This is a genomic window from Microbacterium sp. LWO12-1.2 (assembly GCF_040675875.1).
GTDB lineage: Bacteria > Actinomycetota > Actinomycetes > Actinomycetales > Microbacteriaceae > Microbacterium.
The window spans coordinates 3,207,788-3,264,677 of sequence record NZ_JBEGII010000001.1; the positions used below are offsets into that span (position 1 = coordinate 3,207,788).

51 protein-coding genes (2 of these 51 cut by a window edge) are annotated in these 56,890 nt (G+C 67.8%); 20 read left to right on the plus strand and 31 right to left on the minus strand.

Annotation, left to right across the window (positions count from 1 at the left end):
- The 5 genes in view from MRBLWO12_RS15365 to MRBLWO12_RS15385 are tightly spaced (at most 11 nt apart) and all read right to left on the minus strand, a layout consistent with a single transcriptional unit that may run on beyond the window.
- Positions 1-280 carry the 5' portion of an ABC transporter ATP-binding protein gene (locus tag MRBLWO12_RS15365; RefSeq protein ID WP_363556988.1) on the minus strand. The gene continues 560 nt to the left of window position 1, outside the view, so the window shows 280 of its 840 coding nt (coding positions 1-280); its start codon is at positions 278-280; its stop codon lies off the left edge, out of view.
- Positions 273-1,121, minus strand: a complete 849-nt coding sequence (locus tag MRBLWO12_RS15370; protein WP_363556990.1) for an ABC transporter ATP-binding protein — start codon at positions 1,119-1,121, stop codon at positions 273-275. The genes MRBLWO12_RS15365 and MRBLWO12_RS15370 overlap by 8 nt, the downstream gene beginning before the upstream one ends.
- Positions 1,118-2,029 carry an ABC transporter permease gene (locus MRBLWO12_RS15375; RefSeq protein ID WP_141873541.1) on the minus strand — a complete coding sequence of 304 codons (912 nt, stop codon included), beginning with the start codon at positions 2,027-2,029 and terminating at the stop codon, positions 1,118-1,120. The genes MRBLWO12_RS15370 and MRBLWO12_RS15375 overlap by 4 nt, the downstream gene beginning before the upstream one ends.
- A complete protein-coding gene (locus MRBLWO12_RS15380; RefSeq protein WP_363556993.1) occupies positions 2,026-3,087 on the minus strand; it encodes an ABC transporter permease in 1,062 nt (353 codons plus the stop codon). Before MRBLWO12_RS15380 ends, MRBLWO12_RS15375 begins: the two co-directional genes overlap by 4 nt.
- A gap of 11 nt (positions 3,088-3,098) precedes the next feature.
- Positions 3,099-4,685, minus strand: coding sequence for an ABC transporter substrate-binding protein (locus tag MRBLWO12_RS15385; RefSeq protein WP_363556995.1), 1,587 nt, complete (start codon positions 4,683-4,685; stop codon positions 3,099-3,101).
- A gap of 151 nt (positions 4,686-4,836) precedes the next feature.
- On the opposite strand from MRBLWO12_RS15385, the gene MRBLWO12_RS15390 reads away from it, so the two are divergent.
- Positions 4,837-5,427, plus strand: coding sequence for an Lrp/AsnC family transcriptional regulator (locus MRBLWO12_RS15390; protein ID WP_363556997.1), 591 nt, complete (start codon positions 4,837-4,839; stop codon positions 5,425-5,427).
- A gap of 90 nt (positions 5,428-5,517) precedes the next feature.
- Here the strand turns inward: MRBLWO12_RS15390 and MRBLWO12_RS15395 are convergent, their stop codons facing one another.
- Together MRBLWO12_RS15395 and MRBLWO12_RS15400 are read right to left on the minus strand one after the other, a co-directional pair.
- On the minus strand, positions 5,518-5,874 hold the full coding sequence (locus tag MRBLWO12_RS15395) for a hypothetical protein (protein WP_363556999.1): 357 nt from the start codon (positions 5,872-5,874) through the stop codon (positions 5,518-5,520).
- A 22-nt stretch (positions 5,875-5,896) separates the two neighbouring features.
- A complete protein-coding gene (locus MRBLWO12_RS15400; RefSeq protein WP_363557001.1) occupies positions 5,897-6,499 on the minus strand; it encodes a GNAT family N-acetyltransferase in 603 nt (200 codons plus the stop codon).
- A gap of 80 nt (positions 6,500-6,579) precedes the next feature.
- On the opposite strand from MRBLWO12_RS15400, the gene MRBLWO12_RS15405 reads away from it, so the two are divergent.
- Positions 6,580-7,548 (plus strand): hypothetical protein, encoded by a 969-nt coding sequence (locus MRBLWO12_RS15405; protein WP_363557003.1) that lies wholly within the window; start codon positions 6,580-6,582, stop codon positions 7,546-7,548.
- Positions 7,545-8,663, plus strand: coding sequence for a hypothetical protein (locus tag MRBLWO12_RS15410; protein ID WP_363557004.1), 1,119 nt, complete (start codon positions 7,545-7,547; stop codon positions 8,661-8,663). The genes MRBLWO12_RS15405 and MRBLWO12_RS15410 overlap by 4 nt, the downstream gene beginning before the upstream one ends.
- A 500-nt stretch (positions 8,664-9,163) precedes the next feature.
- On the opposite strand, the gene MRBLWO12_RS15415 is transcribed toward MRBLWO12_RS15410, so the two are convergent.
- From MRBLWO12_RS15415 to MRBLWO12_RS15430, 4 genes are all read right to left on the minus strand, one after another.
- Positions 9,164-10,774 (minus strand): DUF5979 domain-containing protein, encoded by a 1,611-nt coding sequence (locus MRBLWO12_RS15415; protein WP_363557006.1) that lies wholly within the window; start codon positions 10,772-10,774, stop codon positions 9,164-9,166.
- Between the two features lie 194 nt (positions 10,775-10,968).
- A complete protein-coding gene (locus tag MRBLWO12_RS15420) occupies positions 10,969-11,367 on the minus strand; it encodes a DUF779 domain-containing protein (protein ID WP_363557008.1) in 399 nt (132 codons plus the stop codon).
- A 113-nt stretch (positions 11,368-11,480) separates the two neighbouring features.
- Entirely contained in the window at positions 11,481-13,031 is a 1,551-nt protein-coding gene (locus tag MRBLWO12_RS15425; protein WP_363557010.1) for an aldehyde dehydrogenase family protein, read from the minus strand.
- A 192-nt stretch (positions 13,032-13,223) separates the two neighbouring features.
- Complete coding sequence (locus MRBLWO12_RS15430) at positions 13,224-14,546, minus strand: GAF domain-containing protein (RefSeq protein ID WP_363557012.1); 1,323 nt, start codon at positions 14,544-14,546, stop codon at positions 13,224-13,226.
- A gap of 255 nt (positions 14,547-14,801) precedes the next feature.
- Here MRBLWO12_RS15430 and MRBLWO12_RS15435 point away from each other — a divergent pair, with 255 nt between their 5' ends.
- A complete protein-coding gene (locus tag MRBLWO12_RS15435) occupies positions 14,802-16,289 on the plus strand; it encodes a sensor histidine kinase (RefSeq protein ID WP_363557014.1) in 1,488 nt (495 codons plus the stop codon).
- Positions 16,282-17,184: a response regulator gene (locus MRBLWO12_RS15440; protein WP_363557016.1), complete on the plus strand. Its 903-nt coding sequence runs from the start codon at positions 16,282-16,284 to the stop codon at positions 17,182-17,184. Before MRBLWO12_RS15435 ends, MRBLWO12_RS15440 begins: the two co-directional genes overlap by 8 nt.
- A gap of 231 nt (positions 17,185-17,415) precedes the next feature.
- On the opposite strand, the gene MRBLWO12_RS15445 is transcribed toward MRBLWO12_RS15440, so the two are convergent.
- On the minus strand, positions 17,416-18,843 hold the full coding sequence (locus MRBLWO12_RS15445) for a CCA tRNA nucleotidyltransferase (RefSeq protein ID WP_363557018.1): 1,428 nt from the start codon (positions 18,841-18,843) through the stop codon (positions 17,416-17,418).
- A gap of 48 nt (positions 18,844-18,891) precedes the next feature.
- Here MRBLWO12_RS15445 and MRBLWO12_RS15450 point away from each other — a divergent pair, with 48 nt between their 5' ends.
- Positions 18,892-19,497, plus strand: coding sequence for an HD domain-containing protein (locus MRBLWO12_RS15450; RefSeq protein ID WP_363557020.1), 606 nt, complete (start codon positions 18,892-18,894; stop codon positions 19,495-19,497).
- 13 nt (positions 19,498-19,510) lie between these two features.
- On the opposite strand, the gene MRBLWO12_RS15455 is transcribed toward MRBLWO12_RS15450, so the two are convergent.
- Positions 19,511-19,804: a hypothetical protein gene (locus MRBLWO12_RS15455; RefSeq protein WP_363557022.1), complete on the minus strand. Its 294-nt coding sequence runs from the start codon at positions 19,802-19,804 to the stop codon at positions 19,511-19,513.
- Between the two features lie 177 nt (positions 19,805-19,981).
- Here MRBLWO12_RS15455 and MRBLWO12_RS15460 point away from each other — a divergent pair, with 177 nt between their 5' ends.
- On the plus strand, positions 19,982-22,525 hold the full coding sequence (locus MRBLWO12_RS15460; RefSeq protein WP_363557024.1) for a metallophosphoesterase family protein: 2,544 nt from the start codon (positions 19,982-19,984) through the stop codon (positions 22,523-22,525).
- A gap of 91 nt (positions 22,526-22,616) precedes the next feature.
- On the opposite strand, the gene MRBLWO12_RS15465 is transcribed toward MRBLWO12_RS15460, so the two are convergent.
- Positions 22,617-22,946, minus strand: a complete 330-nt coding sequence (locus MRBLWO12_RS15465) for a DHCW motif cupin fold protein (protein ID WP_363557026.1) — start codon at positions 22,944-22,946, stop codon at positions 22,617-22,619.
- Between the two features lie 224 nt (positions 22,947-23,170).
- Between MRBLWO12_RS15465 and MRBLWO12_RS15470 the strand changes: the two genes are divergently transcribed.
- From MRBLWO12_RS15470 to MRBLWO12_RS15510, 9 genes are all read left to right on the plus strand, one after another.
- A complete protein-coding gene (locus MRBLWO12_RS15470; RefSeq protein WP_363557028.1) occupies positions 23,171-24,196 on the plus strand; it encodes an Lrp/AsnC family transcriptional regulator in 1,026 nt (341 codons plus the stop codon).
- 114 nt (positions 24,197-24,310) lie between these two features.
- Positions 24,311-25,801 (plus strand): aldehyde dehydrogenase family protein, encoded by a 1,491-nt coding sequence (locus MRBLWO12_RS15475; protein WP_363557030.1) that lies wholly within the window; start codon positions 24,311-24,313, stop codon positions 25,799-25,801.
- Complete coding sequence (locus MRBLWO12_RS15480; RefSeq protein WP_363557032.1) at positions 25,798-26,556, plus strand: gamma-glutamyl-gamma-aminobutyrate hydrolase family protein; 759 nt, start codon at positions 25,798-25,800, stop codon at positions 26,554-26,556. Before MRBLWO12_RS15475 ends, MRBLWO12_RS15480 begins: the two co-directional genes overlap by 4 nt.
- Positions 26,553-27,023 (plus strand): DUF3830 family protein, encoded by a 471-nt coding sequence (locus MRBLWO12_RS15485; protein ID WP_017829890.1) that lies wholly within the window; start codon positions 26,553-26,555, stop codon positions 27,021-27,023. Before MRBLWO12_RS15480 ends, MRBLWO12_RS15485 begins: the two co-directional genes overlap by 4 nt.
- Before the next feature lie 40 nt (positions 27,024-27,063).
- Positions 27,064-28,143: an extracellular solute-binding protein gene (locus MRBLWO12_RS15490; RefSeq protein ID WP_363557034.1), complete on the plus strand. Its 1,080-nt coding sequence runs from the start codon at positions 27,064-27,066 to the stop codon at positions 28,141-28,143.
- On the plus strand, positions 28,140-28,967 hold the full coding sequence (locus tag MRBLWO12_RS15495; protein WP_363557036.1) for an ABC transporter permease: 828 nt from the start codon (positions 28,140-28,142) through the stop codon (positions 28,965-28,967). Before MRBLWO12_RS15490 ends, MRBLWO12_RS15495 begins: the two co-directional genes overlap by 4 nt.
- A 2-nt stretch (positions 28,968-28,969) precedes the next feature.
- Positions 28,970-29,770, plus strand: coding sequence for an ABC transporter permease (locus tag MRBLWO12_RS15500; RefSeq protein ID WP_031205837.1), 801 nt, complete (start codon positions 28,970-28,972; stop codon positions 29,768-29,770).
- Positions 29,770-30,813 carry an ABC transporter ATP-binding protein gene (locus tag MRBLWO12_RS15505; protein ID WP_363557038.1) on the plus strand — a complete coding sequence of 348 codons (1,044 nt, stop codon included), beginning with the start codon at positions 29,770-29,772 and terminating at the stop codon, positions 30,811-30,813. Before MRBLWO12_RS15500 ends, MRBLWO12_RS15505 begins: the two co-directional genes overlap by 1 nt.
- A gap of 77 nt (positions 30,814-30,890) precedes the next feature.
- Complete coding sequence (locus tag MRBLWO12_RS15510; RefSeq protein ID WP_363557040.1) at positions 30,891-32,648, plus strand: alkaline phosphatase family protein; 1,758 nt, start codon at positions 30,891-30,893, stop codon at positions 32,646-32,648.
- A gap of 45 nt (positions 32,649-32,693) precedes the next feature.
- On the opposite strand, the gene MRBLWO12_RS15515 is transcribed toward MRBLWO12_RS15510, so the two are convergent.
- From MRBLWO12_RS15515 to MRBLWO12_RS15545, 7 genes are all read right to left on the minus strand, one after another.
- Complete coding sequence (locus MRBLWO12_RS15515; RefSeq protein ID WP_363557042.1) at positions 32,694-34,232, minus strand: carboxylesterase/lipase family protein; 1,539 nt, start codon at positions 34,230-34,232, stop codon at positions 32,694-32,696.
- A gap of 14 nt (positions 34,233-34,246) precedes the next feature.
- The gene (locus tag MRBLWO12_RS15520; RefSeq protein ID WP_363557044.1) at positions 34,247-34,924 is read right to left on the minus strand and encodes a GAP family protein; all 678 of its coding nucleotides are present in this window, start codon (positions 34,922-34,924) and stop codon (positions 34,247-34,249) included.
- A 73-nt stretch (positions 34,925-34,997) separates the two neighbouring features.
- A complete protein-coding gene (locus MRBLWO12_RS15525) occupies positions 34,998-36,713 on the minus strand; it encodes a hypothetical protein (protein WP_363557046.1) in 1,716 nt (571 codons plus the stop codon).
- Positions 36,710-37,357 (minus strand): response regulator transcription factor, encoded by a 648-nt coding sequence (locus MRBLWO12_RS15530; protein WP_363557048.1) that lies wholly within the window; start codon positions 37,355-37,357, stop codon positions 36,710-36,712. Before MRBLWO12_RS15530 ends, MRBLWO12_RS15525 begins: the two co-directional genes overlap by 4 nt.
- A 63-nt stretch (positions 37,358-37,420) precedes the next feature.
- Positions 37,421-39,361: an MSCRAMM family protein gene (locus MRBLWO12_RS15535; RefSeq protein ID WP_363557050.1), complete on the minus strand. Its 1,941-nt coding sequence runs from the start codon at positions 39,359-39,361 to the stop codon at positions 37,421-37,423.
- 89 nt (positions 39,362-39,450) lie between these two features.
- A complete protein-coding gene (locus MRBLWO12_RS15540; protein ID WP_363557052.1) occupies positions 39,451-40,506 on the minus strand; it encodes an LLM class flavin-dependent oxidoreductase in 1,056 nt (351 codons plus the stop codon).
- A 29-nt stretch (positions 40,507-40,535) separates the two neighbouring features.
- Complete coding sequence (locus tag MRBLWO12_RS15545; protein WP_414685487.1) at positions 40,536-42,044, minus strand: DUF7059 domain-containing protein; 1,509 nt, start codon at positions 42,042-42,044, stop codon at positions 40,536-40,538.
- A 98-nt stretch (positions 42,045-42,142) separates the two neighbouring features.
- Here MRBLWO12_RS15545 and MRBLWO12_RS15550 point away from each other — a divergent pair, with 98 nt between their 5' ends.
- The 4 genes from MRBLWO12_RS15550 (at position 42,143) to trxA (ending at position 47,447) form a co-directional block, all read left to right on the plus strand.
- On the plus strand, positions 42,143-44,338 hold the full coding sequence (locus MRBLWO12_RS15550) for a DUF6049 family protein (protein WP_363557056.1): 2,196 nt from the start codon (positions 42,143-42,145) through the stop codon (positions 44,336-44,338).
- Entirely contained in the window at positions 44,331-45,962 is a 1,632-nt protein-coding gene (murJ, locus tag MRBLWO12_RS15555) for a murein biosynthesis integral membrane protein MurJ (protein ID WP_363557058.1), read from the plus strand. The genes MRBLWO12_RS15550 and murJ overlap by 8 nt, the downstream gene beginning before the upstream one ends.
- 119 nt (positions 45,963-46,081) lie before the next feature.
- Positions 46,082-47,056 (plus strand): thioredoxin-disulfide reductase, encoded by a 975-nt coding sequence (gene trxB, locus MRBLWO12_RS15560; protein ID WP_363557060.1) that lies wholly within the window; start codon positions 46,082-46,084, stop codon positions 47,054-47,056.
- 67 nt (positions 47,057-47,123) lie between these two features.
- Positions 47,124-47,447 carry a thioredoxin gene (trxA, locus tag MRBLWO12_RS15565; RefSeq protein ID WP_017203843.1) on the plus strand — a complete coding sequence of 108 codons (324 nt, stop codon included), beginning with the start codon at positions 47,124-47,126 and terminating at the stop codon, positions 47,445-47,447.
- Between the two features lie 123 nt (positions 47,448-47,570).
- Here the strand turns inward: trxA and MRBLWO12_RS15570 are convergent, their stop codons facing one another.
- The 10 genes from MRBLWO12_RS15570 to rnpA form a co-directional block, all read right to left on the minus strand.
- Positions 47,571-48,140: a GrpB family protein gene (locus tag MRBLWO12_RS15570; RefSeq protein WP_363557062.1), complete on the minus strand. Its 570-nt coding sequence runs from the start codon at positions 48,138-48,140 to the stop codon at positions 47,571-47,573.
- Complete coding sequence (locus MRBLWO12_RS15575; RefSeq protein ID WP_363557064.1) at positions 48,140-48,475, minus strand: tryptophan synthase subunit alpha; 336 nt, start codon at positions 48,473-48,475, stop codon at positions 48,140-48,142. The genes MRBLWO12_RS15570 and MRBLWO12_RS15575 overlap by 1 nt, the downstream gene beginning before the upstream one ends.
- A gap of 9 nt (positions 48,476-48,484) precedes the next feature.
- Positions 48,485-49,933 (minus strand): sugar porter family MFS transporter, encoded by a 1,449-nt coding sequence (locus MRBLWO12_RS15580; protein ID WP_363557066.1) that lies wholly within the window; start codon positions 49,931-49,933, stop codon positions 48,485-48,487.
- 63 nt (positions 49,934-49,996) lie between these two features.
- Positions 49,997-50,959 carry a ParB/RepB/Spo0J family partition protein gene (locus MRBLWO12_RS15585; RefSeq protein ID WP_363557068.1) on the minus strand — a complete coding sequence of 321 codons (963 nt, stop codon included), beginning with the start codon at positions 50,957-50,959 and terminating at the stop codon, positions 49,997-49,999.
- On the minus strand, positions 50,959-51,885 hold the full coding sequence (locus MRBLWO12_RS15590) for a ParA family protein (protein ID WP_363557070.1): 927 nt from the start codon (positions 51,883-51,885) through the stop codon (positions 50,959-50,961). Before MRBLWO12_RS15590 ends, MRBLWO12_RS15585 begins: the two co-directional genes overlap by 1 nt.
- Positions 51,886-54,006: 2,121 nt before the next feature.
- Entirely contained in the window at positions 54,007-54,630 is a 624-nt protein-coding gene (gene rsmG, locus MRBLWO12_RS15595; RefSeq protein WP_363557072.1) for a 16S rRNA (guanine(527)-N(7))-methyltransferase RsmG, read from the minus strand.
- A gap of 34 nt (positions 54,631-54,664) precedes the next feature.
- Positions 54,665-55,156 (minus strand): protein jag, encoded by a 492-nt coding sequence (locus tag MRBLWO12_RS15600; RefSeq protein WP_363557074.1) that lies wholly within the window; start codon positions 55,154-55,156, stop codon positions 54,665-54,667.
- Positions 55,153-56,223: a membrane protein insertase YidC gene (gene yidC, locus MRBLWO12_RS15605; protein WP_363557076.1), complete on the minus strand. Its 1,071-nt coding sequence runs from the start codon at positions 56,221-56,223 to the stop codon at positions 55,153-55,155. Before yidC ends, MRBLWO12_RS15600 begins: the two co-directional genes overlap by 4 nt.
- A 3-nt stretch (positions 56,224-56,226) precedes the next feature.
- Positions 56,227-56,577: a membrane protein insertion efficiency factor YidD gene (gene yidD / locus MRBLWO12_RS15610; protein ID WP_363557078.1), complete on the minus strand. Its 351-nt coding sequence runs from the start codon at positions 56,575-56,577 to the stop codon at positions 56,227-56,229.
- Positions 56,574-56,890: the 3' portion of a ribonuclease P protein component gene (gene rnpA / locus MRBLWO12_RS15615; protein WP_363557080.1), read on the minus strand. It continues 40 nt past the right edge of the window; 317 of the gene's 357 nt are visible here — the last part of the coding sequence; the start codon falls outside the window, past its right edge; its stop codon occupies positions 56,574-56,576. Before rnpA ends, yidD begins: the two co-directional genes overlap by 4 nt.

A 56,890-nucleotide genomic window follows, 5' to 3' on the forward strand; every position in this document is an offset into this window, starting at 1 on the left:
CCTGGAACACCATCTGGATGCCGGTGAGCGCGATCGAACGGCGGCGGATGCCGAGCGGCGACACGGGAGCGTCCCGGAAGAGCACCGTCCCGCCCGCGGTCTTCTCGATGCCCACCACGGCACGCGCCAGGCTGGACTTGCCGCTGCCGGACTCGCCGACCAGGGCGACGGTCTCGCCGGGGGCGACGCTGAGCGACACCCCGTTGACGGCGATCACGGGCGGGTTTCCCGGGTAGCGCACCACGATGTTCTGCGCGTCGAGAACGGCGACCTCACTCATCAGCGGCCTCTCCCTCGGGTGCTTCCTCGATCTTCGAACCGGGCAGCGCGGCGAGCAGCGTGCGCGTGTACTCATGCTGCGGCGAGAGGAACAGGGTCTCGCGGTCGGCCCGCTCGACGATGCGTCCGTCCTTCATCACGGCCACCTCATCGGCGATCGCGCTCATGACGCCGAGGTCGTGCGTGACGAGCAGCACGGCCAGGCGGCGTTCGGTCGCGAGGTCGCGCAGCAGCCGCAGGATGCCGGCCTGCACCGTCACGTCGAGCGCAGTGGTCGGCTCATCCGCCAACAGCACGTCGGGGTCGCACGCGAGGGCGCAGGCGATCGCGATGCGCTGACGCTGCCCGCCGGAGAACTGATGCGGGTACCGCTTCAGCGCCTCTTCGGGGTTCGGCACCTGCACGGTCTGAAGCAGCTCGACCGCCCTGGCGCGCGCCGCCGCCCCCTTGAGGCCGAGGTGCACGCGCATGTGGTCGGTGAGCTGACGGCCGACCGGCAGCTGCGGGTGCAGCGAGGCCGACGGGTCCTGGAAGATCATCGCGATTCGCTTCCCGCGGATGCGGTTGAGCGCGCGGCGTCCGAGTCCGACGAGCTCATCGTCGCCGAGGCGGATCGACCCTCCGGTGCGCGCCTGACGCGGCAGCAGTCCGAGCACCGCCAGCGAGGTCAGCGTCTTGCCCGAGCCGGACTCGCCGGCGAGGCCATGGATGCGTCCGGGGACGAGGTCGATCGACACGCCCTTGACGAGCGGACGACCGATGTCGATCGTGAGCTCACGGATGCTGAGCGTCGGAGCGATCTCGGCCGGGGTGGCCTGTGCGGAGGCGGTCTGGGCGCTCATGCGGCGACTCCCGTCGCGGAGGCCTTGTGCTCGGCCTGCTTCTCGTGGGCGATCTCGGCCGTGGGATCGAGCACATCACGCATCGCGTCGCCCAGGAAGTTGAACGCGAGCACCACGGTCAGGATCGCGAGTCCGGGGAAGACTCCGAGCCACCAGGCGTCGAAGTTCTGCATCGCACCGGAGATCATCGATCCCCACTCGGCCGTCGGCGGCTGGGCACCGAGTCCGAGGAACGAGAGTCCGGAGAGCAGGAGGATCGCCGCGCCGATGTCGAGCGTCGCCAGCACCAGCACGGGGCCGGCGATGTTCGGGAGGATGTCGACGAACAGCGTCCGCACCGGGGAGTGGCCGAGCAGCCGTCCGGCGATCACGTAGTTCTGTCCGCGCAGACCGAGCACGATGCTGCGGGTGACACGGGAGTACTGCGGCCACGACACCACGATCGCGGCGATCACGGCGTTGAACAGCGACGGGCCGAGGGAGGCCGCCACCACCATCGCGAGGATGACGGTCGGGAACGCCATGAACAGGTCGGTGATGCGCATCAGCGTCTCGTCGAGCCAGCCGCCGAAGTAGCCGGCGAGCGCGCCGATGACGGTGCCGATGATCATGGCCGCGATCACCAGGGTGAGCGCGAGCGGCAGGCTCACGGTGGCGCCGGTCATCAGACGCGAGAAGATGTCGCGACCGTTGCCATCGGTACCCAGGAGCGTATCGATGCCCGGCGGCTGCAGGCGAGGGAGCACCTGGGCGTTGGGGCCGAAGGGCACCCACCACTGCGCCGTGAAGGCGACGATGACCCAGGCTCCGGCGATCACGGTGCCGATGATGCCGAGCGGGGTGCGCCAGGCTCGGGGCCACCGGAAGCGGAAGCGTCCGGCCGGGGTCGCGGCGGCGATGCGGCTCATGCGATCCTCACTCTCGGGTCGAGGACGCCGTAGAGCAGATCGACGACGAAGTTGATGAGGAGGTAGATGAACCCGACCACGAGTCCGACGCCCATGATGCCGGGCAGGTCGAGGTTCGCGGCGGAGTTGTAGGCATAGGTGCCCAGTCCCGGCCAGGCGAACACCGACTCGACGAGCACCGTGCCCGAGAGCAGCGCGCCGAAGGCCACACCGACGACGGTCAGGATCGGCAGCGAGGCGCCGCGGAGCACATAGTCGAGGATCACGCGCATCGCCGGAAGGCCCTTGGCCCGCGCGGCACGCACGTAGTCGCTGCCCAGGACCTCGAGCACGGAGGTGCGGATGAAGCGGGTGAGCAGACCGATCGTGACGAGCGACAGCACCATGACCGGCAGGGCGAGGTGCGCGAGGGCGTCGAAGAAGCCGACCGCGTCGCCGTTCAGGAGGTAGTCGACCGTGTAGAGCCCGGTCACGCGCGGGGGCGGCGTGATCGACGGAGAGATGCGCCCGGAACCAGGCGCGATGCGCAGCTCCAGGAAGAAGACGTAGAAGCTGACGAGCGCCAGCCAGAAGGTCGGCACGCTGAGTCCCACCAGCGTCACCACGCGGATGACCTGGTCGGTGACCAGTCCGCGCCGGTAGGCGGCCAGCGTTCCGAGCACGATGCTGACCACGAGGCTGAGGATGATCGCGCCGATGGCGATCTCGATCGTGGCCGGCACCGCGGTGGCGAGGTCGCTGGTGACCGGGCGTCCGGTCACCAGCGACGTGCCGAGGTCCCCGCGCAGCAGGTTCCCCATATAGATGAAGTACTGCACGAACAGTGGCTGGTCGAGTCCGTGCTCCCGGATGAACGCCTCACGCGTCGCCGGGTTCTGGGACGCGCCCTCACCGAGTGCGGCCGAGACCGGGTCTCCCGGCACCAGGTTGGTGAGCGCGAACGTGACGATCGTCACGCCCACCAACAGGAGCAGAGAGGTCCCTGCCCGCCGCAGCAGGTATCCGATCAGAGGCGATCGGCGCCGCTGCGCCTGCCTCTGCACGGCCACTGTCGTCATGAGATATCCGCTCAGCCGGCCGGGGTGATCTCGGCGATGTCCATCTCCCAGACGGAGTTGTACACGGCGCCGGTGACGCTGTCGGCCGAGGAGATGTTGCGACCGGGAACGATCAGCGGCACGAACGGACCCTCGGCCTGCATGGCCTCGGCGAACTCGGTGAACGCGTCGGTGCGGGTGTCTGCATCCGTGGCGCTGGCAGCACCTGCGGCGATGCCGGCGATCTCCGGGTTGGCCTCAGCCGCCCAGCCGGCGCGGAGGCCGACCTTCAGACCGGGAGCGAAGGGCAGGAAGTTCGCGGAGTCCGCGTAGTCCGGGCCCCAGAACCAGAGGCCGAAGCCCTCGGTGCCGTTGACGTAGGCGTCGAGCTCCGTCGCGAACGGGGCCGGAGCGAGCTCGACCGTGATGCCGGCATCCTCGAGCTGTGCCTGGATGCGCTCGGCGAGCGGGGTGAACTCCACGCCACCGACCGGGTAGTCGTTCGGGAACTGCAGCTTCAGGGTCTGGCCCGTGTAGCCGGCCTCCGCGAGAGCGGCCTTGGCCTTGTCGAGGTCCTGCGTCACTCCGCTGTCGAGCGCGCCCTCGAATCCGGGCGGGATGACACCGGTCGCCTGCACGGAGCCGGCACCTGCCAGCTCGAGGAGAGCGTCGTAGTCGAGCGAGTAGCGGATGGCCTCGGCGATCTTGACGTTCGCCAGCTCACCGGCCACGGCCTCTGACTGGTTCAGCAGCAGGAAGATGGTCTGTCCGGACGGGACAGAGTCCACCGTGATGTCGTCGCCCAGACCGGCGACCTGGTCGCCGTTCAGGTCCATCGCGACCATCGAGTCGCCGCCCTTGAGGTTGGCGAGCTGCGTGGCGCTCTCCGAGACGTTGCGCACGACGACGCGCTTGTACGCCGACTCCTCGTCGCCGTTGTACTCGTCGTTGCGGGTCAGGACGACCTGCGAGCTGAGGTCGAGAGTGTCGAGCACGAACGGGCCGGAGCCGGCCGACTCGCCGTCGAGGAACTTCTGCGCCGTGTCGGTGCCGTCGGTCGTGCCGCCGTTCTCGATCACGACGTCGGAGTTGACGATGCCGAGCGCCGGGTTCGCGAGGATCGCGGGCAGCTGCAGCAGCGGGGTCTCGGACGTGAACGTGATCGTCTTGTCGTCGATCTCGGTGATCGTGAGACCGCCGAGCAGGAAGTTCGGCTTGGCATCGGTCATGCCCTGGATGCGCTGCAGCGAGAACACGACGTCCTTCGCCTCGATCGGCGATCCGTCGGAGAAGACGCGGTCACCCTCGAGCGTGAAGGTGAACTCGGTGGCTTCGTCGTTCTGCTCCCACGAGGCGAGGCCGGGGACGGGGGTCGACACGTCGGAGCCCTCGAAGTCGACCAGCGTCTCGTAGATCGCCTTCGCGATCATGTTGCCGGTGGGGTCGTAGGTGTGGCCGGGGTCGGCCGTTTCGATCGAGAACGCCGTGTCGATGACCAGCGAATCCGTGCCGGAGGACTGTTCGCCGTTGTTGGCCGAGTTCCCTCCTGAGCATCCTGCGAGCGCGAGGAGCGCAACGGCTCCGATCGCGATGACCGACGTGCTGCGACGTGACGACATGAGAGCCTCCAGAGGCGAGGAGTACATTCGGGTGCGGCCGCCCCAGATGTGGACGACCGGTGATCAGATTCGCATCATATGCGACGATGTGTCCAGCAAGGATGCGGATCATGATCATGGTCTGTCTAGAACCTCGGATGTGAGGAGCAATATGTCCAGCAAGGATGCCGAACAGTCAAAGCATTCTGGACGGAATGCCACCCCGTTGGACGAGACCGCGTACAGAATCCTCGAAGTGCTCCGTGATAACGGTCGCGTCTCGATCGCCGCCCTCGCGGACAAGGTGGGCATCTCGCGCGCGAATGCGTACACCCGGGTCGAATCGCTCGTGCACGACGGGGTCATCACGGGCTTCAGTGCGAGAGTCGATCAGGCCAAGGCCGGACTCTCGATCGGTGCGCTCGTGTTCGTCACGGTGCTGCCGCAGGCCTGGGCGTCGTTCCGCGACCGCGTGCTCGAGATGCCCGATGTCGAGTGGTGTGCGATCACCACGGGCGAGCACGACGCCATGCTGTTGATCCGCGCCGTCGACGTGAGCGGTGTGCACGAGTTCTCGACCGGCGTGATCGCGCAGCTGCCCGAGGTGCGCACGGTCGTGAGCGTCGTGGTCCTCGACGAGGTCATCCGGCGCCCCTACCTGCTGCCGGGCGACCTGCCAGAGCGCGACAGCGGCATCGCCCCGCTGGGCATGACCCGCTGGACACCGGCATCCCCCGGCCGCGACGCGCTCCCGCCGCGCTGACCCGCACCCACCCCGTGAGGGGTCAGGACACGCCGCGCCGCGGCATCCGAGCGCGGCGTGTCCTGACCCCTCACGGTTCGGAGAAGAGGATCAGGCTGCGATCTCCTCGCACACGCTGAGCTGCGGAAGTCCGTGCATCTCGTAGTGCTCGACCAGACGGATCGCTCCGTCGTCGGTGAGCTCCAGCTCGCTCTCGCCGTCTCCGGTCACGACGGTGCCGTCGGAGACGAGCACATGCACGAACGAGACCCAGATCGTGTCTCCGGTGCGGGTGCCGACGAACTTGCCGAACGTGACCGTGTCCCCCTCGTACCCGCCCCAGATCGCCCCGTCGCGTTCGAAGTACTCGAAGATGCTGGGCGCAGCGGGGTCGACCGCAGAGGTCGTGGACGACACCATGCGGAATCGGCGGCCGTCGAGGGAGGGGATCGTTGCAGTGGCAGTCACCACTCGATTATGGGGGATGCTGTCACTGCATGGACGCGGAGCGCCCTCGCCACTCGGTCTCGAGAAGGCCGTAGATCAGGAGCGTCGTCCACTCTTCTTTGAACCATTCGCTCTCGACGAGACGCGCCTCGCGGCGGAAGCCCAGTCGCTCCACGACGCGCGCCGACGCGGTGTTGCGCTCGTCGATCCGCGCCGCGATCCGATGCAGTCCGAGCCCGTCGAAGCCGAGCGCGAGCAGCGCGTCGACCGCTTCCGAGGCGTAGCCGCGCCCCGAGAACCGGGGGGCGAAGATGTAGCCGACTTCGCCCGCGCGATCCGTCTCGCTGCGCCAGAACAGCACGACGTCGCCGACGAGCGCACCGCTCTCGCGCTCTTCCACGGCGAGGCAGACCCCGTCACCTTCCGTCGTGAAGACCGTGCGCGACCAGGTCGTCGCGATGCGCTGCTCCACCTCGTCGAGTGTCAACGGCGCGTACGGCACGTAGCGCACCGCATCCGGATCCGACTTGTACGAGTGCATCGTGACCGCATCGCCGGCGGTGATCGGCCGCAGCAGCAGCCGCGTCGTCACGATCGGGTACTCGGGGTCGAACCCACCGCTCCGCACCGGAGTCCGACTCTCCACGCGCAATCCCCTCAGAATGCCCACTTCTCGACGTTCGGATCATAGGGCACCTCTGTTGCATGACAGGTACCGTGGGTCGCATGGAGTGGATCGCGAACCCGAGCGTCGGCGACTGGCTGCGAGAGCAGCTCGATGAGGACTACTCGAGCATGCACGGCGTCGTCCCGCGCGGATACCCGGCCTATGCGCGGGTGTTCCACCCCGCTGCGGTACGTTCGCTGCCGGACCGGGCGGTCCCGACCCATGAGGAGTGGGAGCAGCTGGCACCCGAGGAGCAGGGCCGGCTCACCGAGCTTTTCGTGGATGCCCCCACCACCTGGGCGGAGACCGCCGCCGCTTTCGGCACGATGCTGCACCCGCTGGCGCAGTGGCAGCGGATCGTGCGGACGCCCCCAGAGGAGGATTGGCGCACACGCGTCGCTCCTGACGGCCGCGAGTTCAGCGCGCCGATCGACGGCGAGCTCGACGTCGACGCCCTGGCTGTCGTCGCCACGCACCTGATCACCCACACGCGCACTCCGGATGCCGGCTACGCCGCACTGTGGGAGGGCACGGGCAGTCTGGTCGGCTACCTCGGCGAGTCGCCCTCGCGTGTCTTCTTCGCGATGGGCGGCGACCCGAACCACGAGGCGATGCTGAACCGCAGCACGCACGACCCGTTCAACAACGTGTTCCGCAAGCCGTCGTGGCAGGAGGGCATCCTTTCGCGGGAGATCTCCGAGGGGCCACGACTCCGGCTGCCCGGTCGGGACCACGTGCTCTTCTCGGCACCCCCTCGCATCTTCGCGGATCCAAGCTGGGTGCTCGACGTACCGTGGCGGGATCGCGTGGCCGAGGAGCACGGGTTCCCGCCTGCGGCGCAGGGCCCCAGCATCATCTGGCCCGAGGACCGGGCCTGGGTCGTGGTGACCGAGGTCGACTTCGATTCGACCGTCGTGGCCGGATCCGCCGAGCTGATCGAGGCGATCTGCGCGGACGCGCGCCTCGAAGCACTGCCGATCAGCGAAGGCGCCGACCTGGGCTGGGATGCCGACGAGGTCAACGCGTGAGCACGCCGCGGCTCCCTTCGACATTCGATGCCGGGCCGCTGACCGACCCGGTCGATCCGGCGGCCGTGCGAGCATTCGCCGCCGAAGTACGTGCGCGGGGGACACAGCGGCCGGCGATCTCGACCATCATCGGCATCGTCGTCGCGGTCGTCGTGGCGCTCGTGCTGGTGCCGACCGTGGTGACGGTCATCCTCAGCCTCGCCTCGTTCAGCGATTCGCCCGGTGCCGCCGCGGTCCCCCTGCTGCTGATCGGCCTGGTGCTGGCCGCGATCGGGATCATGGTCTGGCTCGGCTGGCGCAACGGACGCGACACCCGGTACCGGCTCGACCGCTTCGCGCAGGCGAACGGCATGTCGTACGAGGCTCGTGTCTCCGATCCGCCGTTGCCGGGCATGATCTTCAGCCTGGGCCGCTCGCGGCTCGCGACCGACCTGGTACGAGGGTCGACACCGCGCTTCGTCGAGTTCGGCAACTACCAGTACACGGTACAGTCGGGGAAGAACTCCACCACCTACAGGTGGGGCTACGTGGCGGTGAAGCTCGACGTTCCGCTTCCCAACATCGTGCTCGACGCCAAGGGGAACAACGGGTTCGGATCGAACCTTCCCGCCTCGTTCCACAAGGAGCAGCGCCTGTCACTCGAGGGCGATTTCGACCAGCACTTCACGCTGTACTGCCCGGCGGGATACGAGCGCGATGCGCTCTACCTGTTCACGCCCGACATCATGACCCGGTTCATCGACAATGCCGCACAGCTCGACGTCGAGATCGTGGACGACTGGCTCTTCCTCTACACGCAGCGCAAGGTGTCGACGCTCGACCCGGCGACCTGGGCGTGGCTCTTCGGTGCGGTCGGTGCGCTGCTCACGAAGTTCGACCAGTGGGCGCGGTGGCGGGATGAGCGGCTTCTCGCCGAGAACGCGGATGACGTGGCATCGACGTCAGCCGCGCCGACGACCGACTCGGCTCTGCCGTTCGCCCCGCCGGTCGGACTGCTCACTCCCCCGCCGGGTGTCGCGCCGCAAGGGCGACGCCTCAAGCGCAGCGGAACGTGGCTGCCGATCGTCATCCTGATCGGCTTCGTCGTGTTCTGGTTCTGGAGTCGAGCGAACTAGAGACTCGAGGCCGCCGAGAAAAAGACCCGCGTGTATGTGGGGGTGGGTGCCGTTTGGGGAACGACTGCCCACCCCATCCCCCCTCGGGATCAGGAGAAGAACTGGGGATCTCCTCCCGCATGACGGCATAGCCGTCGCGCCCGCGGTCAGCTGGGGACTGACGCTGCTCGGCGCTTACGGGAATGGTATACCGGATGACGTTGCAAAGTCTTGCGTCCATTCAGACGTATGGTTTCGCGGGGGTCCCGGAGGTAGGCGATCGCGCCGGCGTAGGCGCATCCTGGCCCGATCGGCCTGCGCAGGTGGATCCGCCTACCTCCGCGAACGCTACGGGGCGAGGAAATCAGGCGGATGCCCGAGCGCCGTGAGCGAATCGAGCACAATCTCCGAGAGCAGTCCACGCGTCCTGAGGCTCCCGCCGGGATCTGCGGGGGCACGGGGAAGGGCCTGGATGCGCCGACACGCATCCAGGCCCTCGATCAGTTCGCTGTCACAGCGGACTAGGTGGTGCGACGACGCAACCCGAATGCGCCTGCGCCCACGATCAGCAGCAGCGCGCCCAGCGCCACCGCTCCCCAGGTGACGGTTCCGCCGGTGATGGCGAGACCCTCACCCGGCTTGTCACCGGATTCCACCGGCGTGCCCGGCCCCTCCGGGTTCTCCGGCTCTCCCGGCGTGACCGGCGTCGTGTTCGCGGTGTTGGTGAGCACGACCGCGATCGTCTGATCCGCACCGATCGTCACCGTGTTCGCGACCGCCCCGTCGACCTCGAACACCGGCGCGCCCCAGGTCACGCCCGTGATCGCCGGCAGGTCAACCTCAGAGAACGTCACCACGTCCCCCTCGTTCAGACCGTTCACGGAGACAGGGGTGCCGTCTGCCGTCACGGACAGCTCCTGTGCCGTGCCGTCGCCCACGGTGTACTCCACCGTGAACACCGTGTCATCCGGCACCGCAGCCGACGCCGTCCCCTCGACGACCTTCGCCACCGAGAAGCCGCCGCTCGCAGCCGCCGCCTCGCGGAACTGCACCGATGCCGCTCCCCGCACGGTTGCGGCGCGCGTCGTCTCGAACGTCGCGAACACCTGGCAGACGACTCCGTCAGCTCCGGGAGACTGCACCCAGGAGATCTGCTCCCGAGAAGCCGGGGTGGCCGCTCCCGAGACGGTGACCGTGCCGGCCTCGTCTGCAATGATGCACAGCGTGACCGTCGTCGACGTCGCCGCATCCGCGCCCTCCACCGTGAGGACTCCACCGGAGAGCGACGCGTCACCCTCGCAGACCGTCGCGGTGCCGCCGTCTACGGTGAGCGCGATCGGCTGACCGTAGACGTTGGTGGTCACATCCACGCGTGCCGTTTCGCCGACTTCGAGGTCGGTGTCCTCTGCACGCAGGTCGAACGTGAGTTCGCTCTCGGCCCCGGTCAGAGCCAGGATCCGCTGCTGTTCGGCCGTGTTCATGTTCGCCTCGCAGTACCCCTCCTCGTTCTCCCACTCGGGATCAGAGACGCACCATACGAGATATTGACGCGCCTCGCGGGAGTCATGGTTGGCGTTCGACGCGAGACCCCCGAACATGGTCACGGGCATGTCGTGGCGCAGGATGTACGCGATGATGCGCTCCTGCTCGGTGGTGAGGCGGACGTTCTGGTCGAGATGCTCGAGACCGGGGACGACCACGCCGCCGTACGTGATCTCGCCATCGGCGTTGACGCGCGTGCAGGTGCGGCTATGGACGTCCGTGCAATACATCCACTCCGACACCGGGCCGATGCCATCGACGTAGCGGAGCGCGCACGCTGGCACTCCCTCATTGTCCCCGTACGCGCCGTACAGCACGACGACCTGTCCGGCGTTGTAGTCGGTCAGGCGCTGACCCCACACGCGGGTCAGGTCCTCGATCCCGTTGAGCGCGTCGCCATCGGTCGGATCGTACGCCGTCTCTCCTTCGCAGAGCGGGGCATTGAACGGCTCGCTGGCGGGCGGGTTCGGTACGTCCGCGCGTGCCGGCGCGGCACCGGCGAGCACTCCGGCGAGGATGCTGAGGACGACGAGCAGGAGCGCCAGAACGGCGCGCGGTCTCGTCTCTGCTGTGGATTTCAGGGTGTGCATGGCTGTCTCCGTGTCGGTCGCACGCGCGTACGTCAGACGTTCGCGGGCACGAAGGAAGCGGCGACCCCACCGATCGCCACACTCCATGAGACGGCAGCGAGCGGCTCTCATCACGGCGTGCCCCCGGATTCCCCTAGGTATGGGGGTCCGTCACGGGGGCGAGAGGCAGCCCGCAGAGTTCCTCCCCCGGCGCCCTACGACGCGGAGGAAAGCCCGAAGTACTCCAGCTCGGCCTCGTTCAGCATCCGCGACCGGATCAGGAACCGCATGCCCGTCGGACCCTCGACCGAGAAGCCGGCGCCGCGCCCCGGCACCACGTCGATCGTGAGATGCGTGAACTTCCAGTACTCGAACTGCGACGCCGACATGAAGACCTCGACCGGTGCCTCCAGCCCGACATCGAGTGCACCGAGCAGCACGTCGCCCGGTCCCGTGATGAACATGCCCACCGGGTAGCACATGGGCGACGAACCGTCGCAGCATCCGCCCGACTGATGGAACATGAGCGGGCCGTGCTGCGCGGTCAGATCCCGCACGAGGGATGCCGCGGCATCCGTCACGTCGACCCGCTGGTAGGTGCCGATGCTCACCATGTCTCGTTCCTCTCCCACACTCCTGGGCCCTGAGCCTGTCGAAGAGCTGAGCCTGTCGAAGGGCCGATTGCTCGGCGACGCTTCGACAGGCTCAGCGACCCGCCGGATCGAACTCAGAAGAAGCCCATCGGGCCTTCCGCGTACGAGACCAGGAGGTTCTTGGTCTGCTGGTAGTGATCGAGCATCATCTTGTGGTTCTCACGGCCGACACCCGACTGCTTGTATCCACCGAACGCGGCGTGCGCCGGGTACTGGTGGTAGGTGTTCGTCCAGACGCGACCCGCCTCGATCGCCCGGCCGGCGCGGTAAGCGGTGTCACCGCTGCGGCTCCAGACACCGGCGCCGAGCCCGTAAAGGGTGTCGTTGGCGATCGAGATCGCGTCGTCGAATCCGTCGAACGAGGTGACCGAGAGCACCGGGCCGAAGATCTCCTCCTGGAAGATGCGCATGTCGTTCGTGCCCTCGAACACGGTCGGCGCGACGTAGTACCCCTCGCTCAGGTCTCCGCCGAGATCGACCCGGTCGCCGCCGGTGAGCAGGCGCGCGCCGCCCTGCTTGCCGATGTCGATGTAGCTGAGGATCTTCTCGAGCTGGTCGTTCGAGGCCTGTGCGCCGATCATGGTCGCCGGGTCGAGCGGGTTGCCCTGCACGACCTTCTTGACCCGTTCCAGGCCGTCGGCGAGGAAGCCGTCGTAGATCGACCGCTGGATGAGTGCGCGCGAGGGGCAGGTGCAGACCTCGCCCTGGTTGAGCGCGAACATCGTGAAGCCCTCGAGCGCCTTGTCATAGAACGGGTCGGAGGTGGAGCGCGCGACATCCTCGAAGAAGACGTTCGGGCTCTTTCCTCCCAGCTCCAGCGTCACCGGGATGAGGTTCTGCGAGGCGTACTGCATGATGAGGCGACCGGTCGTGGTCTCGCCGGTGAAGGCGACCTTGCGGATGCGCTTGTGCTGAGCCAGCGGAGCGCCCGCCTCGATGCCGAAGCCGTTGACGATGTTCACGACGCCGGCCGGCAGCAGGTCGCCGATGATGTCGAACAGGAACAGCAGGGATGCCGGGGTCTGCTCGGCCGGCTTGATGACGACGCAGTTGCCCGCGGCGAGCGCCGGGGCCAGCTTCCACACCGCCATCAGGATCGGGAAGTTCCAGGGGATGATCTGGCCGACCACACCCAGCGGCTCATGGAAGTGGTACGCCACCGTGTTCTCGTCGAGCTGGCTGATGCCACCCTCCTGCGCGCGCAGCACGCCGGCGAAGTAGCGGAAGTGGTCGACTGCGAGTGGGATGTCGGCGGCGAGCGTCTCGCGCACCGGCTTGCCGTTCTCCCAGGTCTCGGCGATGGCGATCTCCTCGAGGTGCTGCTCGATGCGGTCGGCGATCTTGTTGAGGATCACGGACCGTTCGGCCGGGCTCGTCTTGCCCCATCCCGCGAATGCCTGCCAGGCGACGTCGACCGCTCGGTCGATGTCCTCGACTGTTCCGCGGCCGACCTCGGTGAACGGCTTGCCGTTGACGGGGCTGACGTTCTCGAAGTACTGCCCCTTGACGGGGTCGACGAACTCGCCCCCGATGTAGTGGCCGTAGCGAGCGCGGTAGTTCGCAAGGGCGCCCGGCTGACCCGGGGCCGTGTAGGCGGTGGACACGTCTTCTTCGACGATGGTCATCGTGACTCCTTCGACCGGCCGCGCGTCGGTGCTGCGGCGTGTCCTCTGAAGGTAGGTCGCGGGACGTTGCACCCGAGTGCGCAACGTTGCGAATGGTTGCAGTCGTCGTGCGAATGGGATGCGGCGACGGCGCGAGGTCAGAAGTGCAGCGGAACCGGGCCGGAGCGATGCGCTTTCGACCCTGCACCGGGGCTACTCGGCGCGTTCGATGCGCGCCACCAGACCGGCGCGCTTGGGCGATCGGGCCGGCAGCATCTCGAGCGCGAGCCGCAGGATCTCGGCATCCGCCTGGCCCTCGGGGATCTCGGCGTAGGCGAGCAGCACGTCGAGGCTCGCCTCCGACAGCATGGCCTCACGCAACCCTGCACGCACCGACTCGCGGAACTCCTCGACACCGGGAGAGGTCGACTCCGGAAGCACCGGTCCACGGTAGGCGGTCAGCGCCACACGGTGCGCGCCGCGGTCGAGCAACGAGAGCACGTCGTGCGCATCCGTGTCGAGGGGCACGGGCAACCGGTACGGTCGCGACTCGGGAACCAGATCGGGGGCCGCGCGCTCGAGCACCTTGCGCAGCCGCACCATCTCGGGGCGCAGCGTGTCGGGCGAGACGCCCGGGCCGTAGACCAGTTCGCACAGGCGCTCGGCCGAGAGGCCCTGGCGGTGCACGGCGAGCATCAGCAGGATGGCGGCGTGCCGTGCGCTCAGCTCGATCATCGCCTCCTCGTGCGCGGACTCGGTCTCGAGCCGCGCCCGATCGCGCCCGAGCACGTGCAGGGTCGCGCGGGCCGTGGCACGGGTGCGGGACGCTGCCGCATGCGAACGCGACGGGGTCTCGGCGCGCGAACGCAGCCGGGCGACCAGGAGCTCGGATTCCACGGCGCGGGCGGTCGCATCGACCAGGAGCCGGGCCTGCGGACTGACGACCTCTGGGCCCCCCGTGATGTCGATCACGCCGAGCACACGCTTCGTCTCGGGGTCCCTGACAGGGGCCGCGGTGCACGACCACGGATGCACCAGCCGGTTGTAGTGCTCGGCGCCGCGGATCTGCACCGACTGGCCGAGGGCGAGCGCGGTACCGGGAGCGGTGGTGCCGACGGCATCCTCTGCCCAGTTCGCACCGGCCACGAAACCCATCCCGTCGGTGAGGGACTGCAGCTGCCGGTCGCCCTCGATCCAGAGCAGCCGCCCTGCCTGGTCGCCGACCGCGATGACCACTCCGGTGTCTTCGGCATCACCGGGGAGCAGGAGCGCGCGGATCATGTCCATGGCCGAGGCGAGCGGATGCGCCAGCCGATACGCCTCAAGCTCCTCGGTCGCGAGCTCGAGCACCGGGGCCGTCTCCGGTCCGACGCGGCGTCGCCACGACCGCTCCCACGACTCGCGTACCAGCGGTCGCACCTGTGCGAGACGATGATCGTCGAGGTTGCCCGCCAGCAGTTCCTCGTGCGCACGCTCGATCAGGAGGCGGGAGGTCGCGGGCTGGACGTCCCGGGAGTCGTGCCACGAGGCAGACACGGCAGTCTCCGATCATCAGCGGTGGAGCGTTATGCCAGTGTACGACGCTGATGCGGCGTAACCCAGGGGCTCCGCACAGACCGACATCGAATCCGACCCCACCGGAAGTAGGGGAAACCGCGAGGGCGCATTGCGTCCGGACCTGCCGCCCGGCTAGACCAGCAACAGCAGGGCGGAGGGGATGTGCAGAAGGGTCTTTCTGCGATCCGCGTCGATCGTAGACACCGTGGCGCGAAGAGGCTGTCGCGCAGAGCCGTGCTCCTCACGCAGATGTTCGTCTTCGCGATGCTGCTCGCCGCCACGCTGGTCAGTGCCCTGACATTCGCCGGGGCCGAGAACGAACGGGGCGTCATCGGCATGCTGAAGGGTGGGGTCGCCGATGAGATCGCCGACCGGGTTCTGCGCGGAGACGATCGCCCACTGGGAAGGCCCCTGTCGCTGTATGCCGTCGTGAACGCCACCGGAGACATCGTGGCGGCGGGAGGATCCGACGGCGAGAAGTCGATCGGACGGCACCTGGATGGGCTCGGCGGCGAGCAGGGGGCATCTGCCGAACAGGGGTTCTCCTTCCCACTCGCCCAGGGCGGCTGGTTGTTCGTGGAGATCGATCAGACCTGGCGAACCGGGCGGGTGATGGGCATCGCCCTGCCTGTCTCGCTCCTGATCGTCGGGGCCGCCGCGCCCTCGTTCATCCTGCTGCGGGTGCTGTCGGTGCGCATGACCCGCGCGGCGTATCGCATGGGCCCAGAGCAGGTCGATCAGATCGTGCGCGAGCGGGCGACGCTGCTGGAGAGCATCGCGGAAGCCGCGGTCGGGATCGATCGGGACGGCGGGCTCCTCTGGTTCAATCCGGCCGCCGGAGATCTCTTCGGTCTGACGGATGACGACATCGGTACCAGCGCGGAACAGCTGCTGATGTCGGCGGGCGCGGGGTCGCACGGGCACGCGCTCGACGCGCAACTGATCCAGATCGGAGACCGCGTGCTGATGCTGTCATCCGACCTGAAGATCTCCCACGATGCCGGTGAGAGCCGGCTGGTCATCTTCAGGGATTACTCCCGCGATGCATCGCTGCTGCGCGAATTGGACGGCGCGCAGAACCACATCGATGCGCTGCGCTCACGCGGGCATGAGTTCGCGAACACGCTGCACATCATCGAAGGGTTGCTGGAGATGGGGATACCCGATCGCGCGCTGGAGTTCGTCCAGGCCGGAGGGGTATCCGGAGAGTTCGGCATGCCTGCCCATGGGATCGAGGACCCGAGCGTCCGAGCACTCATCTACGCGCACCGGGCCCGCGCGCGGGAACGGGGCATCGAGCTCGTCGTCGCGCCGGGTGCGGCACTCCCCGACCTTGCCGGTGCGGACCCGCTGTTCACCGAGGCCAGCCTGCTCGTCGTGGGGAACTATCTCTCCAACGCCGTCGAGAGCTGCGCGGTGAACGACCGTGTGCGTCTGACCATTCTGACGAAGCCCGCCCGCGACGGCGGCTTCGTCGTGACGATACAGGTCGACGACAGCGGACCGGGAGTGCCGGCGCATCTGCGGGATCAGGTGTTCGCTCTGGGGATGACGGCGAAGACCGGCCGCGACGCTCGCGGCTATGGTCTGGCGATCGTGCGCGGAACCATCACCCGGCTGCGTGGCAGCTGCTCGTGCATGCCCTCCGAGTGGGGCGGCGCGCGTTTCGAGGCGAGCCTTCCCGTACCGGAATCCGACGAGTGGAGGTTCACCGATGAGTGAGCTCGGTGTCCTGATCGTGGACGACGAGCCGATGGCTACCCAGTTGCATCGGATGTTCGTCGAAGGGACTCCGGGATTCGTCGTGACGGGGCTCGCGTACTCGGGCGAGGAGGCGGTGGAGATGATGACGCGGAATCGTCCGGACGTCGTTCTGCTCGATCTCCAGCTCCCCGGGATCTCGGGGATCGACGTTCTGCGCCTGCTGCGCACGCACCTCGGCGACGATGTCGATGTGATCGCCGTGACAGCGGACAGACGCGCCCGCAGCATCGACCAGATGCGGATGCTGGGCGTAGCGCACTACCTCGCGAAACCGTTCTCGGTGCGCGAGCTGCGCCTGAGGCTCCGGTCCGTGGCACGCGTGCGTTCTGCACTGGCTTCCCGCCAGAGCTTCGACGGACAGGCGGACATCGATGGGGTCATCCACAGTGGCTTCGTCGAGATCTGCACACCCGCCGCACGACCGGACGACCCGACCGAGCAGGACATCCTCGCGGGGCATCCGCTGGACGCACTGCGAGAACTCGGCGACCTCCGGATCGCGGATCAGGGACACGACGCCGACTTCACCCTGCACACGCTGGCTGACGCGCTCCACGTGTCTGCCCGACAACTGCAACGCGCCTATGCGCGCGACGGCCGCGCCGTGCAGGACGCCATCCGCGATCACAGGGTCGGTGTCTCCGCGATGCTGATGCTCGGGGCTGAGCGGCTCACGACAGCGGAAGTGGCGCGCCGAAGCGGGTTCAGCAGCGTACGAACGATGCGGCGCGCTTTCCAAGAGGTTCACGGTGTCCCTCCGGCACGCTGGCGAGCGACGCACGCGCGCGCAGCCACGAAGGAGCCGGAATCGCGACGAGAACCGGACAGAACGCGCCAAAGAAGCGAGGAATGACGCGGCGGCTCCGCGGACGGGCCACGCTGCCGGAGAGGATTTCGCGAGAAGGACGCGATCGCGCGATGGGTGGGGGATCGTCATCGCACAACGCGTCCCTGGCCGCCTCGGGAGCGGTCGAGGGTACGGCTCTTCGGAGCCTGCCCGAGGAGTCCATGGAGCCTCCTCGCCGTGAGGGGGCCTCGTCTGGGGCGCGGACCCCTCACGGGGACCCCCGGTGATCGCGCTGACTCAGCCGCGCGCGGCCCACCAGGCGCGCAGGCGCTCCTCAGCCACCTCGGGGCCGAGAACCCCCTCGTCGAGACGCAACTCCAAGAGGAACTTGTACGCCTCCCCCACCTCGCGACCCGGCGTGATGCCGAGCACCTGCTGGATGCGGTTGCCGTCGATCTCGGGACGGATCGAGTCGAGCTCCTCCTGCTCGCGCAGCGCCGCGATCCGCGACTCGATGTCGTCGTAGGCCCCGGCGAGGCGGGCGGCCTTGCGCTTGTTGCGCGTGGTCACGTCGGCGCGGGTGAGGATGTGCAGGCGTTCGAGCTGATCGCCGGCGTCGCGCACGTAGCGTCGCACGGCCGCATCGGTCCATGCGCCCTCCGCGTATCCGAAGAACCTCAGGTGCAGCTCGATGAGGGTGGCGACGGCATCCGTGGTGTCGTTGTCGAAGCGCAGCGCCTGCATCCGCTTGCGAGCCATCCGCGATCCCACCACATCGTGGTGGTGGAAGGTGACGATGCCCCCGTCTTCGAGCTTGCGCGTACGAGGCTTGCCGATGTCGTGCAGCAGCGCGGCGATCCGCAACGCGACATCGGGCTCGGCGCCCGGGTTGCGGGACTGATCCAGCTCGATCGCCTGGCTGAGCACGGTGAGCGAGTGCTCGTAGACGTCCTTGTGGTGATGGTGCTCGTCGACTTCGAGCCGCAGGGCGCTGACCTCGGGAAGGAACTCGTCGATCAACCCGCTGTCGACCAGCACCCGGATGCCCCGTACCGGGTCACCGCTCTGCATGAGGCGCACGAGCTCCGACTGGATGCGCTCGGGGCTCACGATCTTCAGGGTCTCGCGCAGTTCGGTGATCGCGTCGGCCGTGGCATCCTCGACGCGGAAACCGAGCTGCGCACTGAAGCGGGCGGCCCGCAGCATGCGCAGCGGATCGTCTCCGAAAGAGATGCGCGGGTCGGCGGGAGTGCGCAGGATGCCGGCGACGAGGTCTTCCACCCCACCGGTCGGGTCGACCAGTTTCACCGAAGGCACCTGCAGCGCCATCGAGTTGACCGTGAAGTCGCGCCGCACGAGGTCGCCCTCGATCGAGTCGCCGAACTCGACGGTCGGCTTGCGCGTCACACCGTCATAGCTGTCGGCGCGGTACGTGGTGATCTCGACCTGCTCGCCCTGCACCCGGGCACCGATGGTGCCGAACGCGCGACCGATGTCCCAGTGCGCGGTGGAGATCGGCTTCACGATCGTGAGGATCTCGTCGGGCGAGGCATCGGTCGTGAAGTCGAGGTCGTGCGTCTCGCGCCCGAGCAGCGCGTCACGCACCGGACCGCCGACGACGGCGAGGTCGAACCCGGCGTCCGCGAAGGCCGTCGCGAGGGTGCGGACGACCGGATTCTCGGCGAGCGCGCCGAGACGGGCGAGGCCGTCAGCCATGTTGAGCATGGGTTCCAGCGTACCGGGCGGGGTCGCGCCGGTATTCTGAGGGCCATCATGCAGCTGAGCACATTCACGCCTCCCACCACGCCCGCGGCCCGCGCGGCCCTCGCCCTCGCGGAGCAGTACCACTCCGAGTCGATGCGGAACCATGTGGTGAGGTCGTGGCTGTGGGCCGAGGCCTTCGCCGCCGCCGAGGGCCGGAACGACATCGATCACGAGCTCCTGTACGTGTCGGCGATGCTGCACGACATCGGCATCGTGCCCGAGTTCGACAACGTGAACCTGTCGTACGAGGAGGCGGGCGGGCATGTTGCCGTGGCTCTCGCAACCGGCGCAGGGTGGGACGCGGATCGCAGCCGGCGCGCACTCGACGTCATCATCCGGCACAACTGGCCGTCGGTCGACCCCGCCATGGACGTCGAGGGCTACCTGCTCGAGATCGGCACCGCTCTCGACATCTCAGGGGCTCGGGCCGATGTCCTTGCCGCGAGCTTCATGCGCGAGGTGCTGGCCGAGTATCCCCGTCTGCAGCTGGCGCGCGAGTTCGGCGACGGCGTCGTCGAACAGGCGGCGCGCAAGCCGCACACCGCCGCGCACCGACTCGTCACCGGCGGCGTCGTCGGCAAGCTGGAGAACCACCCGCTCGAGCGGCTGACCTGACCGGCGGCTCGGTTCAGAACAGCGGATTCTCGCCCCGGGCCTGAGCGATGGCCTGCGTGCGCGCCTGCATCTGACGCACCAGGAGTGCACTCATCAGGAAACCGCCGACCAGCGCGACCGCGACGAGCAGCCAGATGCCGAGGTCGGGGTCGATCACCTCGAAGCCGTAGATCGCGACGGCGAGCACCAGCAGCACCGGCCCTTCGACGAGCGCGAACCCGAGGAACAGCCGGGTCTGGCGGGCGCGGAAGTGCGTCTCGACGGCCTGGACACGGGCTTCGATCGAGGAGTCTCCGGCGTAGCTCATGCCCCCAGGCTAGCGACGGGTGATCGGGGCCGCTCGGACAACGCGCGTTCCGCGGATGCCGAGGCATCCGTTCATCTCCCGGTTGCCGGTCGGTCAGCCCGCGGTCATCACTCTTCGATGGGCTGAAGGGGCCCCGTGCGGCTGAGCACGGAAACCCCACCCCCACAAAGGACTCACATGACCTCCCCCACCCCTGCGGTGCGGTGGCGGCGTCGCGGACTCACGTCCGTCGCGCTCCTCGCCCTGCTCGGCGGCGCCGTCGTCGCCCCCGCGGCCCTCGCTGCACCCGATCCCGAGGTACCAACGGGTTCGCTGATCTCCGGTGACACGTCCTGGCACTACCTGGACGACGGATCCGACCCGTCGCCCGCGCCCGCGGCCCTGCGCGACTGGACACTGCCGGCCTACGACGACAGCACCTGGAAGACGGCGCCCGGCTCGTTCGGTGCCAAGAAGGGCGCGCTCGGCGCGGTCGGTCCCCAGACCCCGAAGACGCTGCTCAACCACTACCTCGACGGCACCAAGGCCCCCACCGTGCCGACGTACTTCTTCCGCACGACGTTCGAGCTCGAAGCGGGTGTGGCCGAGCAGGTCGCCGCCCTGCAGAGCACCATCACGTACGACGACGCGATCATCGTCTGGATCAACGGCACCGAGGTCGCACGCTACGTGGACGGCCGCATCACCGACACCACGAACGTCGAATACGCCGGCGACTCGAACGGCGACCCGCTCACGAGCTCGTTCAGCGCCGAAGGTGAACTGCTGCACGACGGCACGAACACGATCGCCGTCTCGCTGTTCCAGGACCGCGAGTCCAGCTCCGACATCTACTTCGACATGTCGTCGCTGACGCTGGTCGAAGCGGCCGACCCCGGCACCCCGGTCGTCGCCGCGCCGACCCGCGTCATCCTGACCCCGACCGAGAACCCCGAGATCTCGCAGTCGTTCACCTGGCTCGCCGGTGACGCCTCGCACACGATCGGGCAGGTCGAGATCGCCCTGACGGCCGGCGGCGACACCCGCACGGTCGACGCCTACGACGCGGGCGTCGTGAACGGCAACCCGAACAAGCACTTCTCGGCGACGGTCACGGGCCTCACCCCTGCCACCGAGTACCGCTACCGCGTCGGCCTGCCCGGCAGCTGGAGCGACTGGTACCAGTTCCGCACAGCCGACCCGAAGGCCACGGACTTCCAGTTCATCTACTACGGCGACGCGCAGATCGGTCTCGACACGACCTGGCCGAGCGTCGTGAAGCAGGCCGAGGCGAACGCTCCTCGGTCGATCGGATCCGTGCACGCGGGCGACCTGATCAACTCCTCGAGCAACGAGAACGAGTGGCTGAACTGGTTCAAGGGCATGAAGGACTCCGCGGTCCGCACCAACGTGATGGCGGCGCCCGGCAACCACGAGTACTCCGGCGACAAGCTGCTGACGGCGTGGAAGGCCGCGTTCGAGTACCCGCACAACAACCCGTCCAGCAGCTCGGTCGGCGAACTGGCCGAGCTCGCGAAGGGCGACTCCGAGGTGGCGCAGCAGTACCGCGCGTTCTTCGACCACTGGAGCTCGTTCGCCGCAGAGACCGCGTACTACACCGACTATCAGGACGTGCGCTTCATCACGCTGAACGCGACCCGCGACAAGACGTTCCTCACCCCGGCCGGACTCCCGTCCTGCACCGGAACGGACTGCCCCGCGAACAAGATCGATGTGCTGTGGACCCGCTTCCAGGGCGCCTGGCTCGACCTGCTGCTGCAGAACAGCCCGTCGAAGTGGAACGTCGTCACCTTCCACCAGCCGGTGTTCTCGGCATCCGAGGGTCGCGACGAGCCGGTGCTGCGCGCCGACTGGCTGCCGATCTTCCAGCGCAACGACATCGACCTGGTGCTCATGGGCCACGACCACACCTACGCCCGCGGCTACGTGAACACCGACGCCACCGAGACCCACGGCCTCACCACCGGACCGGTCTACGTCGTGTCGAACTCGGGCGCGAAGCACTACGACCTCGAGACCCCCGAGAAGAACGTCTGGACCAACAACGGCGCCACTCAGGTGCTGCGCGGCCAGGGCGTCACGACCTACCAGGTGATCGACGTGTCGAAGAACCAGCTGGTCTACCGCTCGTACCTCGCCGAGAAGACCGAGAACTCCACGACCGACCTTCCCGTCGGCGCCGTCTACGACACCTTCACGGTGACCAAGTCGGATGCCGGTGAGAAGTGGGTCACCGAGAAGGGCGTCACGCCGCCGGTCACCCCGGAGCCCGAGGTTCCAGCAGAGATCGAGCTGGGCGCGGCATCCGTCGCGGCCGGTGGCACGGTCACGGTGTCAGGGAGCGGCTTCGCGGCCGACGCCGAGCTCCGGTTCGAGCTCCGGTCCGACCCCGTCGACCTGGGCACGGTCACGGCCGGTGCGGACGGCGCCTTCAGCCGCACGCTGACGATCCCCGCGAACACCCCGGCCGGCGTGCACACGCTCGCCGTGATCCGCGCCGACGGCACCGAGGTCACCGCCTCGCTCACCGTGACCGCGGCGTCCACCGGGGGCAACGAGACCCCGGGCGGGAACACCGGAGGCTCGACCGACGGGGACCTCGCCACGACCGGGGCCGACAGCGCGCCGTACGTGATCGGCGCCGTGGTGCTCCTCGCGCTGGGCCTCGGCCTGTTCGCGATGCGCCGTCGCCGCCCGCACGCCGAGGTGGACGCCGAGTAGTCGTCGGCATCCGTCCATGAGGGCGCCGCCGGGGCTTCGGCCGCGGCGGCGCCCTCTGTCGTGATCGTGTTCTCCGACGGATGGAGAGTCGTCAGTCGACGACGAACAGCCGAGCACCCGTCTCCGTGCTCGAGCGATGTGCCTCCATATCGGTGCCGACCTGGTAGCTCTCCCCCGCGTGCAGGGTGAAGGTCCGGCCGTCATCGAGCTCGGTCACGAGGGTGCCTTCCAGCACGAGCAGCACGTGACCACGGGAGCACCAGTGGTCGGCGAGATATCCGGGCGAGTACTCGACCGTGCGGATGCGCGTATCCCCGATCTGTTGCGTTCGCCAGGCCGCCTGTCCCGTGACGCCCGGGTGGATGGTGGGCTCGATGTCCGCCCACGTCGTGGTGGTGAAGGCGTGGCCGAGGAGGTTCATCCGCTCAGTATGGATCATCGGAGAAGCTCGTCTCGGCGATCGCACGCCGTGGATGACGACAGCTCCGACCGGTCCCCGAGCACAACTTCGGATGTCGCGGACGACACACCGTGGTTTCGGCATCCTGCGCGGCGTGTCGTCCGGCATCTCCGAAGTTGTGCACCGGGAGTCGACGCCGGACTGGGATAACCTTCCACCGAGTCCGTCCCGCCGAAGGAGAACCCGTGCCCGCGAACGATGTGATGGCCGACGAAACCGATCGGATCGTCGCTGCGGCCCTGCAGGTGAACGGCCGTGCCTCGTGGGGTGAGATCGGCCGCGTGGTCGATCTGCCCGAGCGCACCGTCGCCCGCCGGGGCCAGCGGCTGCTCGATCGCGGACTGGTACGCGTGTCCACCTACGTGGATCCCGCCCGCGTGCTGCACGCCCGCGCCGTGCTCTTCCGCATCACGACAGAGCCTCACGCCCTCTGGTACGTGGCCCGCACCCTCGCGCGCCGATCCGACGCCTCGTCGGTCTCCGTGCTGGAGGGCAGCAGCGACATCGCCGGGATGCTGCTGCCGCGCGATGACGCCTCGATCCGCGAACTCCTGTTCACCGACTTCCCCGAGCTGGAGGGCATCGCGTCGATCAACGTGACGACGGTGCTGAAGTTCTTCCGCTCGGGTCATGACTGGCGTGCTGGAGTGCTCACAGACGAACAGGCACGCATGCTCGACGAGTCCTCGGGGTCGGAGGTCGACCCCGCCGATGCGCTCAGCGAAGACGAGGAAGCGCTGATCAAGCTGCTGCTGAAGGACGGACGGATGCCGGTGGCCCAGCTCGCGCGTGCTCTCGGCCTGAACGTCACGACCACCCGCCGACGCATGGAGTCGCTGAACCGGCGGGGTCTGATGCACCCGCGCACCGAAGTCGTGCCGAGCCTGTTCGGTCTCGGCCTGGAGGCCCTGGTGTGGCTGCGCGTGCCGATGGATCGGCTCGAGAAGGTGGGCACCGCGCTGGCGGCAGCCCCCGAGGTGAAGTTCATCGCAGCGACCACCGGAACCTCGCAGCTGCTCGCGAACGTGCTCGTGAAGGATGCCGACGAGTTCTACCGTTTCCTCACCGGTCCCGCTGTGGCGGGGCATGACGGCCTGGAGGTCGTCGAGTCGCTCGTGGTCATCACGCCGGTGCTGCGCGGATCGCTCATCGTCGACGAGGCGCCCGAGGCGCTGGCGATCGACATGCCGACGGGGGCGATCCGCCTGTAGGCCGATTCTGTTACGAGCGTGTAAAGAAATGGCGAGATCGTTCGCCAAAGCTTGACCTCATGGCGAAATAGGGCGACTATCTCTCCAGGGCCTTCACCCCTGGAGAGGACGACCGTGTTCACGGCAACTGGAGACGACTGGGCGGATCGCGCTGCGACCCTGCGCCTGCGCACCCGCATGTTCATCGACGGCGCGTGGGAGGCCGGGTCGGCGGAGCCCCTCACCCCGACGAGCCCCCGCGACGGACGGATCCTCCCCGAGATCTCCGCGGCATCGGTCGCCGACGTCGATCGGGCCGTGCGCTCCGCGCGACAGACCTTCGACTCCGGCGTGTGGTCGCGCATCGCGCCCCGCGAGCGCGGCCAGCTGCTCATCGCCTTCGCACAGAAGATCCACGACAACGCCGAAGAGCTCGCCCTCACCATCTCGCTCGAGATGGGCAAGCCCGTACGCGAGGCGCTGCAGACCGAGCTCCGCGCGGTCGTGAACTGCTTCCGCTGGTACGGCGAGGCCGCCGACAAGGTCCTCGACGAGTTGCCCGTCACCGCACCGAACAGCCTGGCGCTCGTCACCCGCGAGCCGGCCGGTGTCGTCGCGGCCGTCGTGCCCTGGAACTTCCCCCTGACGATGACCGCCTGGAAGCTCGCTCCCGCGCTCGCGGTCGGCAACAGCGTCGTGCTCAAGCCCGCCGAGCACACCACGTTCTCGGCACTCCGCCTCGCGGAGCTCGCCCACGAAGCCGGCATCCCCGCCGGTGTGCTCAACGTCACCCCCGGCGCCGGACACATCGCCGGCCGTGCGCTCGGCGAGCACCTCGACGTCGACGTCGTGACCTTCACGGGTTCGCCCGAGGTCGGCCGACGCTTCCTCGGATACTCCGCGGCATCCAACGGCAAGCGCGTCTGGCCCGAGCTCGGCGGCAAGACCGCGAGCCTGGTGCTGCCGGACGCCGACCTGGAGAATGCCGTGCGCGCGACCGCCGACGGCTGCTTCTACAACCAGGGGCAGATGTGCACCGCATCCTCCCGCCTGCTCGTACCGCGTGCGCAGCATGAGCGCGCGCTGGAGATCGCCGCCGACGTGGCGAGGAACAGCCTTCCCGCCGACCCGTTCGATGTCACCACGTCGATGGGCGCGATCGTGAGCGAGAAGCAGCTCGCCGGGATCGCCGGATTCGTGGAGCGGGCCCAGGCCGAAGGCGGCGTGCTCGCCGCCGGCAGCGCGGACCGATTCTCCGCCGTCGACGGCGGCAGCTACTTCGCCCCTGTCGTGCTCGGCGTCACCCCTGCGCACGAGGTCGCCCAGCGCGAGGTCTTCGGCCCCGTGCTCTCCGTCATCGCCTACGACGACGTGGAAGACGCCCTCGCGATCGCCAACGGCACCGAGTTCGGGCTGGCCGCGGCGCTGTGGAGCAACGACCTGAACGCCGTGCACACCCTGTCGCGTCGACTGCGCGCCGGAATCGTGTGGGTCAACTGCTTCGAAGAAGGCGACATGACGATCCCCTTCGGCGGCGTCAAGGGCTCCGGCTTCGGTCGCGACAAGAGCCTGCACGCCATGGAGAAGTTCACCGATCTGAAGACCACCTGGATCGCGCTCTCATGATCCGTCCGTTCGTCGGCATCACCACGTGGCGCCGCTTCATCGACACCGACCTGGGCACGGGGCGTCCTGCCCACAGCCTGGGCACCGAGTACTCCGCGCCGATCGAGGCCGCGGGAGCAGCCGTCGTGCTGCTGCCTCCGACCGCAGGGGTCGACCGGGTGCTCGACCGCCTGGACGGACTCGTGCTCTCCGGCGGCGAAGACGTGCACCCCGCCCGCTACGGTGCCGAGCCGCAGGCGGAGAAGAACTACGACCCGGCCCGCGACGAGTTCGAGATCGCGCTCGCGCTCGGCGCCCGCGAGCGCGGCCTTCCCGTCCTGGCGATCTGCCGCGGGCTGCAGGTGAGCAACATCGCATTCGGCGGTTCGCTCATCGTCGACATCCCCTCGACCGACGACCACCACCCCGTGCGCGGCGCCGACCAGCAGCTCTCCGCCCGGCATTCCGTCTCGTTCGCGACGGACAGCCGACTCGCGGCCCTGTACGGCGTGCGCGAGCGCGTCGTGAACACCATCCACCACCAGTCCGTCGACGTCCCCGCCCCCGGTCTGCGCCCCGTCGCATGGGCCCCGGACGGGATCGTCGAAGCCGTCGAAGCCGACGGCGACTGGCCCTTCTGGGCGGTGCAGTGGCACCCCGAGAAGATGATCGACCCCGTCGAGGCCGCAGAGGAGCTCCCGCTGTTCGCGGCGTTCGTCTCGGCCGCCCGTGAACGAGCAGCGGAACACGCCGCTGTGGAGAAAGGAACACGATGACCAAGCAGGTCTTCCTCGAGTACGAGAACGGCGTCCGCGCCGTCGCCACCCTGTTCGAGGACCTCGCCCCTCGCACGTGCGAGGCCATGTGGGGTGCGCTGGAGAAGCCGGTCACCATGCAGGCGATGCACGCGATGTACGCCGGACCCGAGGTCATGGTCGGCCTCCCCGAAGAGGCACAGAACTTCGACCCCGAGAAGGTGCCGTTCGAGAACCAGCAGGTCGTGCCCGCACCGGGAGATCTGCAGTGGTACTGGCAGCGTCCGATGCAGATGGGCGGCCTGCCGTTCGAGTGGTACGAGATCGGAGTCTTCTACGATCGTGGTGCACGTACTCTCGGCCCGCTCGGATGGACACCCGTCAACATCTGGGGCGGCATCACCGAAGGATTGGCGGAGTTCGCCAAGGAGAGCGCGGCGATCCGCATCGACGGAGCGAAGCAGCTCACCATCGGACGCCTGGTCTAGGCGTCCACTCAGTGCTGGACCCATCCCGAAGGAGCAGTGCATGAATACCCGAAGAATTCTCACGACCGGAGCGCTCGTCGCCGCCGGTGCCCTCGTCCTCGCCAGCTGTGCAGCCGGTGACGACACCGCAGCAAGCGGCGACAAGGAGTTCGCCGGCGAGACCATCGTCGTCACCTCGTTCGGTGGCGACTGGGAGAAGGCCTTCATCGAGGCCGTCGTCGATCCCTTCGAGGAGGAGACCGGTGCCAAGGTCGAGCTGATCACGCTGTACAGCGCCGACGCTCTCGCGCAGGTCACCGCCCAGAAGGCGAGCCCGCAGATCGACGTCGTGCACTTCTCCGGCGGCCAGGAGTTCACCGCGGCCCAGGACGGGCTCATCGCCCCGATCGCGGCCGACGAGCTCTCGGAGTCCGGTGACCTCATCGACCTCGCGACCGCCGGTCTCGAGCGCGGCGAAGGACCCGTCATCCAGCTCGCCCCGATCGGGCTGGTCTACAACACCGAGGCCGATGCCCCCGCGCCGACCTCGTGGCTGGACCTGTTCGACGAGGCCTACGCAGGACACGTCGCGCTCACGGACTTCTCGAACACGTACGGCGTGCTCTCGATGCTCCGCGTCGCCGACGCGCTCGGCGGCGGCATCGAAGACCCGTCCCAGGCGATCGCCGATCTCGGTGCCCTGGCATCGTCCGGTGACGCGATCGTCGTCCCCACCTCGCCAGACCTGCAGACCGCGTTCGCCCAGCGCGCGACGTGGATCGCCCCCTACGCGATGGACTACGCCGGCACGCTGCAGGATGCAGGGCTCCCGGTCGAGTTCATCGTCCCGGAGGAAGGTGCCACGGCATCCCTCATCACCGCGAACGTGGTCGAGGGCCGGGACAACCCGGAGCTCGCCAAGCTCTTCATCGACTTCGAGCTGCGCCCCGAAGCGCAGACCGTCTTCGCGGAGAACATGCGGTACTCGCCGGTGAACACCAAGGTCGAGCTCTCGGGCGAGGCGGCGGATGCGGTGCTGACCGGTGACGAGCTGGACAACGTGGTGGTCTACGCGCCCGGCGACATCGCCGCCGACCGGCAGTCGTGGACCGACGAGTGGAATGCGCTGATCACCAAATGAGCGTCCGAACCCGTAGGGAGCCCTGGCTCCTGCTCCTGCCGGCGATCGTGCTGCTCACGCTCGCCTTCATCACCCCGGTGGCTGGCATGCTCCTCATGAGCGTGCAATCGTCGGCAGGCGGGTTCACCCTCGACAACTTCACCCGGTTGTTCACGAGTGAATATCACCTCCAGGCGGCGCTGCGTTCGCTCCGCCTGGGGGTGATCCAGACGGTGATCACCCTCGCCCTGGCCATCCCGCTGTCCTACGTGATGGCACGCGCCGGATCGAAGGTGCGCTCCTTCCTCCTCATCGTCGTGATCCTGCCACTGATGACCAGCGTCGTCGTCCGCACGTTCGGGTGGGTGGTGCTCATGGGGCCGTCGGGTCTGCTGATGAAGATCCCCGGCGCCGAGTTCCTCGTCAGCGGCACCCAGGGCTTCCTCGGCACCGAGACCGGTGTCGTCATCGCGATGGTGCAGGTGCTCCTCCCGTTCGCGGTGCTGAGCATCCTCGGCGTCATCTCCGGCATCACCCCCCAGCTGGAGGAGGCGTCCCGCACGCTCGGCGCCGGTTTCTGGCGCACGCTCCGGCACGTCGTCCTCCCCCTCGCAGTCCCCGGCATCGTCGCCGGCGCCTCGCTCGTCTTCGTGCTCTCGGTGAGCTCGTTCATCACCCCCCGCTTCATCGGCGGGGCGCAGATCCCCGTGTTCGCCCAGACCATCTACGTCGACGCGACCACCAACCTGGACTGGTCGTTCGCAGCCGCGCAGGCCGTGCTGCTGTTCGCCGGCGTCATGCTCGTGCTCGCAGCGACGTCCCGACTCGGGAAGCAGAAGGTGTGACCATGGTCCGTTCCGTTCCTATCCTCGGCAGGGTCCTCGCCATCGTCCTCGGCGTCGTCGTGACGCTGTACATGCTCGTGCCGCTCATGGTCGTCGCCGGCGCATCGGTGGGTGAGAACCGCTTCCTCACGTTCCCCGGCCAGGGCTTCACGCTCGACTGGTACGTCGAGGCGCTCACCTCCGACACCTACCTCGAGCCGTTCCGACTGAGCCTGCTGGTCGGCATCACGGTCGCGATCGTCGCCGCATCCATCGGCACCGCCGCCGCCCTCGCCCTCACCCGGTTCAAGGTTCCGGGTGGCGCGGCGATCCAGGGGCTGCTGATGTCGCCGCTGACGATCCCCACGATCATCCTCGCGATCGGCGCCCTGTCGATCTCCTCCCTCACGATCGGCGCCCCGAACGTCGGCGTGCTGATCGCCATCCACGTGGTCATCGCGATCCCCTACGTCATGCGCACCGTCACCGGCGTCATGACCAGGGCCGACCACTTCACCGAGGAGGCAGCCCGCACGCTGGGCGCCAGCGCCTGGAACCGCTACCGCCTGGTCGTGCTCCCCATCGCCCGCCCCGGCATCGCCGCCGGAGCGTTCTTCGCCTTCAACATCTCCTTCGACGATGCGGTCATCGCCCTCTTCCTGCGCACCCCGCAGCTCGAGACGCTGCCCATCGCCATCTACGGCCAGCTGGAGTTCAGCACGTCGCCCACCGTGGCGGCCGTCTCGACCCTCATGGTCCTGCTCACCGTCGTCCTCATGATCGTGCTCGAACGCATCATCGGCCTGGGAAGGTTGTTCGTCTGATGACAACACTCACCATCACCTCACTCACCAAGGATTTCAAAGGAACGTCGGTGCTCAAGGGCATCGACCTCTCGATGCAGTCGGGGGAGTTCGTCTCCCTGCTCGGCCCCTCCGGGTGCGGGAAGACGACACTCCTCCGCTGCATCGCGGGGTTGGAGTCGCCCAGCGGCGGCACCATCGAGATCGCGGGACAGGATGTCACCAAGCTCCCGCCCGAGAAGCGCCACCTGGGCATGATGTTCCAGAGCTACGCACTCTTCCCGCACATGAGCGTGGTCGAGAACGTGCGCTTCGGACTGCGCATGTCGGGCGAGAAGTCCAAGACGGAGCAGAGGGAACTCGCCGTTCGGGCGCTCGAGCGGGTGCAGATGGGCCACCTCGCCGATCGGATGCCGGCGCAGCTCTCCGGCGGTCAGCAGCAACGCGTCGCGCTCGCCCGAGCCATCGCCTTCGAGCCCCGTGTGCTGCTGCTCGACGAGCCGCTGTCGAACCTCGATGCCCGTCTGCGTGAAGACATGCAGGTCGAGCTGAAGGAGCTGCACCGCACGCTCGGCCTGACCACGGTGTTCGTCACGCATGACCAGGAGGAGGCGATGAGCCTGTCCGACCGGATCGTGCTCATGAACGCCGGCGTGATCGAGCAGGAGGGCGCACCCTCCGAACTCTACGGCGCACCGCGCACACCCTTCGCGGCCGACTTCATCGGTGCGGCGAACCTGCTTCCCGCAACGCGCTCCGGTGCCGTGGCGACACTCGACGGCACCTCGATCCAGGTGCCGATGACCGGCGCGGGCCCTGACGGCGCAGGTGAGGTCGTGCTGCGCCAGGAGGATCTGCGGCTGTCGCCCGCTGTGGGCGCGGATGCTCCCGTGGGCGTCGAGGTCGTCACCCACGTCTACCGCGGCGCCGACATCGTCTACATCGTCGAGCTCGCCGGTCGCCGGCTGCGCGTGGTGCGTCCTCGTCATGAGACTCCGATTCCCGAGGGCACCGCCGGTCTCGGCTGGCGTGAGGGTGCCGTGCTCTGGATCGCGGCCGCCTGACCCCCTCCCCCGTGCATCCGAAGCCGCGCACGGCCGAGAACCCTGCGAAGCGCGAGCTGCGGTCATAGGATCAGCTCGTGGCCGCTGACGACACCGAACCCTCCCCCGTACCCGACACCTCCCGCCGAGGCTTCCTCAAGATGGGCGGTGCGGCTCTGGCGGGCGCCGTGGTCGGTGGCGCGGGCGGTGCAGCCATCGGCGCGTCGATCGCCGGCGCCCGCGATGGCTTCGCCGACGGCCCCGACCCTTTCGCCGCCCTGACCCCGCGGAGCGAACCAGGGTTCGACCACATCGTCGTGGTGATGGGCGAGAACCGCTCCTTCGACAACCTGCTCGGCTACCTGTACTCGAGCGACAACCTCCCCGATGGCGAGAAGTTCGAGGGTCTGGCCTTCGGGAAGCACAGCAACACGGCATCCGACGGCACAGAAGTCGAGGCGCACGTCTACGTGGGCGATACCGATCGCATCATGAGCCACCCGGACCCGGACCCGGGTGAGGAATACCCGCACGTCAACACGCAGATCTTCGGCACGGTGAATCCGAAGACCAATGCCGACCTGTTCGTCGACCAGATGACAGCCCCCTTCAACGCTCCCACCGGGGGCGAGAAGGCGACGATGTCGGGGTTCCTCGAGGACTACATCATCAACTTCCGCCGTCTTCGCAAGGGCACGGAGCCCACCGTCGAGGAGGCCAAGCACATCATGGGCTCGTTCTCGCCTGAGATGCTGCCGGTGCTGTCGACACTCGCTGCCGAGTTCGCGGTGTTCGACCACTGGTACGCGGCCGTGCCATCGCAGACGTTCTGCAATCGGTCGTTCTTCCATGCCTCGACGTCGCACGGCTTCGTCACGAACAAGGCGGGTGGAGGCTACGACAAGTGGCTCGATGCCCCGGCCGCCCCGACGGTGTTCAACCGGCTCGAAGAGAAGAAGCTGAGCTGGAAGATCTACATCGACAAGCTCCAGCTCGTCTCCTTCACGGGGATGCTTCACGCCCCCGTGCTCGAGAAGTACTGGCGCACCGAGCACTTCGGCACGATGGAGGATTTCTACGCCGACACGAAGAACGGCACGCTCCCCGCCTACGCCTTCATCGAGCCGCGGATGGTCTACGACCACAACGACTTCCACCCGCCGTTCGGTTCACCCAGGGAGAGCGTCGTCGAGGGCGAGGAGGTGTTCGACAGTGCGATCTCGGATGTGCGCGCGGGAGACCTGCTCATCCATGAGATCTACGAGGCTGTGCGCACGAGCGCCTCGCCGAAGGGGTCCAACGCCGTCAACACCCTGCTGCTGATCACTTTCGACGAGCACGGCGGATGCTACGACCACGTGCCGCCGCCCGCCGCGACCAAGCCCACCCCGGATACGAAGGCCGGTGAGATGGGCTTCTCGTTCGACCGGCTCGGCTGTCGTGTCCCGGCGATCGCCGTCTCCGCCTACACGAAGCGCGGCACGATCGTGCACGACGAGATGCACCACGGATCGGTCACCGCGACCCTCTCCCGCCTTCACGGCCTGGAACCGCTCAACGCCCGCGATGCCTCCGCCAACACGCTGTTCAACGTCGTGAACCTGGATCGACCACGGCATCCTGCGGACTGGCCGATCACTAGACCCGCGTACACCCCGCCGAATCCCGAGCAGGTGGTGCCGCAGCCCGATGTGAAGGAGCACCTCAAGCCGCTCACGCCCCCGGCGCGTGGCCTGCTCGGCCTCCTCATGGGGCGCTACGGCAAGCCAGGGGAGCCCGAGCCGGAGACCTACGCCGACGCATACCGCCTGCTGCACGAGCACGGCGATGAGCTGTTCGGTCCTCCCAAAGGCTGAACCTCCTCTCGCAGGGCGACCCGTCTTCCGCGACTCGACGGAGAGTCAGCGGAACGCGAGCACCCTGTCTCCCCAGCCCTCGCGCAGGTCATGATCGAGGTCGGGCACCGCGCGATCCTGCTCGTCGATCACCAGCGTCGATCGCTCGGTGAGGTTGTAGGTCGGCCACGCATCAGCGCCGTCGACGTCGGGCGCAGCACCGCGGGCGAACGCGGTCCAACGGGCGAGCATCCGCCGTGACACGGCCCGCCCGCGTCGGCGTCCTCCGAGCAGGAACGTGGGGTCCTTCGGAGTCGTGTCGAGGTTGCCCCAGACATAGGGAAGCTCGGTCGCATGGGTGGCGCCGATGCCCAGCAGCCGCAGCATGGTGGTGGTGAAATCGAACCGGTAGAGCCACACCGGCGCGACCGCGCTGTGTCCCTCGGCCAGCCAAAGTGTGGGCATTCGGAATCCGATGTCGCGCGCGATGCCGAGCCCGATCGTGCGGTGTCTGGCATCCTCGTAGACCGCCATCACCTGCTCCCTACTCGGCAGCTCATCGCCCTGGTACTCGGATGCCATCGCGTCGAACATCGCGTCGAGCGTCGGGGCGGTGATCGGCATGAGCGGGGACTTCATGTACTTGAACAGCGTCGCTTCGTCCCGGTTCGTGCCGATCATGAGAGGCACCGGCAGGCCACGTCCGTTCTGCAGGGTGGAGAGCGGATGCTCCGGGATGAGCACCCCGTCGACGACGGGTGCGAACGGGAGGACACCGGGCGTCTCACGAGGAACCTCGGCGTAGACGGCCATGCTCGCCTCGACGATCTGCTCGGCGCTGCACACTCGCGCTTCATCGATGCTCGTCACCCCGAGCTCACGGAAGAGCCGCTGCGCGACGATGCGGGCGCGATCGGTTCCGTAGACCGAACTCGCCGGTGAGCTCTGCACGATCGCGCGTGCGAACAGTCCCCGCGCGGAGGGGACGGCGAGCAGCGTCGAGACGATGCCTCCACCGGCCGATTCGCCGAAGACGGTCACGCGTGCGGGATCGCCGCCGAATCCGGCGATGTTCGCCTGCACCCACTCGAGCGCGAGGAGCACATCGCGGATCGCGAGATTGCTGTCCGCGACCTCCCCCTGCTCAGCGAGGCCGGTCAGATCGACGAAGCCCAGTCCCCCGAGGCGGTAGTTCACGGTGACGACGACCACCTCACCGTCCTCGACGATTCGTCGACCGTCGAAGAGCGGTTGGCTCGACGAACCGAACGTGTAGGCACCACCGTGCACCCACACCATGACCGGACGCGCGGCGTCGAGCGCACCGTCCGCGGTCCAGACATTCAGGGACAGGCAGTCCTCGTCCATCACGGCATCGGGACCGAGCGGCACGGCGGGGTTGGGTCGCTGCGGGCACACGGCACCGAACGAGGTCGCATCGGCGACCCCGGCGTGCGCCTCCACGGGGACGGGTGCACGCCACCGCCGCTCGCCGACCGGGGGCTGGGCATACCGGATGCCGCGCCACGAGACGACGCCCTGGTCGCTGCGGCCTGCGTAGGCACCGAGTGCGGACTGTGCGATGCGGGCTTCCTGATCGTCCACGGGGGCTTCTCCTGTCATGCGAGCTGATGGATGAGGTGGGCGCCCTCGACGCCGGCGAGGATCGCGAACAGTACGGCCATGATGACCGCGTTGTGCCGAACCATCTCGGTCTTCAGGCGGGTGAGTCCGCGCGCGATGGTCTGCGAGCCGCTGGCAGCGAGTGCCGTGGGAAGCAGCACGCCGAGCGCGGCGATGACGGCGAACAGCACGCTCAGGAGGATGACCGTCAGCAGCGGAAGGTCGTGGGCGCCGATCAGCGAGCCGGCCTTCAGCTCGATCGGGATGTTCTTGGAGTTCGTCGCCGCCATCAGGGCGCCCAGCCCCGCGGCCTTCATCGGGGTGAGGGAATCGACGGCGGCGAGCCAGGAGGGGGTCTTCGGTTCTGCACCGTCGCGCGGCCTGCTGCGCCAGCTGACCCAGGCGAGCACCAGGAAACCGATCAGGAGCGCTGCGGTCAGCACCAGAACGACCGTGTCGTCTCCGTCGGAGTGCCCGGCGCCGGCGCCGGCCGTCGTCACCGCCGCGATCATCGTGAACACCGCACCGACGGCGGTGGTCGCGCCGGCGAATGCGAGCCCGTTGGCCCGACCTCGGGGGGACAGCAGGATCGCCACGATCGCGACGATCGGCAGCGGACTGATGATGCTGCCCACCGCCAGCGGCAGGAGTTGGCCAAGGTCGCCCACGTGCATGATCCCTCTTCCTCGATGCCGTCGCTGGAACGGTATCTCCCGCCATCCGGGCACGTGGCGGGGGGTTCGGGAATTACGACCCGTGGGGCTGGCTGCGGAATGAGACCGTCAGACGCACGGCCCCCTCGTGCTGCGTCAGGTGCGCGGACTCGGCGCGTGCGCGCAGCGCGCGCAGGCCGATGCCGTCGCTGGAGACGGAGCGGATTCCCCCCGGCGAATCGACGGTGAGCCGCAGACGCCCATCGGATGCCGACAACTCCACCGTGGCAGCCCGCTCGGTGCCGTGTCGCAGGATGTTGGTGAGCGCCTCGGACGTCGCATCGACCACCTGCTGCAGGATCTCCGGATGGCGGTCCGCGATCTCCCACGCGGCTTCATCGGCGCGATAGCGGATGTCGATGACGCGGCTCCAGCCCGCAACGACCGCGCTGAGCGTGGCTGCAGACGTCGTTGCCGGCCGGGGAACGGTGTGGCGAAGTTCTGCGATGACCCGTCGAGTATCGACGAGCGCGGTCTCCCAGATGCTGCTGTGATCCGCTCCGCCGAGCTGCATGGCCGCCACCAGGCAGGTCGATTGCACACGCCCGTGCAGGGCCTGGGCCGCATCGAACAAGCGCTGCTCGGCACGACGGTGTGCATCGTGCTCATCGGCTCTGTAGGCGCGGATCTGCTCGGACAGGATCAACTCCTGCGCACGGAGCTCCGTGTCGAGACCGGTGACGGCGGCGCACATGATGGCGACGACGGCGTACACCACGGGCGCCGTCAGAATCACCCCGCCGCCGACGAACGATGCCGTCGCCATCAGGATCAGCGCCGCGATCACCGCGCTCCCGCCGATGACGACCAGCGCCGACGTGCGCCGCCCGATCACTCTCACGGCCACCCACCGCAGGAGCATCTCAGCGGCACAGCCGATCACCCCGGCGATGACAGCGGCCAGGAGGACGGTCGTGAGTGGGAGCCGGGCGAGTGCGAACGGGGCGAGCAGCACGAGATACAGGGTGATGGGCGTTCCGGTCGCCGCAGGCGCCAGGCGCATCCCGCGAGGGCGCGCCGGCGGCGACGGCGGTCGTTCCTTCTCGAGAGATGCCGCGAGAGCATCCCCCTCCCGGAGTTCGTAGAGGCGACGACTGGCGGAGCGTACGGCGGTCCCGCTGAACGCACGCAGCAGCTCCGCCTGCGCGGATGCCGACAGGGTTCCACCCTGGTGCTCGAGCTCGTCCAGTCGCACCAGCAGCGCCCGCTCCACGTCGGCGAGAACACGATCGACTGCTGCGAACAGTCGACGCCCGTAGGTCCTCTCCGCATTCAGCCATCCCGCGACGATTCCGAGCTCGGCGACCGTCTCCTTTCGACGACGCAGGGAGCCGACGAGAATCGCGATCAGGGTGGTGGCGACGACGACGGCGAAGAGGTTGGTCGTGATCCGGATCGAGATCGGCACGGGAAAGGCGGGCAGTCCGGCCTGCTGGGTGAACCATCCGATGAGGACCGGACGCATCACCCCGATCATCAGGAGCGTCGTGACGACGATGCCGGCACGTGCCCCTCGTGACGAGGTCGCACGCTCGCCCCCTGCTGCGAGGATGCCGGGCAGACCGCACAGCACATGGACGGCGGCGGCGATCGCCACCCCCGCGAGAGGATCCCGACCGGTGGACGCTGCGTCGTGTCCACCCAGGATGGTCAGCGCAAACGGGGCCGTCAGCACCCAGCTCCATGGTGTGAAGAAGGTCCCGCTCGTGAAGACGTCACGCGCTGCGCGCACGCGGCCGAGCCGTGTCATTGCTCCGAGGGACGGCCGAAGAGTCGGCTGTACCGATTCGCCGCGGCGACCCGGGGGTTGATGGCGCTCACATGCGAGACACCGAGCGTGTCGAACACACGGCTGACGCTTCGTTCCACAGCGCGGAGGCTCGCGCCGCTCCGCTCCGCGATCTCCCGGTTCGAGAGCCCGGCAGCGATCAGTGAGAGGACGCGTCGCTGATGCGGCGTCAGCCGGTCGATCAGCTCCTCATCCGCCTCCACGCCGGGCGCGGGCGTGGCGTCCACACGCACGGATGCTTCGATCGCGGCCACCAGTTCGCTCGGGTCGCTGAAGGTGAGCTTGTCCACGGTCACCGCGCCGGTGATCGTGCGGCCGAATCCTGTCGTGGCCGCACGAGTGAAGCTCGTGAGGAATACGACCCCGAGATGCGGGGCGAGCGACCGGGCGATCATGGCGAGCTCGACGCCGTCCGGACGAGAGCCCAGCTCGATGTCGGTCACGAGCACGTCAGGGTCGAAATCCTCGAGAAGGTCCAGAGCATCCCCCGCGCTCGTGACGGACTTCACCACGAAACCGGCACCGACGAGAAGCTCGCCGACCAGCACGCTGACGATCTGCTGATCCTCCACGAACAGCACTCGTCGAGTCCACTTCTCCGGCACGTTCACAGCGTAGGGGACGTGGCGACCGCACCCGCCGGGGATGCTGCAGGTTTGCCGCGCGCGTCAGTCGCGCTTCGAGCGGCGACGGGACACGATCAGCAACGTCGCGCCGAGGATCAGCACGACAGCGCCACCGGCGGCCCAGGCGAACGTCTCCGGGCCGAGGCCCGTACCGGCGAGCGGGTCCTGCCCGCCCCCGGCGCCCGGCCTCGGTGTGACGGTCGGAGTCGGGGTCGGGGTGACCACGACCGCCGAGAGTGTGAAGTCCTGATCCGCGATCGCCTCACCCACAGCAGTGATCACCACTGTGCGTGTCGCCGCGCCGACGACCGTGGTCCCCGCGGGCGCGACCACGGTGAGCGTGTAGGTGCCGGGGGGCAGGGCTCCGAGTCCGTAGGAGCCGTCGGCGTCCGTCGTCAGCTGCTGGGTGCCGCCGGGACCGGAGACCTCCACCACGACACCGCTGACCGGTCCTCCTCCGGCGTCGCGCACCACGCCGTCGAAGGACCCGAGACGGGCGAGCGCGAAGTCCACGTCTTCCACGTCATCCGCTCCGACCTGCTCGGCTCGCGTCACGGGTCCGGCGGCGACGTATCCGCCGGGGGTCGTGATCGTGATCTCGTAGTCGCCGGACACCAGGCGCGGGAACGTGTAGTCGCCGTTCGCGTTCGTCACGGTGCTCAGGGTGCCCCCGGGGCCGCTCGCCGTGACGGTGACACCGGCGACACCGGAGCCGTTCGACGAGACGGTGCCGCTCAGCGTCGGGTTCTCGGTCACCTCGAAGTCGATGTCCGGAATCGGTTCCTCACTGCCCTCCGGCACCGTGAACGGGAGCGGCGAGCCCGTGATCGTGTACCCGGGCGGCGCGGTGATCTCCGCCGTGTGCTCTCCCACGGGAATCGAGTCGAACAGGTAACGCCCGTCGGCGTCTGTGGTGGTGGTCTGCCCGTCGATCGTCACGGTGACTCCGGGGACGGGGTTTCCACCGTCATCCGTCACCTGACCCGACACCGCGACCGGAACGATGTCGCGCACGGTGAAGTCGGCGACGGCATCCGCATCGGTCAGGTCAGCAGGCTGGGTCGTGGCTCCGGTCGAGATCTTGCCCGCGGGCGGCGTCACCCGCACGGTGTAGCCATCGGTGGCCACGAATCCGGGGAACGAGTAGGTGCCGTCGGCCGCCGTCGTGGTCGTGCCGACGACGGTGCCGTTCGCGTCGGTGAGGCTCAGCGCGACCCCGGTCAGAGGCCCCTCGACGATGTCGGTGACGGTGCCGGTGATGTCGCGGGCGAGAGACGCGAACCACGTCTGGTACACCGGGAATCCGGCGCGGCGGGTGAAGATGAGGCTCAGTGAGGTGATCGGGACATTCGGCTCGAACCACGCGGCGGAACCACTGGTGTCGGCCGCGGCCGCGTTTCCGGTGAGCGTGAGCGTCACGGGGTTCCACGTGGGGATGTCATCGGCGGAGCCGGTGCAGGATGGTTTGCCCGCGACGCCCGGCGCGCAGTAGTTGAAACCGCCCTGGAAGCCCAGCTGGGCCGCCGTCAGCGCCTGCCCGTCTGCCCCGACCGCGCTGATGCGCACAGCGTCGGCATCGATGTCGCCCAGCACGAACGCCCAGCCCGACGCGGGAGTCGGGGCGGCGAACGAGTACGTGGTCGTCGACGGGCTCGTCGCGTTGTCGGCCTTCGGGCGGAGGTTCAGGTACGGCTGGTCGAGGCTCGAGCCGTACTTCGCGCCGACCGGTGTGCCTTGCGACAGCCAGACGGATGCCCCCGAGATGATGCCGACCTGCCCGGCGCGCGAGTCGCTCGTGACGGCGGCCGTGACGGCGGGTTTCGCGGCGATGGCGACCGAGGTCGTGAACGCACCGCCCCCTCCGGTCAACGGTTGCCAGGTGGCCCAGGTCGACGTGGTGGCCGCCGATGCGGGCACGGCGAGGACGACGGCCGTGAGCAGCGCCACGACTCCGATGACAAGGCCTCTCCCCCGCGCGCGCATGCGGACAGGCTACCCCGATATATCGGAATGACACAGGATCGATTCCAGGCGGATGCGTCGGCATCCGCCCGGAGACGCGTTCCCCGCGGTCAGACCGGATCGCCCTGGACCGGACCTTCCGTGTTGGGCTTCCACCCGAGCGCCGGCGCCACGTGCTCGGCGAAAGCCTGCAGCACGTGCAGGTTGTAGTCGACACCGAGCTGGTTCGGGATCGTGAGCATCAGGGTGTCCGCGGCCATCACGGCCTCGTCGTTCTTCAACTGCTCGATCAGCACGTCGGGCTCTGCCGCATAGGTCTTGCCGAACGTGGAACGGAAGCCGTCGATGACACCGATCTGGTCTCCGTTCTCCTCGCTGCGCAGACCGAAGTACGCCCGGTCCATGTCGGAGATCAGCGGGAAGACGCTCCGGCTGACCGAGACGCGCGGGGTGCCGGTGTGACCGGCTTCCTTGTACGCGGAGCGGAAGAGCTCGATCTGCTCGCGCTGCAGTTCGTGGAACGGCTGCCCCGTCGCCTCGGTGACCAGCGTGGAGCTCATCATGTTGAGTCCCTTGCGGCCGGTCTCCTCGGCCGTGGCGCGGGACCCGGAACCCCACCAGATGTGGTCGCGGAGGGTCGGCGACTGCGGCTCGATCGCGAGATAGTGCCCGGCCCCGACCATCCGGGGGTCGCCCTGGGCGAGGCGTTCACCATCGATCGCGCGTAGGAAGATGTCGAACTTCTCACGTGCGAGCACGCTGCCGCGCTCAGGGTCCTCCTCATCGCGGAAGCCGAAGGCCTCGTAGCCGCGCAGAGCGGTCTCGGGTGACCCACGGCTCACGCCGAGAGCGATGCGCCCATCGGCGATCAGGTCGAGCGCTGCGGCCTCTTCCGCGAACTGCAGCGGGTTCTCGTAGCGCATGTCGATCACGCCGGTGCCGACCTCGATGCGCTTCGTGCGCGCGGCCATCGCCGCGAGCAACGGCATCGGAGACGCCGCCTGGCGCGCCCAGTGGTGCACCCGCACCGCTGCGCCGTTGACGCCGATCTCGTCAGCGCCCTCGGCGATCGCGATCGTCTGCTTCAGCATGTCGCCCGCGGTGCGGGTCGCCGAGCCTGGTACGTCGGCGTAGTGCCCGAAAGAGAGGAATCCGAAAGCCTTCATGATCTATTCGAACGCATGGATGCCGCGGGCTATTCCGCGGGCACCAGGAACCCGTCCAACACGAGCGAGCGGATGCGCGGCTCCAGCTCCGTCCACAGCTCAGGAAGCGCCACGTCGAACAGGTCCGCCAGCGCCTGGGCGATCTGGCCGACGGTGAGGTCGCCGTCACACGCGCCGACGAATGCGGCGAGCGCGGGGTCGACGTTCACGGTGCGTGCGAAGCCCCCGCCCTGGCGCAGCTCGATCACGCTGGGGTCGTCGTTACCGGGAAGCAGATGGCGGGCCTCGGTGACATCCGCGGCCGTGAGGAGCGTGGCCGGCACCCCCTCGGCGAGGAGGTCGTGCCCGTGCAGCCCGGCGCCGAGTGCCTGGCCCACGCCGGAGACGTGCTGCACGATCCGTTCCGTCCGGCGCAGAGGCACACCGCCGCCGCGCCGCAGCAACACGTACCCGAATCCGATCGACGTCACCCCGCGCGCCGCGAAGTCGTCGAGCCAGGCGGTCAACAGGGGCGTGAACGCAGGGTCACGGGGCGTGGTGCCGCCGTCGCGGATCCACAGTTCCGCATAGCCGAGGGGCGAGAGCTGCTCTCGCTCGATCACCCAGAGGTCGAGCTCGAATGGGACCCACGCCTCGAGCCGCGCCAGCCCCGTCACGCCTTCGCGCGATTCCCAGTTGCCCAGCAGCTGCGCGATGCCTCCCGCGGTGAGGTACGAGGGCGCGGTGCGCACGAACAGCTCCACCAACGCGTCGCCGACCAGTCCCCCGTCTCGGTACTCGTACTCGGGCACGTCGTCGCCGCGGGGCGTGATCACGAACGGGGGATTCGAGACGATCAGATCGAACGCCTCGCCGACGACCGGCTCGAACATGCTGCCCAGACGGAACTCGATGTTGGTCACACCGTTGAGCAGCGCATTGATCTCGGCGTAGGCGAGTGCGCGGGCCGAGATGTCGGTGGCGACCACCGCGCCGGCACGGCGGGCGACCAGCAACGCCTGTATCCCACACCCGGTGCCGAGATCGAGAGCACGCTGCACCTCGACCGGCACCACGATCTCCGCCAGGGTGCGCGAGGCCCCACCGACGCCCAGCACGTGGTCGGGCGGCAAGGCTCCGTCGAGGGCCACCTCGTCGAGGTCGCTCGCGATCCACCACTCACCAACACCCTCCGTGTCGACGAAGGACTGCGGGCGCAGCAGCGCGATCGGGGTCACGGTGTCGGCATCCGCTGTCGCCAGGCCCAGGCCGACGAGTCCGTCGACGCCCAGTCGCGGCAGCGCGGTCTCCACCGCGGGCCGGGGCTGCGGCATCCCGAGCACCAGAAGACGTCCCAGGGTCGCGAGAACGCCGTCGTCGCCGCGGATGGCCCGGAGGATCGGCTCGCGCATGCCGCGGGCGAGCGCGTCATCCGCCTCTTCCCCCCACAGGCTTCGCAGAGGCTCCGAACGCAGGTCGGCGGCGTCGAGATCGGCGGCGAGCGCCGCACACAACAGGGGCTCGGGAACGGGTGCAGGGGTGTCGGACACGGCCGTCACTCTACGCGTCTTCAGGGTTCTCCTTCCTCCGGCCTCCTAGAATCACAAGGTCAGTACTCACGATCAGCCCCTGTCCCGGGCGTTCGAGGAAGACCTTCATGACCGTGACCACCCCCGAAACCGGCCTCCGTGCGCGCGTTCTGCGACTCACGCGCAGGACCGCGGTCTTCGCGATCGCACTCGGGGTCTGTGGATTCGTGGCTCCGAGTGCAGCGGTCGGCGCGACCGACGACTCCCCGGGGAAGGATGACCAGACGGTCGAACTCTACGTATCGGCGGGTGCGCGCGGTGCGGTCGCCCCCGGCGGCTCGACCTCTGCCGTCGTCACGGTGCAGAACGAGACGGATTCGCAGCTGAGCGGCGGACGGGTTCTCGTGGAGATCAACCGCACTCCGCTCACCGACGACGACGCGATCACGACCTGGCTCGACGACGGCGATGCGTCCGGCGACTTCACGACCCTCGGCAGTGAGACGACGACGACCGTGGATGCCGGTGACGAGGAGACGACGACCGTCTTCGTTCCGGATGACGTGCTCGGCGACATCGCTCCCGGCGTCTACCCGCTGCGTGCGGCCCTGACGGGCGCGAGCACGGGGACACCCGGATCCGACGACGAGGTCGACCGTGAGGTGGCCGCGACGAGCGTCCTTGTCATCACGGCCGGCCAGACCGCGCAGATCGGCGTACTCGTGCCGATCACGGCGACGCCGGCAGGGGGCGCGCTGCTCACGGCGGAGGAGCTCAGCACACTCACCGCCGAAGACGGGGCGCTCACCGCTCAGCTCGACGGCGTCGTGGGCACCGCAGCGGTTCTCGCCATCGACCCGGCGATCATGGCGTCGATCCGCGTCCTCGGTACGGCGGCGCCCGCCTCGGCGACCGAGTGGCTCGCCCGCCTCGACGATCTTCCGAATGAGAGGTTCGCTCTCCAGTTCGGTGACGCGGATGCCACCGCGCAGGCGCATGCTCAGCTCCCGTCGCTCCTGCAGCCGACCACGCTCGCACCGTTCCTCGATGAACGGAACTTCCCGAAGACGCCGGCCGCCCCGATCACCGATGCACCCGATACGACGGCCACACCCTCCCCCGCAGCGACGGACTCCCCTGCATTCCCGGACGATGCCGCGCTCTCGGAGGTCGACGGCGCCGCACCCGGCATCCTCTGGCCGCGCGGGGATGTCACGCAGGACGATCTGGCCACCTTCGAGGAGTACCTCGGCCGAGCGCCGCTCACGGTCCTCCCGTCGAGCAGTGTCGACGGAGCAGTGTCGGCCCATGCCACAGCCGGCTCGTCGGGGCTCCTGGTCACCGTCGACGCGGCATCGGCGGTGCTGTCGCAGGCTGCTGCAGAGAACGATCCCGCAGCCCGCCAGCGCGCCCTGGCCGCTGCCACCGCGCATCTGGCCGTCGCCGCGCAGAGCTCCCCGACGTCTCCCCTGCTGGTCGGACTCGAGCGCGACGAGACGCGCAGTGCCGATGCGCTGCGCGATGCGATCTCGACGGCGGACACCGCCGGTTTCAGTCTCACAGATCTGCGTGCCACGCCCGCCGCGGCCGCGTCACTGACGGCGGAACCCGACGCAGCCCGTGCCGCCGCGGTGAACGAGCTGCTCGCCGACGAGAGCACCCTCACGGGCTTCTCGACGATCCTCGCGGATCCCGCGCTGCTGCTCAGCCCGGAGCGCATCCGGATCCTGCGCACTCTCGCCGTCGGCATCCCGACCGCCTCCTTCGACGCCGAGGTCCTCGAGCACCGCGACGCGACCCGCGAGACCCTGGGCGCCGTCAGCATCCCCCCTTCGAGCACGATCCAGCTGTTGACCGCGGCAGCCGACCTTCCCTTCCGGGTGCGCAACGACCTGCCCTGGCCGGTGACCGTTCGGCTGACCGTCATCCCGACCGACCTGCGCCTCGATGTGGAGCAGGTCACCACCGCCGAGGTGCCGGCGAACTCCAGCACGCGCGTCAAGGTCCCGGTGTCGGCCCGCGTCGGCAGTGGTGAGCTCACGCTCCGGTTGAGCCTGTCGAGCCCGACCGGCGTGGCGATCGGCGGAACCGAGAGCGTACGAGTCGCCGTGCGAGCCGAGTGGGAGACCATCGGACTCGCTGTCCTCGGCGGCTTGATCGTGGTGCTGATCGGTCTGGGCGTGTGGCGCACCGTACGACGCCGTCGAAACGAGGCGAACGAAAGCGCGGCGGATGCAGATGCAGCCGCCGATCCTGATGCCGTGCAAGAGGACGTCGTGAACACCGCCCCGGATGCTGGCTCGACCGAGAAGCCGAATGAGTAGCCTCGGTCGCGCGAGCGCCGTCATCGGCGCCGGCACCATGGTGTCCCGCCTCACGGGACTGCTGCGCAGCATCGTGCTGGTCGGAGTGATCGGCTCGTTCTCAGGACCCGCCAACGCCTTCACCTACGCCAACCAGCTCCCGAACAGCGTGTTCTCGCTGATCTCCGTGGGCATTCTCACGGCCGTCATCGTCCCCCAGATCGTGAAGGCGGCTGCGGATGCCGACGGCGGCAACGCCTTCATCTCGAAGCTCTTCACGCTGGGTACCGTGGTCCTGGTCGTGGTCACCGGGATCGCGACGGCCGCGGCACCGTGGCTGGTCCATCTGGCCGCAGGCAAGGCGACGCCCGAGATCCTGGCTCTCGCCACGGCGCTCGCGTACTGGTGTCTGCCACAGATCCTCTTCTACGGCCTCTACGCACTCCTCGGCGAGGCCCTGAACGCCCGTCGCATCTTCGGTCCGTTCACGTGGGCTCCGGTCATCAACAACGTCGTCTCGATCATCGGGTTCCTCATCCTGGGCGCCGTGTTCGCTCCGGTCTCCACGAACGCAGCGGAGTGGACGCCCGCCATGATCAACACACTCGGCGGCACGGCGACCCTCGGCATCGCCCTGCAGGCCGTCGTGCTCCTCGTGTTCTGGCGTCGCACCGGTCTCGCCCTGAAGCCCGACTTCCGGTGGCGCGGCGTGGGGCTCGGCGCTGTCGGACGCCTCGCCGGGTGGACCTTCCTGATGGCATTCGCGAGTCTTGCCGCCGGGATGCTGCAGGGGTTCATCATCAGCGAGGCGGCCGGCGCCGGAGCTTCGGCGACGGTTACTGCGAACGCCTGGTTGATCTTCATGCTCCCGTACTCGGTCATCGTGCTGTCGATCGGGACGCCGTACTTCACGCAGATCAGCGAGCACGCGGCGGCCGGCCGCGACGGCGAGGTGCGCTCTGACATCGCTCGCAGCATCCGGACGCTGCTGTTCTTCATCGTTGCCGCTGTCGCCGCTGTCGCCGCGGCGGCCATCCCTGCCTCACGCGTCTTCTCGAAGGCCACGGAAGAGGTCAGCGCCGCGAGCGCGTCCGAAGCCGCCGCCCTCGTGCTGCTCTGCTACCTCGTGAGCCTGATCCCGCTCACGATCCTCTTCATCGTGCAGCGCACGTTCTACGCCTACGACGACACCCGCACGCCGTTCTGGTTCACGATCTTCCAGTGCGTGCTCATCGTGGCGACCGCGCTCGGCGCCTGGGGACTGCTCGAGGCCGACGTCATCCCGATCACCTCTCTCGCCGCGGCGGTGGCCCTCGGTCAGTCGATCGCGAGCATCCTCCAGACCGTGGTGGCCACCTGGTTGCTGCACCGCAAGATCGGCGGCCTGCAGGTCGGGAGCTGGATGCTCACGATCGGCCGCTTCGCCGTGGCCGGCATCCCCGCCGGGCTCGCGGGCTGGGGCGTGTACCTGCTCGCCGGCGGCGCGGACGGCTGGATGGTCGGGGGGCAGTTCCTCGGGGCCATCGGCACCGCGGTCATCGGCCTCGTGGTGGTCGTGGTCTACATCGGCATCCTCGCCCTGATGCGTGCCCCGGAGCTCAAGGTCGCCGGTTCTCTGGTGCGACGGTTCCTGCCCTCACGCTGACGCGTCCGTTGAGCCGTCTCACAGCCCGGCGCGCGACCCTGGTCAGGGAATGCCGCGCGGCTACCATGGGTTGAAGCACTCGAAGGTCATTCGACTGCAGTTTCTAAGACGGAGAGCACATGCGTCAGGTCATCATCATCGGCTCCGGCCCCGCCGGATTCACGGCTGCCATCTACGCGGCCCGAGCGAACCTCAAGCCTCTGCTCATCGCGAGCTCGGTCGAGGTCGGCGGCGAGCTGATGAACACCACCGAGGTGGAGAACTACCCGGGCTTCCCCGAGGGCATCCAGGGACCGGAGCTCATGGCCAAGTTCCAGGAGCAGGCGGAGAAGTTCGGTACCGAGGTCGTCTACGACGACGTCACCGAGTTGCAGCTCGACGGCCCCGTCAAGAAGGTCATCCTCGGAAGCGGCGCGGAGCACGAGACCCAGTCGCTGATCTACGCGACCGGTTCGGCCTACCGCAAGCTCGGCATCGAGGGCGAAGAGCGCCTGTCGGGCTACGGCGTCTCGTGGTGCGCCACGTGCGACGGCTTCTTCTTCCGCGAGAAGACGATCGCGGTCGTCGGCGGCGGTGACTCCGCGATGGAGGAGGCGACCTTCCTCACGCGCTTCGCGGAGAAGGTCTACGTCATCCACCGCAAGGACTCCCTGCGCGCCTCGAAGATCATGCAGGAGCGCGCGTTCGCGAACGAGAAGATCGAGTTCGTGTGGAACAGCGAGGTCGCAGAGGTTCTCGGTGGAGACTCCGTCACCGGCGTCCAGCTGCGTTCCACTGTCGACGGCACCCTGAGCGACCTGCCGCTGGACGGCGTCTTCATCGCGATCGGCAATGACCCGCGTACGCACCTCGTGCACGACAAGCTGAAGCTCACGGCTGAGGGCACCATCTGGGTCGACGGCCGCTCGTCTGTGACCTCCGTGCCCGGCGTCTTCGCCGCGGGTGACGTGATCGACCCCACCTACCGTCAGGCCATCACGGCTGCCGGCTCCGGGACGGTCGCGGCCCTCGACGCGGAGCACTTCCTGGCGGATTTTGACGACGCCTCCGTCGAGTTCCCGGCTGCGGAGGCCGCCGAGATCCTCACTGCGTGACCCGGCGGGAACAGTTTCACCTCGTCGGCTGTTGTAGCAGACGAACCTCGAATCAAGGAGAACTCTGATGAGTGCAAAGGCTACGAGCCAGGCGACCTGGGAGCAGGACGTTCTGCAGGCCGACGGTCCCGTGCTGGTGGACTTCTGGGCGGAATGGTGCGGCCCGTGTCGCATGGTCGCCCCGGTGCTGGACGAGATCCAGGCCGATAACCCCGACAAGATCACCATCCTCAAGCTCAACGTGGATGAGAATCCTGAGCTGGCGATGAAGTACCAGATCACGTCGATCCCGGCGATGAAGGTGTTCAGCGGTGGTGAGGTCAAGACGACCATCATCGGCGCGAAGCCGAAGTTCGCTCTCGAGAAGGACCTCGCCGCTTTCATCGGCTGAGTCCCGCTACGTCTCAGGCCGTCGTCTCCTCCGGGAGGCGGCGGCCTTTCGTCATCCCACCCGCCCCGCAAGGTGACGAATCGCGGACCCTGTGACGAATCGCGGACCTGTCACCGCGATTCGTCACAGGGAATTGTCCTGTCCTCCGGGAAGTGTCGGCGTCCATTCCTTGTCCGACACCGGCACGGATGGCAATCCCCTCGCCTCCCGTGCACGATCGACCAGTTCCTGGATGACCGGCGTCTTCGCAGCGTTGTACGACGAGCGCCCCTGCGCCGCAGCCGCCACGGCATCGCACTTGGCGTGCGTGTAGCGATCGGCGTCGTCCGGATGCGCGAGCAGCCAGTCCCGCAGGATGCGCTGGTTCACGTCGTCCCACTCCGCAGCCGTGAAGAAGTGGGCGATGCGGGTACGGATGCCGTCGCGTTCGAACACCATGACCGTGTGGGTGCGCACGCCGCTGCCGAGTCGCCATCCGAGGCGCTCAAGCGCATCCCGATGCCGGGCGAGATCCTCGGCATCGTCCACCCGCACGGCGAGGTCGATGATGGGTTTCGCCCGCATCCCCGGCACCGCCGTCGATCCGATGTGCTCGACGATCCACGCCGGGTTGCCGTGCGCACGCATCTCAGCGGCGATCTGCTCGAACTGAGCGGGCCAGGACGGGTCGTACGAGACGAGCTGCCGCGGCATCAGGAGGCGTCGGCGACCGAGGGGTCCCAGCGCCGGTGGCGCTGCTTCTCGTCCAGGAGCCCCCAGACGGCCGGAGTGAGCTCCGGATACTCCAGGGCGATCTGACGCAGCACACGGTAGTGCCGAGCGGCATTGGGGCGCACGCCGTCGTTCGCGGTGATGTTGTCGGCGCGGAGCAGATACACCACGAGCTCGTCGACGCTCGGCAGCTCCTCCATGAACTCCCAGGGGTCCTCACCGCCGAGGAGGCGCTCCTGGATCAGCACGGCGAGTTCGTCGGCTGCCTCTGCACGCAGCACTTCCAGGCTGGCGCGACGGGGGACGGACTCGGTCATATCTCCAGCCTACGCGCGAGGGCGGCGAGGTCGGCGCTCGACCTTCACGTCTTCGCTCATCTCCTCGAGTTCTTTGCCCTTGGTCTCCGCCACCTGGAAGTAGACGAAGAAGAACGACAGCAGTGCGAAGAACGCGTAGAACCCGTAGGCGAACGGAAGCCCGATCTGCGCGAACGCCGGGAAGGTCGTCGAGATGAAGAAGTTCGCCGCCCACTGCGCTGCCGCGGCGACCGCCAGAGCACCGGCACGGATCGAGTTCGGGAACATCTCGCCCAGGAGCACCCACACGAGCGGGCCCCAGGTCGCACCGAAGAACACCACGAACGCGTTGGCGCAGATCAGCGCCACCGTGGACCACGGGTCGGGAAGCGTCACCGCGCCGGCGGAATCCAGAGTGCCGAACGAGAAGGCGAGAGCCATCAAGCCGAGCGATATCGTCATGCCCACAGAGCCCACGAGCAGCATGATGCGCCGGCCCACCCTGTCGACCAGCAGGATGGCCACGATCGTCACGACGATGTTGGTGACGGAGGTGATCACCGTGATCGTGAGGGCCTGCGCTTCGCCGAAGCCGACGGACTGCCACAGCGTGGTCGAGTAGTAGAAGATGACGTTGATGCCGACGAACTGCTGGAAGACGGAGAGCAGGATGCCGACCCAGACGATCGGCTTCAGACCGAAGCGGTTTCCACGCAGATCACGCAGCGACTCGGAGCGCTCAGTGTTGATCGTTCCGGTGATCTCCTTGATCTTCGCGTCGACGTCGACGGTCCCGGTGACGGCTGTCAGGACCTCTGAGGCCTTCTTCAGCTCGCCCTTGGCGACCAGGTAGCGCGGAGACTCCGGCAGACGCAGTGCCATGATTCCGTAGACGATGGCGGGGATCGCCTCGGCGATGAACATCCATCGCCAGGCGTAGAGGCCCCAGAGCGGCTCTGCAGCTCCCCCGGCGACGTCGGCGAGCATCGCGTCGGACAGCAGCGCGACGAAGATACCTGTGACGATGGCGAGCTGTTGGAGAGATCCCAGACGACCGCGCATGTGCGCCGGCGAGACCTCGGCGATGTAGGCCGGGGCGATGACGGATGCCGCTCCCACGCCGAGTCCGCCGACGACGCGCCAGATGATGAGGTCGACGACGCTGAACGCGAGGCCGGATCCGATCGAGGAGAGGAGGAACAGGATCGCTGCCGCCACCATGATGGGGATGCGCCCGTAGCGGTTGGCGAGCGGACCGGCGAACCAGGCGCCCACCGCACAGCCGATCAGCGCGGAGGAGACGGCGAAGCCCTTGAGCCCGACTCCGAGGTCGAAGCCCGAGCCTGCGCCCGCGAGAGCATCCACCGCGCCGTTGATCACCGCGGTGTCGAAACCGAACAGGAATCCGCCCAATGCCGCCGCGATGCTGATCGCGATCACGCGACCCCTCAGAGCTGAACCCGATGGTGTCGCTGACATGATGTCCTCCCCGACGTCTGTTGAAGGGGAGTCTAGGCCTGTCGAGGTCCGCGCGGGGCGGCGTCAGCTCTTGCCGTAACCCTCTTCGCCGAGCTCTTCGAGAATCCGGTTCAGATCCTGGATGGAAGCGAAATCGATTGTGACCTGGCCTTTACGCGCGCCCAGCGCGATCTTGACTCGGGTGTTCAGGCGATCGCCGAGCTTTCCGGCCACTTCGTCGAGGTAGGCGCGTCGCGCGCCCGGCGTCGGCTTGGGGGTCGAGCCGGCCACCGCCGGCTGGTGCTTGGCGACTTCTTCCGTCGCACGGACGGAGAGATCTTCGTTCACGACCTTGTCTGCGAGGCGCTGCATGGCCTCGGCGTTGTCGAGGCTCAGGATCGCCCGTGCGTGTCCGGCGGTCAGCACACCGGCGGCCACGCGCTGCTGCACGGGCACGGGGAGCTTGAGAAGACGGATCGTGTTGCTGATCTGCGGACGAGAGCGTCCGATCCGCGTCGCGAGCTCCTCCTGCGTGATGCCGAAGTCCTCCAGAAGCTGCTGGTAGGCCGATGCCTCTTCCAGAGGGTTCAGTTCGGAACGGTGCAGGTTCTCGAGCAGCGCATCGCGCAGCAGATCCTCGTCGGCGGTCTCCCGCACGATCGCGGGGATGGTCTCCAGGCCGGCCTCACGTGCCGCGCGGGTACGCCGCTCCCCCATGATGAGCTCGTAGTCGCCGTCGGAGTTCTTGCGCACCACCACGGGCTGCAGCACACCGAACTCGCGCACACTGTGCACCAGCTCGGCGAGGTCCTCGACGTTGAAGTGCGTGCGCGGCTGCCGCGGGTTCGGCACGATCTTCTGCGGGTCGACCTGCACGAGATGGATGCCGGGAACCGCCTCCAACTCCGCTTCGACCACCGGCGCCGTGCTCTCCGGCGCCGCACGCAGGCTGGCCCCCGGGAAGAACACGTCCACGGGACGCTCGGACTGATCGGCGGTGGGGATGAGAGCGCCGATACCGCGGCCCAATCCAGTGCGCTTCGCCATCATTTCTCCTTGCTCTGCGACGCTGTGCGCGACGCGATCTCGACAGCGGCCTCGCGATACGCGATCGCGCCGGCGGATTGCCCATCGTAGGCGATCACGGTCTGACCGAAACTCGGGGCTTCCGACACCCGCACCGAGCGGGGAATGACGGTTTCCAGCACCTGAGTCGGGAAGTGGGTACGAACCTCATCGGCGACCTGCTGCGCCAGGCGGGTACGCCCGTCGAACATTGTCAGCAGGATCGTAGAGAGGTGAAGCGCCGGATTGAGGTGCTTCTGGATCATCTGGATGCTGCCGAGCAGCTGGCTGAGCCCCTCCAGGGCGTAGTACTCGCACTGGATGGGGATGAATACCTCAGACGCCGCAGTGAACGCGTTGATCGTCAGCAGGCCCAACGAGGGTGGGCAGTCGATGATCACGAAGTCCATGGGACTGTTCGTGAGGTACTCCTCCAGAGCCCGGCGCAGGCGGTGCTCACGGGCGACCTGGGCGACCAGCTCGATCTCGGCGCCCGCGAGGTGGATCGTGCTCGGTGCGCAGAAGAGGTTCGGGTTCTCCGGGCTCTGCTGAATGATGTCGGCGAGCGGGAACTCCTCGATCAGCACGTCATAGACACTCGGGATGTCCGCACTGTGTGGAACCCCCAGCGCAGTGGAGGCGTTGCCCTGAGGGTCGAGGTCGATCACCAGGACCTTGGCACCGAGTCCGGCAAGTGCCGAAGCGACATTCACGGCTGTGGTCGTCTTGCCGACGCCACCCTTCTGATTGGAAACCGTCAGCACACGTGTATCCCCCGAGAACTCCACCTTTGCGGATTCAAGGGCACGCCGCCGAGCGGAGAGGTCTGCAAGTTCCCGCGCGAGCGGTGTATCCGTACCGAACGAATCGTTCGAGGATGCCTTTTCGGACTGTTTCACGTGAAACATCCACTCCTTTCGGGGCCGCGTTCCACTCTAATAGCTGGGGAGGACGTTGATTGTCGGATGATCAGGACTTCTGGCGGGTTCTTCGGCCGGCTTCCGCGGTCCACGGCTGCGCGCACACCGATGACGATCCGCTTTGTGGCCCTGTGAGACCTCGCGGGGTGGCGGGCGCGTCCCCTCTCCTGCTATTCGTCCACCCCTCCCTCGCGGCGCTGGTCCTGCCTTGATCGCCAGTTCGGCGGCACGCCCTCGCCCGCAACCACCATGCGCGAGCTACGCAGCAGATCCGAGGTCCTGGCTGCTGAGGGTGCTGCACTCACCCACCGAGACGGACTCGCGCGGAGGAACCGCGGCTGGGTGGCGTCAGACCCGGCGCGGGGCGCCGGCTCAGTGTGCGGCTGGGTCACCGACACTGCCGTGTGCGGATCGCCTGCGGCAAGAACACGTGCTGGTCCTCCCGCAATGCGGTGCCGCGCTGGCGGGTAAGGGCCGGGCGACCGGACACCGGCCCTCCCCCGCTCCACCGGGTCGCTCCGGCGTAAGGCCATCCCTACGGTGTCCCGTGTGCCAGCACGGCCAGCGGGTTCCCCACTGGAGTAGTTCGGGATCGTCGATACCGCGTGAGTTCTGGCTCGGTCGATAGGGCGCGTAGCTGCGACGCGAGCTGGCTAGGCACGCGCTCAGGTAGCGACTCCGCGGCTGCACAAACGGACGTGCGCCCACACACGGCGGATATAGGCGTGTTTCACGTGAAACGCTCCTACGTTTGCTCTGGTCCAGCGGCCGAGAATGGCCAACTCGCGGGTGGAACCCTCGCTCCTGACGACGGTCGCCCTCGGGCACAGGTCGATGTTTCACGTGAAACATGCCCATGTGTGCCTGGATTCGAGCATCCCTCCGACCAGCGTCGGCGCCCACGTCGACGATGAGGCCGCCTCACCCCGTTCACCATTTCACGGAGGCCGATGTTTCACGTGAAACAACCGACCGCCGTCAATGGGTGCACGTCTTGCGCAGCGACGTCGTCAGCACCACAGCGTCATGGGACTCGGGCCACGGGATCAGAGTGACGCCCTACTCCTGGCGACGGACATAGCCCCTGCCTGCCCGAACCCACCATCGGCCAGATCGGGATCAGCGCACACGGTGCGCGCTCGTCCACCGGGCTACCAAGTCGACCGGCTCGCATGCAGAAGTGTCCTCACGCGCCACACGGCAGGCACCCCACGACCACGACCACGACCACGACCACGAACACGAACACGAACACGAACACGACCCATCTTCAGTGTCGAGCACCGCACAGTAGTGCCGAGGACAGTGGGCGCACCCGCGTCGCGCGCGACTCACCCCTGATGTTTCACGTGAAACGCGATCTCCCCCGAGCTACGGATCCATCGCTGAACAGAGGACCCAGCCCTGTGGATGGATCTGTGGAGCAGACGCCGGCTCGTTCCCGAAACATCGGCCGCCAGCCGTCAGATGTCGCCGTGTTTCGTGTGAACCACAGGGCTAGCGGGCCCTCGTCTCGTTCCGGGCCACAGCGGCGAGCCTGTGGATAACCTACTCAAGCAACTCATAGCCAGCGCACCAGATGCACAGCGCAACCGCAACAGATGCCACCGTTTCACGTGAAACATCCCTCGCACCGAGCCGCTGCACCCCCGTGCGCAAGAGCAGCCTCACCTGAGACTATTGCTCACACCCAGCGCACAATCGGCACCCCAGGGCGCGCCCAACATCCCCCACCTGACGCAGATCACGCCCCGCGAAACCACCGCATCAGTCGCCACTCACCATGATCTCCGCACAGGACTCGATGGCGATCCAACCACTCGATCAACGGCTGATGTTTCACGTGAAACGCTCTCCTCCCCCGACGAAGCGGCTTCTTGCGGCGACACCCCGCTACCAACTAGAAGCCAACAAGCACCGAAGTCTCGGCCGAAACGAAACGCTGTGACTGAAGGGGATGCTCCCGGAGTGAGGATCGGGAGGGGACCCGCTTGCAGGGAGGGTGCGCGTTCCGCGAACGAAGGGAGTATCGCCTTCAGTCGCCCACAAGCAACCCAGGCATCCTCAGACGCGATCAGTATGTTTCACGTGAAACATCCCGCCGACAAACTAGCGAACAACCGCCCGCAGAACACGAGTCGTCTCGCCCAGCACTCCTTCGCCGAGAACCTCGACGCGTACGTTCGACAGTCGGAACTTCTTGATGGCCTTCTGTCCAGCCTCGATCTCGTTGTCGACGTTCATGCCCTTGAGCAACGCCAGCTCTCCGCCGTCTTTGACCAGCGGGGCAGTGAGAGGAATGAGGGTGCGAAGCGCGCTGACGGCTCTCGCCGTGACGACGTCGAAACCCTCAGGGCGACGCACGTCCTCGGCGCGGGCACGGTGAACCTCTACGTTCTCCAGCCCCAGCTCCGTCACCTGCTCATTGAGCCAGTTGACGCGACGCTCCATGGGCTCGATCAGGGTCCACTCCACATCCGGTCGAGCAATGGCAAGCACGAGCCCGGGAAGGCCTGCGCCGGAACCGATGTCCGCCACAGATCCATGGAAGAGCGGGGCTGCGATCACGCTGTTCAGGATGTGTCGTGTCCACAGGCGAGGAAGCTCCAGCGGCCCGATCAGGCCACGTTCCTCCCCTTCGCGCGCGAGGGAATCCGTGAAGGCGCGCGCAATATCGATCCGATCACCGAAGAGCTCCGCAGCGATGGCGGGCTCCTGCTCGAGGCCGGTCATGGCCGGACTCCCGAGCGATGTTTCACGTGAAACATCAACGACGACGGAGGACCGTGTGCCGGTCGGCGCCCTCGCCGTAGGACTCTGACACCAGACCGCGGTCCGAAGCGATGTCATGAACCAGCTTGCGCTCGTAGCTCGACATGGCAGGCAGGGATGCCTGCGACGAGCCCTCGTCGAGCTTTGCGGCAGCAGCATCGACCAGCGTCTCGAGCTGTCGACGACGGATGTCGCGCGATCCGCCGATGTCGAGGATCAGTCGCGAGAATCCACCGGTCTTGTTCTGCACGGCGAGACGCGTCAGCTCCTGGAGAGCCTGCACGGTATCCGGCGCGGAAAGCAGGGCGAGTCCGTCATCCTCCGCCTCCACTGACACGTACGCGCGGCCCTGACGAACGTCGAGGTTCAGATCACCATCGATGTCGGCGATATCGAGGAGCTCCTCGAGGTAGTCCGCAGCGACATCGCCTTCATTCTCGAGCTGAGCCACCGTGGGCTCGACGCTCTCCGTCACGCTCTCGGTCATGAGGCGCTCCCCTTCTTCTTCGCACGCTTCTTGCCGACAGGCTGCTGACGCTTGGGAGCCTCGGCCTTGGCCTTCTCGACTTCCTCGAGCTTGCGCTGCTGCTCGGCCTCGTACACCGACATCGGAACGACCTTGCCCGTCGCATCGATCGCCTTGCCCTTGCGGGCCAGCCGCTCCTCACGCGCCTTCGCAGCTTCGGAACCGGGGGTCGGCATCTCACGGATCACGAGGAACTGCTGTCCCATGGTCCAGAGGTTCGAGATGAACCAGTACACGACGACGCCGAGCGGGAAGAAGATGCCCGAGAAGATGAAGCCGAGCGGCAGCACGTAGAGCATGATCTTCTGCATCTGGTACGCCTGGCCGGTCTTGGCCTCGGGCGACAGGTTCTTCGAGATGATCTGCAGCTGGGTGAAGAACTGCGACGCGATCATGAGCACGACGAGCGTGACGAGGATGATGATCGCGGTGGTGTTGCCGGTGTCGACGGCATTCCCCAGCGTCTCGTGCAGCGAGGCGACACCGAAGAGCTTGGCGTCGTAGAACTGCTGGGTGAGTTCCGGGTTGAGGAGACCCACGCCTCCGATGCTGTCCTTGGCGTGCTTGCTGACATCGCTCAGCACGCTGAAGAGTGAGAAGAAGATCGGCATCTGCACCAGCAGAGGCAGGCAGCTCGACATCGGCGTCGTGCCGTGCTTCTTATACAGCGCCATGGTCTCGCGGCTCATGGCCTCGCGAGAGAGCTGATCCTTCTTGCCTCGGTACTTCTCCTGAACTTTTCGCAGTTCAGGAGCGATTTCCATCATCTTCCGCTGGCTCTTGATCTGCTTCACGAAGAGCGGGATCAGAGCGGCACGGACCACGATGACGAGACCGACGATCGACAGCACCCATGTGAGCCCGGAAGCAGCAGGGAGACCCACCGCGGTGAGAAGCCAATGCCAGGCGACGAGAATCATCTCGACGACCCACTTCAGCGGCCACAGAATGGTGCCGAGCAGGTCGAAGCCACCGCTCGCAGGTGCGTCGCTGGGGGTGGTGCTGGCTAGCAGGAGATCAAGACCCACTGATCAGTCCTTTCGGGCAGGGACGACGAAACCGCGAGCAGTCAGGTCGTAGCGGAAGTGCTTGTGCGGTTGTACGTCGTCGACGCCACCGCGAGACCAAGGGTTGCAACGGAGGATGCGCCAGGCAGAGACCAGGGATCCCCGCACAGCGCCGTGCTGTTGCACTGCACCTACAGCGTAGGCGGAACAGGAGGGGTAGTACGCACAGACATCTCCATACAGAGGAGACACCACGGTGCGGTAACCCGAGAGGAAGCCCAACACCAGGTTGCGAGGAATCAGCGGGATGCTCCGCAGCAGATCGCGACCCTGCAGATGCGCCTCGCCGATGGAGGAGGCCGGGAGCGCCGTCATATCCGTACCTCGGCAGGCGCGGCACTCAGTCGACCGAGGCAGCGGTTCACATCCGCGCTCAGTTCGGCATAGGTCGCGGTGGCAGACGCAGGAAGGGCACGGATGACGACATCCGTGCCCTCGGGGACGCGCGGCAGCGCCTCCGCACAGACGGCTTTGAGTCGTCGACGTACGGAGTTGCGCACCACGGCGTTCCCCACCTGCTTGCTGATGATGAAACCGAACCGTGCAGCAGTGCTCTCGCCCGTCGACAACATCGAGGTCACGACGCGCGCCCCGCCACAACGGGATCCACGTCGAACGACCAGTCGAT

What these genes read in the sequence shown, in the direction of transcription:
- MRBLWO12_RS15425 (WP_363557010.1), bottom strand. Translation starts at nt 13,031, where the DNA reads ATGACCATCGTCGAAGAAGACGTGTCCACCGCCTACACGGCCCCGGGT.
- MRBLWO12_RS15600 (WP_363557074.1), bottom strand. Translation starts at nt 55,156, where the DNA reads ATGACCGAGAGCGTGACGGAGAGCGTCGAGCCCACGGTGGCTCAGCTC.
- MRBLWO12_RS15590 (WP_363557070.1), bottom strand. Translation starts at nt 51,885, where the DNA reads ATGTTTCACGTGAAACAGTCCGAAAAGGCATCCTCGAACGATTCGTTC.
- MRBLWO12_RS15370 (WP_363556990.1), bottom strand. Translation starts at nt 1,121, where the DNA reads ATGAGCGCCCAGACCGCCTCCGCACAGGCCACCCCGGCCGAGATCGCT.
- MRBLWO12_RS15585 (WP_363557068.1), bottom strand. Translation starts at nt 50,959, where the DNA reads ATGGCGAAGCGCACTGGATTGGGCCGCGGTATCGGCGCTCTCATCCCC.
- MRBLWO12_RS15390 (WP_363556997.1), top strand. Translation starts at nt 4,837, where the DNA reads ATGTCCAGCAAGGATGCCGAACAGTCAAAGCATTCTGGACGGAATGCC.
- rsmG (WP_363557072.1), bottom strand. Translation starts at nt 54,630, where the DNA reads ATGACCGGCCTCGAGCAGGAGCCCGCCATCGCTGCGGAGCTCTTCGGT.
- MRBLWO12_RS15375 (WP_141873541.1), bottom strand. Translation starts at nt 2,029, where the DNA reads ATGAGCCGCATCGCCGCCGCGACCCCGGCCGGACGCTTCCGCTTCCGG.
- MRBLWO12_RS15500 (WP_031205837.1), top strand. Translation starts at nt 28,970, where the DNA reads ATGGTCCGTTCCGTTCCTATCCTCGGCAGGGTCCTCGCCATCGTCCTC.
- MRBLWO12_RS15385 (WP_363556995.1), bottom strand. Translation starts at nt 4,685, where the DNA reads ATGTCGTCACGTCGCAGCACGTCGGTCATCGCGATCGGAGCCGTTGCG.
- MRBLWO12_RS15550 (WP_363557056.1), top strand. Translation starts at nt 42,143, where the DNA reads ATGACCGTGACCACCCCCGAAACCGGCCTCCGTGCGCGCGTTCTGCGA.
- MRBLWO12_RS15420 (WP_363557008.1), bottom strand. Translation starts at nt 11,367, where the DNA reads ATGGTGAGCATCGGCACCTACCAGCGGGTCGACGTGACGGATGCCGCG.
- yidD (WP_363557078.1), bottom strand. Translation starts at nt 56,577, where the DNA reads ATGACGGCGCTCCCGGCCTCCTCCATCGGCGAGGCGCATCTGCAGGGT.
- MRBLWO12_RS15380 (WP_363556993.1), bottom strand. Translation starts at nt 3,087, where the DNA reads ATGACGACAGTGGCCGTGCAGAGGCAGGCGCAGCGGCGCCGATCGCCT.
- MRBLWO12_RS15570 (WP_363557062.1), bottom strand. Translation starts at nt 48,140, where the DNA reads ATGCCGCGGCAGCTCGTCTCGTACGACCCGTCCTGGCCCGCTCAGTTC.
- MRBLWO12_RS15580 (WP_363557066.1), bottom strand. Translation starts at nt 49,933, where the DNA reads ATGTCAGCGACACCATCGGGTTCAGCTCTGAGGGGTCGCGTGATCGCG.
- MRBLWO12_RS15520 (WP_363557044.1), bottom strand. Translation starts at nt 34,924, where the DNA reads ATGCACGTGGGCGACCTTGGCCAACTCCTGCCGCTGGCGGTGGGCAGC.
- MRBLWO12_RS15450 (WP_363557020.1), top strand. Translation starts at nt 18,892, where the DNA reads ATGCAGCTGAGCACATTCACGCCTCCCACCACGCCCGCGGCCCGCGCG.
- MRBLWO12_RS15415 (WP_363557006.1), bottom strand. Translation starts at nt 10,774, where the DNA reads ATGCACACCCTGAAATCCACAGCAGAGACGAGACCGCGCGCCGTTCTG.
- MRBLWO12_RS15405 (WP_363557003.1), top strand. Translation starts at nt 6,580, where the DNA reads ATGGAGTGGATCGCGAACCCGAGCGTCGGCGACTGGCTGCGAGAGCAG.
- MRBLWO12_RS15490 (WP_363557034.1), top strand. Translation starts at nt 27,064, where the DNA reads ATGAATACCCGAAGAATTCTCACGACCGGAGCGCTCGTCGCCGCCGGT.
- MRBLWO12_RS15525 (WP_363557046.1), bottom strand. Translation starts at nt 36,713, where the DNA reads ATGACACGGCTCGGCCGCGTGCGCGCAGCGCGTGACGTCTTCACGAGC.
- trxA (WP_017203843.1), top strand. Translation starts at nt 47,124, where the DNA reads ATGAGTGCAAAGGCTACGAGCCAGGCGACCTGGGAGCAGGACGTTCTG.
- MRBLWO12_RS15455 (WP_363557022.1), bottom strand. Translation starts at nt 19,804, where the DNA reads ATGAGCTACGCCGGAGACTCCTCGATCGAAGCCCGTGTCCAGGCCGTC.
- MRBLWO12_RS15495 (WP_363557036.1), top strand. Translation starts at nt 28,140, where the DNA reads ATGAGCGTCCGAACCCGTAGGGAGCCCTGGCTCCTGCTCCTGCCGGCG.
- MRBLWO12_RS15460 (WP_363557024.1), top strand. Translation starts at nt 19,982, where the DNA reads ATGACCTCCCCCACCCCTGCGGTGCGGTGGCGGCGTCGCGGACTCACG.
- MRBLWO12_RS15505 (WP_363557038.1), top strand. Translation starts at nt 29,770, where the DNA reads ATGACAACACTCACCATCACCTCACTCACCAAGGATTTCAAAGGAACG.
- MRBLWO12_RS15575 (WP_363557064.1), bottom strand. Translation starts at nt 48,475, where the DNA reads ATGACCGAGTCCGTCCCCCGTCGCGCCAGCCTGGAAGTGCTGCGTGCA.
- MRBLWO12_RS15485 (WP_017829890.1), top strand. Translation starts at nt 26,553, where the DNA reads ATGACCAAGCAGGTCTTCCTCGAGTACGAGAACGGCGTCCGCGCCGTC.
- trxB (WP_363557060.1), top strand. Translation starts at nt 46,082, where the DNA reads ATGCGTCAGGTCATCATCATCGGCTCCGGCCCCGCCGGATTCACGGCT.
- MRBLWO12_RS15465 (WP_363557026.1), bottom strand. Translation starts at nt 22,946, where the DNA reads ATGAACCTCCTCGGCCACGCCTTCACCACCACGACGTGGGCGGACATC.
- MRBLWO12_RS15445 (WP_363557018.1), bottom strand. Translation starts at nt 18,843, where the DNA reads ATGCTCAACATGGCTGACGGCCTCGCCCGTCTCGGCGCGCTCGCCGAG.
- MRBLWO12_RS15440 (WP_363557016.1), top strand. Translation starts at nt 16,282, where the DNA reads ATGAGTGAGCTCGGTGTCCTGATCGTGGACGACGAGCCGATGGCTACC.
- MRBLWO12_RS15480 (WP_363557032.1), top strand. Translation starts at nt 25,798, where the DNA reads ATGATCCGTCCGTTCGTCGGCATCACCACGTGGCGCCGCTTCATCGAC.
- murJ (WP_363557058.1), top strand. Translation starts at nt 44,331, where the DNA reads ATGAGTAGCCTCGGTCGCGCGAGCGCCGTCATCGGCGCCGGCACCATG.
- MRBLWO12_RS15535 (WP_363557050.1), bottom strand. Translation starts at nt 39,361, where the DNA reads ATGCGCGCGCGGGGGAGAGGCCTTGTCATCGGAGTCGTGGCGCTGCTC.
- MRBLWO12_RS15540 (WP_363557052.1), bottom strand. Translation starts at nt 40,506, where the DNA reads ATGAAGGCTTTCGGATTCCTCTCTTTCGGGCACTACGCCGACGTACCA.